44 protein-coding genes and 1 tRNA gene are annotated in these 45965 nt (G+C 69.3%); 10 read left to right on the plus strand and 35 right to left on the minus strand.

Going from position 1 to position 45965, the window contains the following annotated elements:
* Nucleotides 1-106: 106 nt before the first annotated feature.
* Nucleotides 107-979, plus strand: a complete 873-nt coding sequence (locus ABD932_RS42140) for an ABC-2 transporter permease (protein ID WP_345021601.1) — start codon at nucleotides 107-109, stop codon at nucleotides 977-979.
* A gap of 61 nt (nucleotides 980-1040) precedes the next feature.
* Here the strand turns inward: ABD932_RS42140 and ABD932_RS42145 are convergent, their stop codons facing one another.
* Nucleotides 1041-1382: an ATP/GTP-binding protein gene (locus ABD932_RS42145; RefSeq protein ID WP_345021603.1), complete on the minus strand. Its 342-nt coding sequence runs from the start codon at nucleotides 1380-1382 to the stop codon at nucleotides 1041-1043.
* A 223-nt stretch (nucleotides 1383-1605) separates the two neighbouring features.
* On the opposite strand from ABD932_RS42145, the gene ABD932_RS42150 reads away from it, so the two are divergent.
* Nucleotides 1606-2634: an LLM class flavin-dependent oxidoreductase gene (locus ABD932_RS42150; protein WP_345021605.1), complete on the plus strand. Its 1029-nt coding sequence runs from the start codon at nucleotides 1606-1608 to the stop codon at nucleotides 2632-2634.
* An 83-nt stretch (nucleotides 2635-2717) separates the two neighbouring features.
* Here the strand turns inward: ABD932_RS42150 and ABD932_RS42155 are convergent, their stop codons facing one another.
* Complete coding sequence (locus ABD932_RS42155) at nucleotides 2718-3110, minus strand: SCO5389 family protein (RefSeq protein ID WP_111006621.1); 393 nt, start codon at nucleotides 3108-3110, stop codon at nucleotides 2718-2720.
* A gap of 265 nt (nucleotides 3111-3375) precedes the next feature.
* Between ABD932_RS42155 and nucS the strand changes: the two genes are divergently transcribed.
* Nucleotides 3376-4047, plus strand: a complete 672-nt coding sequence (gene nucS / locus ABD932_RS42160; protein WP_345021609.1) for an endonuclease NucS — start codon at nucleotides 3376-3378, stop codon at nucleotides 4045-4047.
* A gap of 107 nt (nucleotides 4048-4154) precedes the next feature.
* On the opposite strand, the gene ABD932_RS42165 is transcribed toward nucS, so the two are convergent.
* From ABD932_RS42165 to ABD932_RS42175, 3 genes are all read right to left on the minus strand, one after another.
* Nucleotides 4155-6704: an ATP-binding protein gene (locus ABD932_RS42165; protein ID WP_345021611.1), complete on the minus strand. Its 2550-nt coding sequence runs from the start codon at nucleotides 6702-6704 to the stop codon at nucleotides 4155-4157.
* 283 nt (nucleotides 6705-6987) lie between these two features.
* Nucleotides 6988-7311, minus strand: coding sequence for an STAS domain-containing protein (locus ABD932_RS42170; RefSeq protein ID WP_093906575.1), 324 nt, complete (start codon nucleotides 7309-7311; stop codon nucleotides 6988-6990).
* A 218-nt stretch (nucleotides 7312-7529) separates the two neighbouring features.
* Nucleotides 7530-8378 (minus strand): 3-hydroxyacyl-CoA dehydrogenase family protein, encoded by an 849-nt coding sequence (locus tag ABD932_RS42175; protein ID WP_345021614.1) that lies wholly within the window; start codon nucleotides 8376-8378, stop codon nucleotides 7530-7532.
* Nucleotides 8379-8688: 310 nt separating this feature from the next.
* Between ABD932_RS42175 and ABD932_RS42180 the strand changes: the two genes are divergently transcribed.
* The gene (locus ABD932_RS42180) at nucleotides 8689-9261 is read left to right on the plus strand and encodes a cob(I)yrinic acid a,c-diamide adenosyltransferase (RefSeq protein WP_345021616.1); all 573 of its coding nucleotides are present in this window, start codon (nucleotides 8689-8691) and stop codon (nucleotides 9259-9261) included.
* Here the strand turns inward: ABD932_RS42180 and ABD932_RS42185 are convergent.
* Together ABD932_RS42185 and ABD932_RS42190 are read right to left on the minus strand one after the other, a co-directional pair.
* Entirely contained in the window at nucleotides 9258-9446 is a 189-nt protein-coding gene (locus ABD932_RS42185) for a DUF5708 family protein (protein WP_345021618.1), read from the minus strand. The genes ABD932_RS42180 and ABD932_RS42185 overlap by 4 nt on opposite strands.
* The gene (locus tag ABD932_RS42190; RefSeq protein WP_345021620.1) at nucleotides 9443-10039 is read right to left on the minus strand and encodes a hypothetical protein; all 597 of its coding nucleotides are present in this window, start codon (nucleotides 10037-10039) and stop codon (nucleotides 9443-9445) included. The genes ABD932_RS42185 and ABD932_RS42190 overlap by 4 nt, the downstream gene beginning before the upstream one ends.
* Before the next feature lie 175 nt (nucleotides 10040-10214).
* Here ABD932_RS42190 and ABD932_RS42195 point away from each other — a divergent pair, with 175 nt between their 5' ends.
* From ABD932_RS42195 to ABD932_RS42205, 3 genes are all read left to right on the plus strand, one after another.
* Nucleotides 10215-11399, plus strand: a complete 1185-nt coding sequence (locus ABD932_RS42195) for a sensor histidine kinase (RefSeq protein WP_345021622.1) — start codon at nucleotides 10215-10217, stop codon at nucleotides 11397-11399.
* A 13-nt stretch (nucleotides 11400-11412) separates the two neighbouring features.
* Nucleotides 11413-12054, plus strand: coding sequence for a response regulator (locus tag ABD932_RS42200; RefSeq protein WP_345021623.1), 642 nt, complete (start codon nucleotides 11413-11415; stop codon nucleotides 12052-12054).
* Nucleotides 12055-12189: 135 nt separating this feature from the next.
* Entirely contained in the window at nucleotides 12190-14013 is a 1824-nt protein-coding gene (locus ABD932_RS42205) for a glycosyl hydrolase family 18 protein (RefSeq protein WP_345021624.1), read from the plus strand.
* Nucleotides 14014-14049: 36 nt separating this feature from the next.
* Here ABD932_RS42205 and ABD932_RS42210 read toward each other — a convergent pair whose 3' ends face one another.
* The 11 genes from ABD932_RS42210 to ABD932_RS42260 all read right to left on the minus strand — a co-directional run bounded on the left by ABD932_RS42210 (nucleotide 14050) and on the right by ABD932_RS42260 (nucleotide 24151).
* Complete coding sequence (locus ABD932_RS42210) at nucleotides 14050-14496, minus strand: DUF2550 domain-containing protein (RefSeq protein ID WP_250089033.1); 447 nt, start codon at nucleotides 14494-14496, stop codon at nucleotides 14050-14052.
* A gap of 162 nt (nucleotides 14497-14658) precedes the next feature.
* Nucleotides 14659-15033, minus strand: coding sequence for a F0F1 ATP synthase subunit epsilon (locus ABD932_RS42215; RefSeq protein WP_126395091.1), 375 nt, complete (start codon nucleotides 15031-15033; stop codon nucleotides 14659-14661).
* A 130-nt stretch (nucleotides 15034-15163) separates the two neighbouring features.
* On the minus strand, nucleotides 15164-16600 hold the full coding sequence (atpD, locus tag ABD932_RS42220) for a F0F1 ATP synthase subunit beta (protein WP_345021627.1): 1437 nt from the start codon (nucleotides 16598-16600) through the stop codon (nucleotides 15164-15166).
* Nucleotides 16600-17517, minus strand: coding sequence for a F0F1 ATP synthase subunit gamma (locus tag ABD932_RS42225; RefSeq protein WP_345021629.1), 918 nt, complete (start codon nucleotides 17515-17517; stop codon nucleotides 16600-16602). Before ABD932_RS42225 ends, atpD begins: the two co-directional genes overlap by 1 nt.
* Nucleotides 17518-17538: 21 nt before the next feature.
* Nucleotides 17539-19146, minus strand: a complete 1608-nt coding sequence (gene atpA, locus ABD932_RS42230; protein ID WP_345021631.1) for a F0F1 ATP synthase subunit alpha — start codon at nucleotides 19144-19146, stop codon at nucleotides 17539-17541.
* A 132-nt stretch (nucleotides 19147-19278) separates the two neighbouring features.
* On the minus strand, nucleotides 19279-20094 hold the full coding sequence (locus ABD932_RS42235; protein WP_345021633.1) for a F0F1 ATP synthase subunit delta: 816 nt from the start codon (nucleotides 20092-20094) through the stop codon (nucleotides 19279-19281).
* Nucleotides 20091-20633, minus strand: coding sequence for a F0F1 ATP synthase subunit B (locus tag ABD932_RS42240; RefSeq protein WP_030944978.1), 543 nt, complete (start codon nucleotides 20631-20633; stop codon nucleotides 20091-20093). The genes ABD932_RS42235 and ABD932_RS42240 overlap by 4 nt, the downstream gene beginning before the upstream one ends.
* Nucleotides 20634-20673: 40 nt before the next feature.
* Nucleotides 20674-20904, minus strand: coding sequence for an ATP synthase F0 subunit C (gene atpE / locus ABD932_RS42245; RefSeq protein WP_009321656.1), 231 nt, complete (start codon nucleotides 20902-20904; stop codon nucleotides 20674-20676).
* A 76-nt stretch (nucleotides 20905-20980) separates the two neighbouring features.
* The gene (gene atpB / locus ABD932_RS42250; protein WP_345021639.1) at nucleotides 20981-21808 is read right to left on the minus strand and encodes a F0F1 ATP synthase subunit A; all 828 of its coding nucleotides are present in this window, start codon (nucleotides 21806-21808) and stop codon (nucleotides 20981-20983) included.
* A 225-nt stretch (nucleotides 21809-22033) separates the two neighbouring features.
* Nucleotides 22034-22480 carry a Cg1360 family ATP-synthase-associated protein gene (locus ABD932_RS42255; protein WP_345021641.1) on the minus strand — a complete coding sequence of 149 codons (447 nt, stop codon included), beginning with the start codon at nucleotides 22478-22480 and terminating at the stop codon, nucleotides 22034-22036.
* Nucleotides 22481-22789: 309 nt separating this feature from the next.
* Nucleotides 22790-24151 carry an MraY family glycosyltransferase gene (locus ABD932_RS42260; RefSeq protein ID WP_345021642.1) on the minus strand — a complete coding sequence of 454 codons (1362 nt, stop codon included), beginning with the start codon at nucleotides 24149-24151 and terminating at the stop codon, nucleotides 22790-22792.
* 171 nt (nucleotides 24152-24322) lie between these two features.
* Between ABD932_RS42260 and ABD932_RS42265 the strand changes: the two genes are divergently transcribed.
* The gene (locus tag ABD932_RS42265; RefSeq protein WP_345021644.1) at nucleotides 24323-24466 is read left to right on the plus strand and encodes a hypothetical protein; all 144 of its coding nucleotides are present in this window, start codon (nucleotides 24323-24325) and stop codon (nucleotides 24464-24466) included.
* Between the two features lie 61 nt (nucleotides 24467-24527).
* Here ABD932_RS42265 and ABD932_RS42270 read toward each other — a convergent pair whose 3' ends face one another.
* From ABD932_RS42270 to ABD932_RS42340, 15 genes are all read right to left on the minus strand, one after another.
* Nucleotides 24528-25754: a serine hydroxymethyltransferase gene (locus ABD932_RS42270; protein WP_345021646.1), complete on the minus strand. Its 1227-nt coding sequence runs from the start codon at nucleotides 25752-25754 to the stop codon at nucleotides 24528-24530.
* A gap of 156 nt (nucleotides 25755-25910) precedes the next feature.
* A complete protein-coding gene (locus tag ABD932_RS42275) occupies nucleotides 25911-26591 on the minus strand; it encodes an arsenate reductase/protein-tyrosine-phosphatase family protein (RefSeq protein WP_345021648.1) in 681 nt (226 codons plus the stop codon).
* Complete coding sequence (locus tag ABD932_RS42280; RefSeq protein WP_031485833.1) at nucleotides 26588-27235, minus strand: L-threonylcarbamoyladenylate synthase; 648 nt, start codon at nucleotides 27233-27235, stop codon at nucleotides 26588-26590. Before ABD932_RS42280 ends, ABD932_RS42275 begins: the two co-directional genes overlap by 4 nt.
* A gap of 61 nt (nucleotides 27236-27296) precedes the next feature.
* Nucleotides 27297-28136 carry a peptide chain release factor N(5)-glutamine methyltransferase gene (prmC, locus tag ABD932_RS42285; protein ID WP_250089048.1) on the minus strand — a complete coding sequence of 280 codons (840 nt, stop codon included), beginning with the start codon at nucleotides 28134-28136 and terminating at the stop codon, nucleotides 27297-27299.
* Between the two features lie 89 nt (nucleotides 28137-28225).
* Nucleotides 28226-29302, minus strand: coding sequence for a peptide chain release factor 1 (prfA, locus tag ABD932_RS42290; protein WP_345021652.1), 1077 nt, complete (start codon nucleotides 29300-29302; stop codon nucleotides 28226-28228).
* A gap of 105 nt (nucleotides 29303-29407) precedes the next feature.
* Nucleotides 29408-29632 (minus strand): 50S ribosomal protein L31, encoded by a 225-nt coding sequence (gene rpmE / locus ABD932_RS42295; RefSeq protein WP_030944953.1) that lies wholly within the window; start codon nucleotides 29630-29632, stop codon nucleotides 29408-29410.
* 250 nt (nucleotides 29633-29882) lie between these two features.
* Nucleotides 29883-31019: an LCP family protein gene (locus tag ABD932_RS42300; RefSeq protein WP_345021655.1), complete on the minus strand. Its 1137-nt coding sequence runs from the start codon at nucleotides 31017-31019 to the stop codon at nucleotides 29883-29885.
* A gap of 206 nt (nucleotides 31020-31225) precedes the next feature.
* Nucleotides 31226-33040 (minus strand): trypsin-like serine protease, encoded by a 1815-nt coding sequence (locus ABD932_RS42305; protein ID WP_345021669.1) that lies wholly within the window; start codon nucleotides 33038-33040, stop codon nucleotides 31226-31228.
* Between the two features lie 134 nt (nucleotides 33041-33174).
* On the minus strand, nucleotides 33175-35205 hold the full coding sequence (gene rho, locus ABD932_RS42310) for a transcription termination factor Rho (protein ID WP_345021657.1): 2031 nt from the start codon (nucleotides 35203-35205) through the stop codon (nucleotides 33175-33177).
* A gap of 408 nt (nucleotides 35206-35613) precedes the next feature.
* The gene (gene thrB, locus ABD932_RS42315) at nucleotides 35614-36531 is read right to left on the minus strand and encodes a homoserine kinase (RefSeq protein WP_345021659.1); all 918 of its coding nucleotides are present in this window, start codon (nucleotides 36529-36531) and stop codon (nucleotides 35614-35616) included.
* Between the two features lie 331 nt (nucleotides 36532-36862).
* Nucleotides 36863-37921, minus strand: a complete 1059-nt coding sequence (thrC, locus tag ABD932_RS42320) for a threonine synthase (RefSeq protein ID WP_345021660.1) — start codon at nucleotides 37919-37921, stop codon at nucleotides 36863-36865.
* Between the two features lie 6 nt (nucleotides 37922-37927).
* Complete coding sequence (locus ABD932_RS42325; RefSeq protein ID WP_345021671.1) at nucleotides 37928-39217, minus strand: homoserine dehydrogenase; 1290 nt, start codon at nucleotides 39215-39217, stop codon at nucleotides 37928-37930.
* A 170-nt stretch (nucleotides 39218-39387) separates the two neighbouring features.
* A complete protein-coding gene (gene lysA / locus ABD932_RS42330) occupies nucleotides 39388-40779 on the minus strand; it encodes a diaminopimelate decarboxylase (RefSeq protein WP_345021661.1) in 1392 nt (463 codons plus the stop codon).
* A gap of 20 nt (nucleotides 40780-40799) precedes the next feature.
* Nucleotides 40800-41876 carry an ArgS-related anticodon-binding protein NrtL gene (gene nrtL / locus ABD932_RS42335; protein WP_345021663.1) on the minus strand — a complete coding sequence of 359 codons (1077 nt, stop codon included), beginning with the start codon at nucleotides 41874-41876 and terminating at the stop codon, nucleotides 40800-40802.
* Between the two features lie 307 nt (nucleotides 41877-42183).
* On the minus strand, nucleotides 42184-42837 hold the full coding sequence (locus ABD932_RS42340; protein WP_345021673.1) for a response regulator: 654 nt from the start codon (nucleotides 42835-42837) through the stop codon (nucleotides 42184-42186).
* A gap of 60 nt (nucleotides 42838-42897) precedes the next feature.
* Between ABD932_RS42340 and ABD932_RS42345 the strand changes: the two genes are divergently transcribed.
* Nucleotides 42898-42969, plus strand: a tRNA-Arg gene (locus tag ABD932_RS42345).
* Nucleotides 42970-43305: 336 nt separating this feature from the next.
* On the opposite strand, the gene ABD932_RS42350 is transcribed toward ABD932_RS42345, so the two are convergent.
* Complete coding sequence (locus ABD932_RS42350) at nucleotides 43306-44130, minus strand: IS5 family transposase (protein WP_345021665.1); 825 nt, start codon at nucleotides 44128-44130, stop codon at nucleotides 43306-43308.
* Nucleotides 44131-44517: 387 nt separating this feature from the next.
* Between ABD932_RS42350 and ABD932_RS42355 the strand changes: the two genes are divergently transcribed.
* A complete protein-coding gene (locus ABD932_RS42355) occupies nucleotides 44518-45051 on the plus strand; it encodes a CbrC family protein (protein ID WP_345021667.1) in 534 nt (177 codons plus the stop codon).
* Here ABD932_RS42355 and ABD932_RS42360 read toward each other — a convergent pair.
* A protein-coding gene (locus ABD932_RS42360) for an IS5 family transposase (protein WP_345021675.1) occupies nucleotides 45048-45859 on the minus strand; the annotation gives its coding sequence in 2 pieces (ribosomal slippage) (nucleotides 45048-45520 and nucleotides 45520-45859; 813 coding nt in all). The two genes, ABD932_RS42355 and ABD932_RS42360, sit on opposite strands and share 4 nt — an antisense overlap.
* Between the last annotated feature and the right edge of the window lie 106 nt (nucleotides 45860-45965).

Genomic DNA, 45965 nt, shown 5'->3' on the forward strand with positions numbered 1-45965 from the left:
GGCCGACCGCCGCCGCGCCCGCGCCGCAGCAGGCGCCCGCACAGCCGCCCGCGCCGGCCGCCGCTCCCTCCGCCCCTGCCGCCCCGACCAAGCCCGAGGACGCCCGATGAGCACGCCCCAGCCCCCGATGCCGCAGACCGCCGCACCGAACTGGCAGGCGGCGCCCGGCTCGTCGTACCCCACCTACACCTCGCCGATCCCCGTCGTGCGCACGCACCTCGGGCACGCGCTCGCCTCCGAGTGGACGAAGATCCGGTCGGTGCGCTCCACGATGTGGACGCTCGGCGTGTTCGTGCTGCTCGTCGTCGGCATCGGCCTCGGGGCCGCCGCGCTGGTCGCCGCCAACTCCGAGGGGGCCGGCCTGGAGGGCGAGAACCCGCTGGCGTTCGGTTCCTTCGGGCTGCTGCTCGGCAGCATGTGCGTCATCACGCTGGGCGTGCTGACCACGGCCTCGGAGTACGGCACCGGCATGATCCGCACCACGATGACCGCGTGCCCGACCCGCGGCCGGGTGCTGGCGGCGAAGGCGATCGTGTTCTTCGCGGTCGCGTTCGTGGTGACGCTGTCGTCGGCGGTCCTGGTCGCCCTCGCGGACGTGGCCCTGCTGGAGGACGCGCGGGAGCCGTCCGGCGAGGAGTGGCTGAAGGGCACGGTCGGCGTCTCGCTCTTCATCGCACTGCTCGGCCTGCTCTCGCTCGTCGTCGGATCGATCATCCGGCACTCGGCGGGCGCGATCACCATCATGATCGGCGTCGTGCTGGCCCCGCTGGTCATCGCGATGTTCATGTTCTCGCAGTCGCTGGAGGACCTCCAGCAGGCCCTGATCGAGTACTCGATCCCGAACCAGCTCAGCGTCTTCTACTCCCAGTCCCTCAGCGAGTCCGGCCCGTCCGGCTGGGACCCGCTGTGGATCATGCTCGGCGTGACGGCCGCCGCGTTCGCCGGCGCCTACGCGCTGCTGGAGAAGCGGGACGTGTAAGTCCTCGGGAGCAGAGTCCTCAGGAGCCGGTTCCTCAGGAACCAAGTCCTGAGGAACCGGCTCAGAACTTCGGCGCGTTACGGGACCGCTGCACCCGCGAGGTGCGGCGGTCCTTCGCGTTCCAGCACGCCTTGTGCCAGTGGCGGCGCTCGTCGACGCCCGAGTGGTCCGGCCACGCGACGATGTGCGGGACGCCGTCCGGGATCATCTGGTCGCAGCCCGGGCAGCGGTACGCCTTGCCCTGTGCGCTCGCGCCTGCCACATGCCGCACGTTCCAGTCCTCGCCCCGCCAGTTCTCCGAGGACTGCCAGCCGCCGTAACGGCCGGGGCGGTCGTCCTCGGAGCCGTGTCCGGACGAGGCAGCGCCCTTGGGGCCGTTGGGTCGGTTGCGACGCGGGGACACGGAACACCTCACGGGGCTATACAGGATGCACGGGTCATGTCCAGCCTACGCGGCACGGACAGGGGTAGCCGTACGGCACCAACCCCCACAAGTCCCTCACTCCGGCGATCCATTCTCCCGACAATCCGCAAATCCCTTCGCCAAGCCGTGTCCTCGGCACGTGTCAGACGGTTATGCCGGGTGGGGGAGCTCCGCGTCGGAGCCAAGGAAGCAGGAAAAAGCAATGCGTGTAGGAAGTTTCGTGTTGGCGGCCCGGTTCCCGGGGCAGGGCGACGGGGAGGCGCTGCACCGCGCGGTCCGCTCCGCGGAGGTCGCCGAGGAAGCGGGGCTCGACACGGTCTGGCTGGCCGAGCACCACTTCGTGCCGTACGGCACCTGCCCGTCCGCGATCACCCTGGCCGCGTTACTGCTGGGCCGCACCACGCGACTGCGGGTCGGCACGGCGGTCAGCGTGCTGCCCACGGCACACCCGGTGGCCGTCGGCGAACAGGCCGCGCTGCTGCACATCGCCTCCGGCGGGCGGTTCTCGCTGGGCGTGGGGCGCGGCGGGCCGTGGGTCGACCTGGAGGTGTTCGGCCAGGGCCTCAAGGCGTACGAGGAGGGGTTCCCGGAATCACTCGATCTGCTGCTGCGCTGGCTGCGCGAACCGTCGGTCGCGGCCGCCGGCGAGCGGTTCGGCTTCCGTGAAGTCGCCGTCGTACCAAGGCCGTCGGAGTGCCTCACGGAGGCGGAGGGACCCGAGGTCGTCCTCGCGTGTACGTCTCCCCGCAGCGTGCGTCTGGCGGCCGAGCGCGGGCTGCCGATGCTGCTCGGGATGCATGTGGGCGACGAGGAGAAGGCCGAGATGGTCGCCCTGTGGCGGGAGCACGCCCGCGCGGCCGGGAGGCCGGCGGACGAGATCCACGACGTCGCCCATGTGTCGGCCGGCGTCTGCCAGATCGCGGACCGCCGCACGGACGCGGTCGAGACCCTCACGAAGGCGATGCCGGGCTGGCTCCGGCAGGGCCTGGAGGCCCATGTCACCGTGGACGGCCGTCATCGCGCGATGCGGGACCCGCTGGCCTACACCGAACTGCTCTGCGGACTGCACCCGGTGGGCACCCCGCGCCTGTGCGCCGACCGCCTGGCGGCGACCAGCGAACGGACCGGCATCTCCCGCTTCGCCCTGCTCGTCGAGGGCTCGGGCGACCTGGCGGCGACCGAGGAGAACGTACGGCGGCTGGGCGCCGAAGTGCTGCCGCACCTCGGCTGAACTGCCCGGACCGCCGGGAGGCTTGCCGCCCCCGTACTCAAGCACCTCCCGCGTAAGGAGCGGCAAGCTAGTGGCTCACTGCGTCAGCAGTCCCTGAGCTCCGGAGACTGGTTCAGCAGCTGATTGCGGACCGAGGTGAAGCGCGCGAGCGTCTCGTCGACCGAGGCGTCAAGCGGGAACACCGCCACCCGGTGGCAGTTCTGGAAGGCCAGTCGCACCCCGAAGTGCCGCTGCAGCGCGCCGCGTATCGCGTCACTCGCAAGCGCACGCAGCAGCTGGCCACGTGCCTGCTCGTCCGGCGGGGGCGTCTGGTTGTCGGCGAACTGACCGCCGTCGACCTTCAGCTGGGCCACCAGGGAGCTGATCATCTCCCATGCATAGGGCAGGGAGGTCCGGACGCAGTCGACGAAGGCGGCTTCGTCGACCTCGCCTCGCTCGGCCTGTTCGAGTAGGGCCGGTGAGACGTCGAGCGACATGGGTTCTCCTCTCGCACCCCCAGAACAGCAGGGGTTGCCGGACAGATAAGGAAGTTCGCGATACCGGACACTCTGCGTACACGCCTCGCGACCTCCCGTTTAATACGGTAGGCAACAGACGGTGACCGCACCAGGAGATTGCGTACATGGGCGGTCCCCGTTAGGCACACAATCGGCCAGAAATGAACAGGGGCAGTCCGGGGTCATACGGACTCTCGCAGGGCGAATCGCGTCCACCACGGCCCGTCGAGTAGCGTTGCCGACCATGCGTCTCGTCATTGCCCGATGCTCCGTCGACTACGCGGGCCGGCTCACCGCCCATCTGCCCTCGGCGCCCCGTCTGATCCTGGTCAAGGCGGACGGCAGCGTCTCGATCCACGCGGACGACCGGGCCTACAAGCCCCTGAACTGGATGTCGCCGCCCTGCACCCTGAAGGAGGGTGACGGCGAGCAGAAGGACGTCTGGACGGTCACCAACAAGGGGGGCGAGAAGCTCATCATCACGATGGAGGAGATCCTCCACGACTCCTCGCACGAACTCGGCGTGGATCCTGGCCTGATCAAGGACGGCGTGGAAGCACACCTCCAGGAACTCCTCGCCGACCGCATCGAGACGCTGGGCGAGGGCTACACGCTCATCCGCCGCGAGTACATGACGGCCATCGGTCCGGTCGACATCCTGTGCCGGGACGCCGAGGGCCGGACGGTCGCGGTCGAGATCAAGCGCCGGGGCGAGATCGACGGCGTGGAGCAACTCACGCGCTACCTGGACCTGTTGAACCGGGACCCCCATCTCGCGCCGGTGCGCGGCATCTTCGCGGCCCAGGAGATCAAGCCGCAGGCCCGGGTCCTGGCGACGGACCGGGGAATCGGGTGCCAGGTGCTGGACTACGACGCGATGCGGGGGATCGAGGACGACAAGCTGCGGTTGTTCTGACCGACGGTTCTTGGCCGTTCACAGCTTTTCTTGGCCGTTCTCGACCTTTTACGACAGTGAGGGCCGGGTCCGTCGGACGGACCCGGCCCTCTTGTCTTGATCAGGGGTCAGATTACGGAGTCCGAGCTGTTGCTCGGCGAACCTGCCTCGCTCGTCTCCGGTGCACTTGCCGAGGTGCTCGCGGGGGCGCTGGAGGCCGGGCCGCTGGCCGAGTCGGAGGTCGTCGGTTCCGTCGTCGTAGGCTCCTCAGTCGGCGTTGGTGACGTGGTCTCGGTCGGTGTGGGCGTCGTCGGGGTCGGCGTCGGAGACGTGGGCGGCTTCGACGAGGACGGCGGCTTCGACGACGAGGACGGCGGCCTGGTCGGAGACTGCGTCGGCGAGTTCGTGGAACCGCCGCCCGACCCCTGCGTACCACTCGGGTCGTCCGACGGCTCCGTAGACCCATCCGTCGGCGTCGGGTCGTCCGACGTCCCGTACGTGCCGTCGGGGCCCGGATCCGTAGGCCGGCTGGTCGCCGTACCGGTGTCGCCGGGCTTCTCGTCGTCGCCCTCCGCCTTGTCGGCGCCGAGGCTGTCGTCGCCGATGCCCTGGCTGGCGGACGGGTTGACGCCGACCTGGTCGGCCGGGACGTTGGGGTCGTTGTCGGAGGTCGCGCCGAGCGTCACCACCGTGCCGAGCACGGCCACGAGCAGCGCGCCCGCGCCGGCCGCGACGAGGTTGCGCCGGGCGAAGTTCCGGACGCCGCCGCGGCCCTTGTGCGAGGACGCCGGGGACGACGGCGCGGACGCCCGGTGGGTGACCAGCGTCGTGGCGTCACCGCCCGGCGGGAAGGCGGCGGGCACGCCTCCCGGCGGCGACTGCGACTCCTCGTACCGCGCGTCCGGCACCTCCTCCCCCGCCGTGGCGGCAAAGGCGGCCACCCCCGGTGTCGTACCGGAGCGGTCGGAGACCAGCGCGAGGGCCCGTCGGCCCGCGACCGTGCCGCGCTTGTCGGCGAGGGCGCCGCGCAGTCCGATGGAGGTCTCCAGCTCGGCGCGGGCCCGGTCCAGCTGGCCGCCGCAGAGCGCGAAGATGCCCAACTCGTGGTGGAAGTACGCCTGCTCGGAGACGTCACCGGCCAGGCGCGCGGCCTCGGCGCCGGCCCGCAGCGTCCGCTCCCAGGCGCTCCAGTGCAGCCCCGCGGCGAACGCGGGCGCGGCCGTGCGGGCCAGCTGCACGGTCGGGTTCTCCTCGCCCTCGGCGGGCGGTGTCGTCCCCGGCACGAGCACGCCCAGCGCGGCGAGCAAGGCGTCCGCCTCGGCGCACACGCGCTCCGGCGTGACCGAGGGGTGCCCGGCCCACCAGGCGTAGTGCCGGCCGGCGGCCGGCGCCTTCGACTCGACGTCCTCGCCGTATCCGGCGGCCTCCAGCTGGGCCTGTACCCCGGCGGCGAGCCGGTAGCGGGAGCCGACCGGCGAGACCAGCCCGCAGTCGACCAGCTCGCCCAGCGCGGCGTCCGCGTGGGTGTCGCCGACGAGCGCGGGCAGATGGGCCTGGTGGGGCACCTCGCCGCCGAGCGCGACGGCGAACCTCAGGGTGGCGCGGGCCGAGGCGCTGAGCCGCGAGGCGAGCAGCGGAGCGGGGCCGGCCGCCTCGCCGAGCGACGGCAGCGGCACCTCCTCGCCCCGCTCGCCGCCGAACGGCGCGTCGATGGGCGCGTCGACCGGCGGTGTGTCCTCGAAGACCCCGAACTCGTCGACGGCGTCCGCGTCGGCCCGCAGCCAGTCCCGCTGCCGCAGCAGCGCCCCGGCCTGGACGAACCTGAGCGGCAGTCCCTCCGACTCGAACCACAGGTCGCCCGCCCAGTTCAGCTCGTCCTCGGTGAGGACCCGGCCGACCCCGCGCTCCAGGAGCTCCACGCTGTCGGCACGGTCGAGACCGCCGAGGACGACGTCCTCGATGCCGGAGTCGACGGACGGCGCGGGCACGGTGGGCGTGGCACCGAGCAGGAAGGCGCACTCGGGGGTGGCGTCCAGCAGCTCGTCGAGCGCGGAACCGCCGAACTCGATGTCGTCCAGGACGACGACGGCGCCGATCTCACGGACGAAGGTGAGCAGTTCGTCCCGGTCCGGGCGGTGCAGGGGCGCACCGTAGACGGCGTAGAAGAGGTCGTACAGCAGATCGGCGGGTGAACGGTGGAAGCCGGTGAGGCGGACCACGCCGTCAGGGGCAAGGTCCGCGCAGTCCTCGGCGACGAGGTCGAGGAGGCTGGTGCGACCGGCGCCCGGGGAGCCGACGAGGCGTACGGAGCGGCCGCGGGCGAGCATCCGTACCAACTGCTCGCGCTCGTCCTGGCGGGCCAGCAGCGGCTGTGCCGGACGGGTCGGGCCGGGCGGGACGGGCGGTCTGGCGGCGCGGTCGGCCTCGGCGCGGTCGGCCGGGCTCAGCTTCCCGGGTCGCGCGGGCCGCTCCGCCGGCGGGCAGGCCTCGATCTCGCCGCCGTCGACGGGGTTGACGGTGAGCAGGAAGTCGCCCGAGACCAGTTGGACGGTGCGGGCGAGTGCGGGCGAGTGCTGTCCGAAGTCGGTGGTGAGGGGATCCCTGGGCGGGCGCTGGCGCGACGACTGGCCGTCAGCGTCATGGCCGTACTCCTCGGGTCCCCGGTTGTTCGGGTCCATAGGTCCAAGCCCCCCAAAAGCGTCGTGTGCTGTGGCTTCCTGTCACCGGCGACAGGATCCCGGGCCCCTCCCGGCCTTTGCACACCGCGCTGTCGCTTCTGGTCCGGGCCCGCTCGAAGGGGTTTGTCTAGTCGGCGGGCAGCCGAACCCTAAACCTTCGCACAGTATCTACGACAGATCGGGGTACCGCGCCGTCCGAGACGTCACAGTCTCGTGAGGATTGTGCGCGACGTGCGCTTCGCTGCCGGAACGCCCTACTGTCCCGTCCCACCCGTGCCGGGCGTCACACCCGGGGCAGTGACTCCACCCCGATGCCGCCCTCGATCGCCAGGATCCGGTGCAGCCGGGTGGCCACCAGCAGGCGCTGCATCTGCGGCGGTACGCCGCGCAGCACCAGGCGTCGGCCGCAGCGGCCGGCCCGCCGGTGGGCCCCCATGATCACCCCGAGTCCGGTGGCGTCCCAGAACTCCAGCTCGGACAGGTCGAGCACCAGATCGCCGACTCCGTCGTCGACGGCCGAGTGCAGGACCGTACGGGCGTCCGCCGCGCTGCGGACGTCGAGGCGGCCCCCGACGACCAGCTCGGCGTGGTCGCCCCTGATGTACATATGCGCTCCCCAAAGCGTGCGTTCGTACTCCGTGATGCGTTGTCTGTGTCTGTGCCCGTGGTTGCCTGTGGCTGTGTTTGCTATGAGTCTTCGCTGTGGCCGGTGATGCAACCTCTGACTCCGTTGAGCGGTCAGAGGTTGCCGTCTGTAAGCGAACCGATACCGAATTCACCCCATCGCGTGATGCGCTCAGGGGATGTGCGGTGCTTTACGAAGGCTCAGTAGCTGTAAAAGCCTTGCCCGCTCTTGCGGCCGATGTCACCCGCGTCCACCATCCGGCGCATCAGCTCCGGCGGGGCGAACTTCTCGTCCTGGGACTCGGTGTAGATGTTGCTGGTGGCGTGCAGCAGGATGTCGACGCCGGTGAGGTCGGCCGTGGCGAGCGGGCCCATGGCGTGACCGAAGCCCAGCTTGCAGGCGAGGTCGATGTCCTCGGCGGTGGCGACGCCCGACTCGTAGAGCTTGGTGGCCTCGACGACGAGCGCCGAGATGAGCCGGGTGGTGACGAAGCCGGCGACGTCCCGGTTGACGACGATGCAGGTCTTGCCGACGGACTCGGCGAACTCCCGTGCGGTGGCGAGGGTTTCGTCGCTCGTCTTGTACCCGCGGACGAGCTCGACGAGTTGCATCATCGGCACCGGCGAGAAGAAGTGCACGCCGACGACCCGCTCCGGGCGCTCGGTGGCCGCCGCGATCTTGGTGATCGGGATGGCGGAGGTGTTGGAGGCGAGCACGGTGTCCTCGCGCACGATCTTGTCGAGCGCGCGGAAGATCTCGTGCTTGACCTCCAGCTTCTCGAAGACGGCCTCGATGACTACGTCCGCGTCCGCGGCGGCGTCCAGGTCGGTGGTCGCGGTGATACGGGCGAGCGCGGCGTCGGCGTCGTGCGCCTCGAGCCTGCCCTTGCTGACGAACTTGTCGTACGAGGCCTTGATGCCGTCGGTGCCACGCTTGAGCGCCTCATCGGTGACGTCACGCAGGACCACGTCCCAGCCCGCCTGCGCGGAGACCTGGGCGATGCCGGAACCCATGAGTCCGGCCCCGATGACGGCAAGCTTCCGTGCCACTGACGACTCCCCTTTGAATCACGGCAGCATGACTGCGCGTGCGCTTACACGCTGTTTACGATTGCCTCTTCGGCGGACCTTAGCGCCCGTGAGGCACTGTGTGACCGGTTAGTAACGCGAGTCACGGTCTCACGGCGTGAGATGCCCGTCACGACAGGCCGTCCGATGGCCAAGGCCTTGCGCGTCCACGCCGATTGACGCCTCTTCCCACCAACGAGACCCGGACATCCGGGACACGGGTGCGACACAAGAATGAACGTACGAAAGCGGTGGGATCGGCGGTCCGGAGGGCAGCGTCTAGATTGGCCGTATGGTCAATCTGACGCGCATCTACACCAGGACCGGCGACAAGGGCACCACCGCCCTCGGCGACATGAGCCGGGTCGCCAAGACCGATCTGCGGATCTCGGCGTACGCGGACGCCAACGAGGCGAACGCGGTGCTCGGGTCGGCGATCGCGCTGGGGAACCTGGACGAGGAGATCGTCAAGGTGCTCACCCGTGTGCAGAACGACCTGTTCGACGTGGGCGCGGACCTGTCGACGCCGGTCGTGGAGAACCCGGAGTTCCCGCCGCTGCGGGTCGAGCAGTTCTACATCGACCGGCTCGAGGCGGACTGCGACCACTTCAACGAGCGGCTGGAGAAGCTGCGCTCCTTCATCCTGCCGGGCGGCACCCCGGGCGCCGCCCTCCTCCACCAGGCCTGCACGGTCGTACGGCGGGCCGAGCGCTCCACGTGGGCGGCGCTGGAGGTCCACGGCGAGACCATGAACCCCCTCACCGCGACCTACCTCAACCGGCTGTCGGACCTGCTGTTCATCCTGGCCCGGACGGCCAACAAGGACGTCGGTGACGTGCTGTGGGTGCCGGGCGGAGAGCGTTAGCCCTTCGCGCGCGCCCTCTGGTACAGGCCCGTCGCGACGAGCGCGCCCCCGACGCACATCATCACCAGACCGACCTTCGTCAGGGTGACGACCGGGACGTGCACGTCCTCGGTGAACAACCACAGGGGCAGCCCGATCAGGAAGGTACCGGCGCCCTCCCACAGGTTCTTCGACGCCTTGCTCATGACCGGACCCGTTCCTTCCCCGTCGTGAGCCGGGACTCCTCCTCCGCGTTCTCCGCGTCGGAGGGCGCCTTCTTCGGCCAGATCCAGTACCCCAGGGTGATCAGCCCGTAGATGCCGACCGTGCGGATCGCCACCCACTGGAAGGCGCGCAGGGAGCTGACGTCCCCGGAGTCGCCGACGTACCAGACCGCCAGCTGAAGCAGACCCAGCGCCACCGCGCCACCGAGCACCGCACGCAGCCAGAGCCTCGTCTCGTGGCGGGCGCGAGCGCGGCCGTGGCGCGGGGGCTTCGGCGGGGGCGGGCCGCCGCCCAGGCGATGGGCCGCGTGGCCGTCGAGCCAGCGGATCGTGTAGTGACCGAAGGCCACCGTGTAGCCGATGTAGAGCGCCGCCAGGCCGTGCTCCCAGCCCGGTTCGGCGCCGTTCTTCAGGTCGATCGCCGTCGCGACGAACAGGACCAGTTCCAGCACCGGCTCGCAGAGCAGCAGCACGACACTGGTCCGGCGCCACTTCAGCAGGTAGCGGACGGCCAGGCCCAGGGCCAGCAGCACCCAGAAGCCGACCTCGCAGGCGATGATGAGGGCGACGATCACAACTTGCTCCCTTCGGTCACCTTCCCAGGCTCCCGTCGGCAACGGCCGCTTTCGTCGTCGGCGGTGACGAACTCGCCGTACATCGAAGGATGAAGCCGCCGTACATCGAAAGATGCAGTCCACGACCCTTCCCCGGGATCAGGCGCCGAGCGCCCGGCCCGTGTTGGATGGGGACATGGCCGTACGACTGCCCCGCCTGCACCGCTTCGACCTGTACGCCGGGCTCGCCGGGCTGCTCGGGGGTCTGCTGCTGTGGGGTGTGGGACTCGCGACCCGGCCGGCCGGCGAGCCGATCGTGCTCCTCGACGGTCGCTGGTGGATTCTGCTGCCGCTCGTCGTGACCGCCGGCTGCGAGGCCGTGCGCCGCACTCTGCCGCGCACGGCCCTGCTGGTGGGGTGGGTCGCCCTGACCGCGGACACCGTCACCCAGGGCAGCCTGGTCACGGTCGTGATGTTCACCGACCTCGTGTACGCGGCCGTGCTGTACGGGCCGCCTGCCACCGCGCGCCGTGTCCCGTGGATCGCCGGGCTGATCACGGTGGCCGGCACGGTGGTGCCGGTGGTGGTGTGGCGGGTGCCCGAGGCCCTGCTGATCGGCGTGGTCATCGGCCTGGTCGGGCTGATGCCGGCCCTCACCGGCTGGATCGTCCGCAACCACCGCGACGCCGCCGAGGCCGCCCGGCTGCGCGCCGAACAGACCGCGCTGCTGGCCGAGATGGACCGCGCCCAGGCCGTCACCTCGGAGCGCGCCCGCATGGCACGCGAGTTGCACGACATGGTCGCCAACCACCTCTCCGCGATCGCCATCCACTCCACGGCCGCGCTCTCCCTCGACACCCCGAAGACCTCCCGTGAGGCGCTCTCGGTCATCCGGGAGAACAGCGTCGAGGGGCTCGCCGAGATGCGCCGGCTCATCGGCATCCTGCGCGACTCCAGCGGCGACACCGAGCCGGTCGCCGCCCCCACGCTCGACGGACTCGGTGCCCTGGTCGACGGCGCCCGCACCAACGGCCTCGACGTTCGCCTGGACGCGGACCACGGCACCGTCCCCGCCCCGGTCGAACTCGCCGCCTACCGCATCGTCCAGGAGTCCCTCACCAACGCCCTCAAGCACGCCTCCCCCGGCGAGGTCACAGTCGCCCTCGCCCAGCGCAACGGCTCCCTCACGGTCACCGTGACCAGCCCCTTCGGCGACCGCGACGGGCCGCGCGCACCCGGCTCGGGCGCCGGGCTGGTCGGGATGCGGGAGCGGGTCGAGTTGCTGGGCGGGAGCTTCGAGGCCGGCCCCGAGGGCTCGGCGGACGGCAAGATCTGGACCGTACGTGTCACGCTCCCGTTGACCGAAGGAGACAGAGAGTGAATGGAGGCAGGGCATGATCCGCGTCCTGGTCGCCGAGGACCAGTCCGCCGTGCGCGCAGGGCTCGTCCTCATCCTGCGCAGCGCGCCCGACATCGAGGTGGTTGGTGAGGCGGCGGACGGCGAGCAGGCCGTGGCCATGGCCCGGGAACTGCGGCCCGACCTGGTGTTGATGGACGTTCAGATGCCACGGCTCGACGGTGTGTCGGCGACGCGCCAGGTGGTCGCCGAGCGGCTGGCGGACGTCCTCGTGCTCACCACCTTCGACCTCGACGAGTACGTGTTCGGGGCGCTGCGGGCCGGGGCCGCGGGGTTCCTGCTGAAGAACACCGAGGCGAAGGACCTGCTCGAGGCGGTGCGGACGGTGGCGCGCGGGGAGGGGCTGATCGCCCCGGCCGTCACCCGGCGCCTGATCGCCGAGTTCGGCGCGAAGCCCGCCCGGCAGCCGACGGCCGACCCGTCCGTCCTGGACTGCCTCACCCGCCGCGAACGCGAGGTGCTGGCCTGCCTCGGGGAGGGCCTGTCCAACGCCGACATCGCGACCCGGCTCGACATGGCCGAGGCGACGGTGAAGACGCACGTCAGCCGATTGCTGGGGAAGCTGGAGCTGCGCAGCCGGGTCCAAGCGGCCGTACTGGCACAGGAGTTGGGGATCTAGCAGGGAGGAACGGGGAGCAAAAGGCTACTGGTCCAGACCTATTGACCCGTGGTCCAGACCTTTCTATTCTCACCGCACCATGAGTGCGGCATGAGGCTCAGTCATGCCCCCTGATTCCCCACAAGGAGGCGCAGAATGCGCTTCAGACACAGAGCCGTGGCAGGGTTCGCGACCCTGTTGCTCCCGCTGGCCGGTCTTGTCGGCCTCGCGAGCCCGGCCGAGGCCGCCACGTCCGCCACCGCCACCTACTCCAAGCCCCAGGACTGGGGCACCGGCTTCGAGGGCAAGTGGACGGTGAAGAACACCGGCACCACGACCCTGAGTTCCTGGACCGTCGAGTGGGACTTCCCCTCCGGCACCTCCGTCACCTCCGCCTGGGACGCCGACGTCACCTCCTCCGGCACCCACTGGACCGCCAAGAACAAGTCCTGGAACGGCTCCCTCGCCCCCGGCGCCTCCGTCACCTTCGGCTTCAACGGCACCGGCTCCGGCTCCCCCGCCAACTGCAAGCTGAACGGCGGCAGCTGCGACGGCGGCACCGTCCCCGGCGACAACGCGCCCTCCGCCCCCGGCACCCCCACCGCCTCCGACATCACCAACACCTCGGTGAAGCTGAGCTGGTCGGCCGCCACCGACGACAACGGCGTCAAGAACTACGACGTCCTGCGCGACGGCGCCAAGGTCGCGACCGTGACGACCACGTCGTACACGGACTCCGGCCTGACCGCCGGCACCGACTACTCCTACAGCGTCCAGGCCCGCGACACCGCCGACCAGACCGGCCCGGTCAGCGGCGCCCGCGCGGTCCGCACCACCGGCGGCACCACCGAGCCGCCCCCGACCGGTGACAAGGTCAAGCTCGGCTACTTCACCGAGTGGGGCGTCTACGGCCGCAACTACCACGTCAAGAACCTGGTGACCTCGGGCTCGGCGTCGAAGATCACACACATCAACTACGCGTTCGGCAACGTCAAGGACGGCAAGTGCGTCGTCGACGACACCTACGCCGCCTACGACAAGGCCTACACCGCCGACCAGTCCGTCAGCGGCGCCGCCGACACCTGGGACCAGCCGCTGCGCGGCAACTTCAACCAGCTGCGCCAGCTGAAGGCCAAGTACCCGCACATCAAGGTGCTGTACTCCTTCGGCGGCTGGACCTACTCCGGCGGCTTCGGCCAGGCGGCGGCCAACGCGGCCGCGTTCGCCAAGTCCTGCAAGGCCGTGGTCGAGGACCCGCGCTGGGCCGACGTCTTCGACGGCATCGACATCGACTGGGAGTACCCGAACGCCTGCGGCCTGACCTGCGACACCTCCGGCGCGGCGGCGTTCAAGAACCTCTCCCAGGCGCTGCGTGCCGAATTCGGCTCGAACTACCTGGTCACCGCCGCCATCACCGCCGACGCCTCGGCCGGCGGCAAGATCGACGCGGCCGACTACGGCGGCGCCGCCCAGTACCTCGACTGGTACAACGTGATGACGTACGACTACTTCGGCGCCTGGGACAAGACCGGCCCCACCGCCCCGCACTCGCCGCTCACGTCGTACACCGGCATCCCCAAGGAGGGCTTCAACTCCGCCGCCGCCATAGCCAAGCTCAAGGCCAAGGGCGTCCCGGCGAGCAAGCTGCTGCTCGGCATCGGCTTCTACGGCCGCGGCTGGACCGGCGTCACCCAGTCCGCCCCCGGCGGCACCGCCACCGGCCCGGCGACCGGCACCTACGAGGCGGGCATCGAGGACTACAAGGTCCTCAAGAACTCCTGCCCGGCCACCGGCACGATCGCGGGCACCGCGTACGCGCACTGCGGCAGCAACTGGTGGTCGTACGACACCCCGTCGACGATCGCCGGGAAGATGAGCTGGGCCAAGAACCAGGGCCTCGGCGGCGCGTTCTTCTGGGAGTTCAGCGGCGACAGCAGCAACGGCGAGCTGGTGAGCGCCATCAACAGCGGGCTGTCGTAAGGAAATTCAAAGGCTCGTTCCAGGGGTTGAAGACCCCTAGGCGACATTGACGCGCTGACCGGGCGGGGCTGCCTCAAGCCACGCGAGGAAACCGGTCAGCGCGTCTTCGCTCATGGCGAGTTCCAGGCGCGTGCCCCGGTGCAGACAGACGAGGATCACGGCGTCGGACAGCAGCGCCAGCTCCTCCTCGCCGTCGGGGACGCGACGGCCGGCCACCTCGATCGCGGAGCGCTCCAGGATGCGGCGCGGGCGATAGGCGTAGGAGAAGACGCGGTACCACTCGATGCGGTCGCCGTTGTAGCGGGCGACGCCGTAGCTCCAGCCCTTGCCGCTGGTGTCGGGTTTCTCGGGTACGTCCCAGCGCAGGGAACAGTCGAAGGTGCCGCCGGAGCGCTGGATGAGTCTGCGGCGCAGGCCGAAGACGAACAGCCCCAGCACCACCAGGGCGACAACGATTCCGCACACAGTCAGAGCGAGGACCATCGACACCGACCTCCTCGTCTCCTAGGTAACGGAACGGAAAAAACTTCCATATCTGCCTCAGCCGCGACCGGCACCGGATTGCTCCGGTCCCAGCCGCGGCTGAGTGACGTCATCGCGTGCGCTCCCCCAGAGCCTAGACGGCCCGGGAGGTGACCCCGTGGGTCAGCGCGCCGTCGCCGCCTGCAGGCGGACCTCCGCGCGGCGGCCTGCGGACGCGTCGTCGTCCGACTTCGCGCGCTCCAGTGCCCGCTCCGCGCGCTGGACATCGATCTCGTCCGAAAGCTCGGCGATCTCGGCCAGCAGCGACAGCTTGTTGTCCGCGAACGAGATGAAACCGCCGTGCACCGCGGCGATGACAGTCCCACCCTCACTCGTACGGATGGTCACCGGGCCCGACTCCAGCACACCGAGCAGCGGCTGGTGACCGGGCATGACGCCGATGTCGCCGGACGTGGTGCGCGCGACGACCAGGGTGGCCTGGCCCGACCAGACCTCACGGTCGGCGGCGACCAGCGCGACGTGCAGCTCAGCAGCCAAGGTGGCTCCTCGGGTCACCACCCGGCGGTTCTGCCGGGTGTTGGTTACAAGTCTAGTAGGCGTGAGAGAGGGGGCGGGACGAACCCCCGCCCCCTCCGTCAAGAGCTCAATGGCTCAAGAGCACCGTGCGTCAGGAGACGCCCAGCTCCTTCGCGTTCTTCTTGAGGTCCTCGAGACCACCGCACATGAAGAACGCCTGCTCCGGGAAGTGGTCGAACTCACCGTCGCAGATCGCGTTGAACGCGGTGATCGACTCGTCCAGCGGCACGTCGGAGCCGTCCACACCGGTGAACTGCTTGGCGACGTGCGTGTTCTGGGACAGGAAGCGCTCGACGCGGCGGGCACGCTGGACGACCAGCTTGTCCTCCTCGCTGAGCTCGTCGATACCGAGGATCGCGATGATGTCCTGGAGGTCCTTGTACTTCTGGAGGATCCCCTTGACACGCATGGCGGTGTTGTAGTGGTCCGCCGCGATGTAGCGCGGGTCCAGGATGCGGGACGTGGAGTCCAGCGGGTCGATCGCCGGGTAGATGCCCTTCTCGGAGATCGGACGGGACAGCACCGTCGTCGCGTCGAGGTGGGCGAACGTGGTCGCCGGGGCCGGGTCGGTCAGGTCGTCCGCGGGGACGTAGATCGCCTGCATCGAGGTGATCGAGTGACCACGGGTCGAGGTGATGCGCTCCTGGAGGAGACCCATCTCGTCGGCCAGGTTCGGCTGGTAACCCACCGCGGAGGGCATACGGCCGAGCAGGGTCGACACCTCGGAACCGGCCTGCGTGAAGCGGAAGATGTTGTCGATGAAGAACAGCACGTCCTGCTTCTGCACATCGCGGAAGTACTCCGCCATGGTCAGGCCGGCCAGGGCCACGCGCAGACGGGTGCCCGGGGGCTCGTCCATCTGACCGAAGACCAGCGCGGTCTTGTCGATGACGCCCGACTCGCTCATCTCGTCGATGAGGTCGTTGCCCTCACGGGTGCGCTCACCGACACCGGCGAACACCGACACACCGTCGTGGTTGTTGGCGACGCGGTAGATCATCTCCTGGATGAGCACCGTCTTGCCGACGCCGGCACCGCCGAACAGACCGATCTTTCCACCCTTGACGTACGGGGTGAGCAGGTCGATGCACTTGACGCCGGTCTCGAACATCTCGGTCTTCGACTCGAGCTCGTCGAAGTTCGGGGCCTTGCGGTGGATGGACCAGCGCTCGCCGTCGTACTTCTCGTCGACGTTCAGCACCTCACCGAGGGTGTTGAACACCTTGCCCTTGGTGAAGTCGCCGACCGGGACGGTGATGCCCGTGCCGGTGTCGGTGACCGGGGCCTGGCGGACCAGGCCGTCGGTGGGCTGCATGGAGATGGTGCGGACCAGGCCGTCACCCAGGTGCTGGGCGACCTCCAGGGTCAGCAGCTTCTTCTCGCCCGCGTTCGCCGGGTCGGCGACCTCGACGTGGAGGGCGTTGTAGATCTCCGGCATCGCGTCGACGGGGAACTCCACGTCGACGACCGGGCCGATGACCCGGGCGACGCGGCCCGTGGCCGTCGCGGTCTCAACAGTGGTGGTCATTAGCGGTCACTCCCCGCGGTCGCGTCGGCCAGGGCTGCGGAGCCACCGACGATCTCGCTGATTTCCTGGGTGATTTCGGCCTGGCGGGCCGCGTTCGCAAGCCGGGACAGCGTCTCGATGAGCTCTCCGGCGTTGTCGGTGGCCGACTTCATCGCGCGCCGCGTGGCGGCGTGCTTGGAGGCGGCCGACTGGAGCAGCGCGTTGTAGATACGGCTCTCCACATAGCGCGGCAGCAGGGCGTCGAGGACGTCCTCCGCCGAGGGCTCGAAGTCGTACAGCGGAAGGATCTCGCCCTTGGACGGGGCCTCCTCCGCGACCTCTTCGAGGCTGAGCGGCAGCAGACGCGCATCGAGCGCCTGCTGGGTCATCATCGACACGAACTCGGTGTAGACGATGTGGAGCTCGTCCACGCCGCCCTCCGCCGTCGCCGTCTCGATGGCCTCGATCAGCGGAGCCGCGACCTTCTTGGCGTCCGCGTACGTGGGCTCGTCGGTGAAACCGCTCCACGACTCCGCGATCTTGCGCTCACGGAAGTTGTAGTGCGCCACACCACGGCGGCCGACGATGTAGATGTCGACCTCCTTGCCCTCGCGCTCCAGGCGCTCGGTGAGCTGCTCCGCCGCCTTGATGGCGTTGGAGTTGAACGCACCGGCGAGACCGCGGTCGCTGGTCAGGAGCAGCACCGCGGACCGCGCGACCGTCTCGGCCTGCGTGGTCAGCGGGTGCTTGGTGTTCGAGCCGGTACCGACCGCCGTGACCGCGCGGGTGAGCTCGGTCGCGTAGGGCGTGGAGGCCGCCACCTTGCGCTGCGCCTTGACGACGCGCGAGGCGGCGATCATCTCCATCGCCTTCGTGATCTTCTTGGTCGCGGTGACGGATCGGATGCGACGCTTGTAGACCCGGAGCTGGGCTCCCATGAGTCAGGTCCCTTCCTTACGTCACTTGGAGGCGCTGGTCGCCTTCGGGGCGGCCGGAGCCTCTTCGCCGAGGAGCTTGCCGTCCGCGGTCTCGAACTGCTTCTTGAACTCCGCGATGGCGTCGGCGACGGCGCCGAGGGTGTCGTCCGACATCTTGCCGCCCTCCTTGATGGAGGTCATGAGGCCCTGCTCCTTGCGGTGCAGGTACTCGAGCAGCTCCTTCTCGAAGCGGCGGATGTCGACGACCGGCACGTCGTCCATCTTGCCGGTGGTGCCGGCCCACACGGAGACGACCTGGTCCTCGGTGGACATCGGCTCGTACTGGGCCTGCTTCAGCAGCTCGACCATGCGCTGACCGCGCTCCAGCTGCGCCTTCGACGCGGCGTCCAGGTCGGAACCGAAGGCGGCGAACGCCTCCAGCTCACGGAACTGGGCGAGGTCCACGCGCAGACGACCGGAGACCTGCTTCATCGCCTTGTGCTGCGCGGAACCACCGACTCGGGAGACGGAGATACCGACGTTCAGCGCGGGGCGCTGACCGGCGTTGAAGAGGTCCGACTCCAGGAAGCACTGGCCGTCGGTGATGGAGATGACGTTGGTCGGAATGAACGCCGAGACGTCGTTGGCCTTGGTCTCGACGATCGGCAGACCGGTCATCGAGCCGGCACCCATGTCGTCGGAGAGCTTGGCGCAGCGCTCCAGCAGACGGGAGTGCAGGTAGAAGACGTCACCCGGGTAGGCCTCACGGCCCGGCGGGCGGCGCAGCAGCAGGGACACGGCGCGGTAGGCGTCGGCCTGCTTCGAGAGGTCGTCGAAGATGATGAGGACGTGCTTGCCCTCGTACATCCACTGCTGACCGATGGCCGAACCGGTGTACGGCGCCAGGTACTTGAAGCCGGCCGGGTCGGACGCCGGGGCGGCGACGATGGTCGTGTACTCCAGCGCGCCGTTCTCCTCCAGCGCGCGGCGGACCGACGCGATCGTCGAGCCCTTCTGGCCGATGGCGACGTAGATGCAGCGGACCTGCTTGTTCGGGTCGCCGGTGCGCCAGTTGTCGCGCTGGTTGATGATCGTGTCGACGGCCAGGGCGGTCTTGCCGGTCTGGCGGTCACCGATGATCAGCTGACGCTGACCACGGCCGATCGGGGTCATCGCGTCGACGGCCTTGTAGCCGGTCTCCATCGGCTCGTGCACCGACTTGCGCTGCATGACCGTGGGGGCCTGCAGCTCGAGGGCGCGGCGGCCGGACGTCTCGATCTCGCCGAGGCCGTCGATCGGGTTGCCGAGCGGGTCGACGACGCGGCCGAGGTAGCCCTCGCCCACCGCGACGGAGAGAACCTCACCGGTGCGCTGCACCGGCTGCCCCTCCTCGATGCCGCTGAACTCACCGAGGACGATGGCACCGATCTCGCGCTCCTCGAGGTTGAGGGCGAGGCCGAGGGTGCCGTCCTCGAACTTCAGCAGTTCGTTGGCCATGGCCGAGGGAAGACCCTCGACCTTCGCGATGCCGTCGCCGGCAAGGGTGACCGTACCGACCTCCTCGCGCGAGGCCGCGTCCGGCTTGTACGACTGGACAAAGGTCTCCAGTGCGTCCCGGATCTCCTCCGGCCGGATCGTGAGCTCCGCCATCTGGGTTCCCTGCTCTCCTTGTTGGGCCCGAAGTTTCACTTTGGGGGGATGGGGACTCCCCCCTGAAAGAGGTGAATCCTCTGCACGGCCCAACTGGGCCGTCGTAAGTACGTACTGCGTATTGAGTTACTGCTAGCTCGCCAGTCGGCGGCCGGCGTCCTCGATGCGGTCCGCGAGGGAGCCGTTGATGACCTCGTCGCCGACCTGCACCCGGATACCGCCGACGACCTCGGGGTCCACGTCGATGTTGAGGTGCATCGTGTGGCCGTAGAGCTTCCCGAGAGCGGCGCCCAGGCGCTGCTTCTGCCTGTCGCTCAGCGGCACCGCCGAGGTCACGACGGCCACCAGGCGCTCCCGGCGCTCGGCGGCGAGCTTGGACAGGGACTCCAGTCCCGACTCCAGGCTACGTCCACGCGGCACGGTCACAAGACGCGTCACCAGACGCTCGGTGGTCGCCTTGGCCCGACCGCCGAGCAGGCTGCGCAGCAGCTCGCTCTTGGCCGAGGTGGTGGCGGCACGGTCGGTCAGCGCGGCGCGCAGCCCGGTGCTCGAGGCGACGATCCGGCCGAACCGGAACAGCTCGTCCTCGACGTCGTCGAGCGAGCCCGCCTTCTGCGCGGCGGTGAGGTCGGCGGTGTTCGCCAGCTCCTCCAGCGCGTCCACCAGGTCGCGGGACTGCGACCAGCGGGAGCGCACCATGCCGGCCAGCAGGTCAGCGGTCTCGCCGCCGACCTGGCCGCCGAGCAGGCGCTGGGCCAGCTCGGCCTTGGCCTCACCGGCCTGCGCCGGGTCGGTCAGGACCCGACGCAGCGACACCTCGCGGTCGAGCAGCGCGGTGACGGCGGCCAGCTCGTCGGCGAGCCGTCCGGCGTCCACGGACGTGTTGTCCGTCAGCGCGTCGAGTCGCTCGCGTGCGGCTGCCAGGGCCTCGCGGCTCGCTCCGTTCATCGTCCGGCCTCGGCCTTCTCCTCGAGCTCGTCGAGGAAGCGGTCGATGACACGGCTCTGCCGGGCGTGGTCCTCGAGGGACTCTCCGACGAGCTTGCCCGCCAGGTCGGTGGCAAGCTTGCCGACGTCCTGGCGCAGCGCGGACGCGGCGGCCTTGCGGTCGGCCTCGATCTGCGCGTGACCGGCGGCGACGATCTCCTCGCGCTGCCGCTGGCCTTCCGCGCGCATCTCGGCGATGAGCGTGGCGCCCTGCTCCTGCGCCTCCTGGCGCAGACGCGCGGCCTCGTGCCGGGCCTCGGCGAGCTGGGCCTTGTACTGCTCCAGAACGCTCTGGGCCTCGGTCTGGGCGGCCTCGGCCTTCTCGATACCGCCCTCGATGGCCTCGCGGCGCTCTTCCAGAACCTTGTTGATGTTCGGGAGGAGCTTCTTGGCGAGGAAGCCGAAGACGATGACGAAGGCGAGCAGGCCGATGACAAGCTCAGGGACCGGCGGAATGAGGGGGTTCTCCCCCTCGCTCGCCGCGATGAGCAGCTGGCTCATGTGAGTGCCTTTCGTCTAGTCGGCTGGACTGGTGGGTTGATCAGTAGCCGTAGACGAACGGCATGACCAGACCGATCAGGGCGAGCGCCTCACAGAAGGCGAAGCCGAGGATCTGGTTGGCACGGATCAGGCCGGCGGCCTCGGGCTGACGGGCCAGGGCCTGGGTGCCGTTACCGAAGATGATGCCGACGCCGACGCCGGGGCCGATCGCGGCGAGGCCGTAACCGATGGAGCCGAGGGAGCCTTCGACAGCAGCAAGGGTCTGGGACATGCCAGTTCTTCCTTTTCTTTACGGACCGGTGGGGGTTGGCCACCGGACGAATTGTGGCGGTGAGAGGGGCGGTGGCTCAGTGGTGCTCGGCGAGAGCGCCCTGGATGTAGGTGCACGTCAGCAGAACGAACACGTACGCCTGCAGGGCCTGGATGAACAGCTCGAAGGCCGTCATCACGATGACCATCACGAACGAGACACCCGCGTAGGCGATGCCCCAGCTGTTCAGCATGTACCAGCTGGCGATCGTGAACAGCAGCAGCAGGGTGTGACCGGCGAACATGTTCGCGAAGAGTCGCACGGCGTGCGTGAACGGCCGGATCAGCAGGTTCGAGAAGAGCTCGATCAGCATGGCCAGCGGCAGCACCGCGCCCAGCGACTTGTCGTAGCCGGTGACGTTCTTCCAGAAGCCGACGAAGCCGTGCCTCTTGAAGGTCAGGGACACCCAGAGGATGTAGACGATCAGCGCCAGGACCAGCGGGTACGAGATGATCGCGGTGACCGGGAACTGGGCGATCGGGATGATCGACCACAGGTTCAGCATCCAGACGAAGAAGAACAGCGAGACGACGAGCGGTACGTACTTCTCGCCCTCCCTCTTGCCGATCGTCTCGTAGACGACACCGCGTCGGATGAAGTCGTAGCCGGCCTCGGCGACCATCTGGAGCTTGCCGGGGACGACCTGCGGCCTGCGGAAGGCCGCCCAGAAGAACCCGATGATGATGACCGAGCCGAGCAGCGCCAGCAGCATCGTCTTGTTGAAGTACAGGTTGCTGTCCCCGTCACCCAACAGGGGCTGGAACAGGAACGAGTGCAGGCCCGGCGACACCTCGGCGAAGCCACAACCGTCGAACAGGTGGCAGTTGGTGTCGAAGGCGAGCACCTGCGTCGGGTCAGCACTCACCGCGGGCTCCTTCAGCGTGGCGCATAGGTACGGCAACCTCGTTGTGTCGGCGCGGCGCGCAGCCGCGGTTCGGCACGGGACTGGTGTTACGGATATGGGGGCGGCTGTGGGGCATCTCGCCTCGCGATTGAGCAGGCGTCAGCTCAGATGCCCGCGCCCGCGATGCCGCAGTTGGCACCGGACGATAGCAGGGTCTCTTGAGCGCCTTTATCCCGCCCCTACCTCTCACGACGAGTGCCCCGTCTTTTCGGGCTTGTCACCCTTCGAGGAGGCGCCCGAATCGGGTTCTACGTAGAGGATCTTGGCCTTCATGTGGGCACGCGTCTGCATGGCGATCCACACGAGCGTGCCCGCGAGCAGCGTGAACGCGAAGGCACGAGGGTTGAACAGCGTTGTGTTCTTGAACGCGGCCATGAAGATGAACAGCAGCAGGATCTGTGCCGCGTACAGCATCAGGCCCATCGCCTGGAAGAGGTGCGGAAGCGATTTGGCAGTGCGCTGGAGAACGTAGAGACCGAGCCCCATGAACAGGATCACGACCAGCGTCGCGACGACCGCCCCGATCGCTCCCTTGCCACCGGCGACCACGCCACTGACGACGGCGGCTACAGCGCCGACGGCGGCTGTGGGCACAGCGGCCTGGAGCAGGATCCGGACGTCATTGGACGGCATGGCGGCAACTCCGCTTTCACGGTGGGGGCAGGGTGTCGTCATGGACGAGCGTAGTCCCGGGCTGAGAGAGAACCTCACGCCAATGGACCGTCGCACTACGGTCCTTCGGCTCTATCCGGGGGTTCTCGTGAACCGTATCACAAACTATTTGATGAGGTCTTTACCTGGGGGTGTGCTGGGTGTCACACATGAGAGTGACAGCGCGCGTCTGTGCAGAAACCCGGCCGACTTGTCTGGTATTAGGGGCTTCGTTCCCCCATGACTTGGCAATGCTCTAGTCAGATTCTTACCTTGCGGGCGCTCTTACCGTCAGCGTGAGGTTCCGGCTTTACGCCGGTCCAGGAGGCGCGAACGGGCGCCGATGGCGGTCGCCCCGTTGACGCGCGCAGCCCCGGCGGCGACCGGCGTGCGCGGCTCCTCCACGGAGCGGGTCCCGGTCGCGTCCGCCGCTGTCTCGGCGGAAGCGCTCTGCGGGATCGTGGCGGACGGTTCCGCGACGGCCCTGCGGCGGCGGTAGCGCGGCGGCACGAAGGCCTCGGCCCAGCGCGGGGTGCGTGGCGTGAAGCGGGGCAGCAGAAGCAGCACGAGCCCGATGGCGCTCAGGAACACCACGCCCAGCACGATCCACATGGACGCCGAGTTCACGGAGTAGGCGAGCGCGCCGAAGGCGATCAGCGCCGACCAGAAGTACATGATCAGCACCGCGCGGCTGTGGGAGTGACCGATCTCCAGCAGGCGGTGGTGCAGGTGCCCCCGGTCGGCGGCGAACGGCGACTGGCCGCGCCAGGTGCGGCGCACGATCGCCAGGACCAGGTCGGCGGCCGGCACGGCGATGATCGTCAGGGGCATCAGCAGCGGAATATAGGCGGGCACCATCTGGTGCACGGTGTTGCGCTCCGAACCGGAGAACAGGTTCAGCCTGTCCGGGTCGATCTGGCCGGTGATGGAGATGGCCGAGGCGGCCAGCACCAGGCCGATGAGCATCGATCCTGAGTCCCCCATGAAGATCCGCGCGGGGTGCATGTTGTGGGGCAGGAAGCCCACGCACATGCCGATCAGGATCGTCGCGAAGAGCGTCGCGGGGGCGGCTTCCTCGATGCCGTAGCCGTACCAGACGCGGTACGCGTACATGAAGAAGGCCAGGGACGCGATGCACACCATGCCCGCGGCCAGGCCGTCGAGTCCGTCGACGAAGTTGACCGCGTTGATGGTGATGACGACGAGCGCCACCGTCAGCAGGGTGCCCTGCCACGGAGTGATCGCGACCGTGCCCACGCCCGGGATCGGCAGCCACAGGATCGTCAGACCCTGCATGACCATGACGCCGGCGGCGATCATCTGGCCGCCCAGCTTGATCAGGGCGTCGATCTCGAACTTGTCGTCCAGGACGCCGATCAGCCAGATGAGCGCCGCTCCGGAGAGCAGCGCCCGCGGCTCGTTGGACTTCTCGAAGACCGTACTGAGGTTGGTCAGATGGTCGGCGACCAGCAGGCCCGCGCACAGGCCGAAGAACATCGCGATCCCGCCGAGCCGCGGAGTGGGCTCCCGGTGCACGTCGCGTGCCCGGATCTCCGGCATCGCTCCGGCCACGATCGCGAATTTCCGTACCGGCCCTGTCAGCAGATACGTCACCGCGGCCGTGATGCAGAGCGTCAGCAGGTATTCGCGCACGGGCTGCTCCCTGGCGTTTCGGTCTCGACCAAGCCAGTAGCTTAGACCGTAGCGCGGTCGTCCCCGGTTCGCGGTTCAGGCCTGCACAGCCCTGGAGGGGCCTTACGGGGCCCGAACACAGGCGTACTCAGGAGCAACAGGGCAGCCGGCCCGAGAACGATCACCATCGCAATGGGACTCGGCACAGCCACGCTGTTCACGGGTACGGCGACCCACCATGCGACCACCACGGCCAGAGCCGACCGACTCGTCCCCCAGCATGCGGACCGCGCCCACCAGCAGCAGCTGGGCCCTGTCGCCGGACTCGCCAACTGATGTGACACAAGAGTCCCGGTCGGCCTGAGGTACCGCCTCGGGCCGACCGGGATTTCTGGTTTCAGGAATACGGCGGGAATGTGCGTGTGAGTTCGCGGACCTCTTCACGAATTCCGGGTTCCTGGCGGAGTGCCGCCACGAGCAGCGCCGCGATGCGCCCCATCTCGCTCTCCCCCATGCCCTGCGTGGTCAGCGCCGCCGTGCCGAGGCGCAGGCCGCGGGCGTCGCCGTGCGGCAGCGCGCAGCAGTCCAGCACGATCCCGGCCGCCGCGAGCCGCCCGCGGGCGCTGCGGCCGTCGACGCCGAGCGGGGCGGGGTCGGCGGTGATGAGGTGGGTGTCGGTGCCACCCGTCGTGACGACGAGCCCCTCCGCGGCCAGCGCGGCCGCCAGGCGCCTCGCGTTGGCGACCACCTGATGGGCGTAGGCGGTGAAGGCCGGTGTCGCCGCCTCGCCGAACGCCACGGCCTTCGCGGCGACGGCGTGCATCTGGGCGCCGCCCTGGGTGAACGGGAAGACAGCGCGATCGACGCGCTCGGCGAGGTCCGAGCCGCACAGGATCATGCCGCCGCGCGGGCCGCGGAGCACCTTGTGGGTGGTCGCGCACACGACATCGGCGTACGGCACCGGATTCGGCGCCGCTCCCCCGGCGACGAGCCCGATCGGGTGGGCGGCGTCGGCGATGAGATACGCCCCCACCTCGTCGGCGACCTCGCGGAAGAAGGCGTAGTCGATGTGCCGGGGGTAGGCGATGGACCCGCACACGATCGCCTTGGGCCGGTGGCTCAGGGCCAGGGTGCGTACCTGGTCGTGGTCGATGAGGCCGGTCTCCGCGTCGACGCCGTAGGGGACGAAGTCGAACCAGCGGCCGGAGAAGTTCGCGGGCGAGCCGTGCGTGAGGTGGCCGCCGTACGGCAGCCCGAGGGCGAGGACGGTGTCGCCGGGCCGCAGCAGGGCGGCGTACGCGGCGAGGACGGCCGACGAACCCGAGTGCGACTGCACGTTGGCGTGCTCGGCCCCGAACAGCGCCTTGGCCCGCTCCACGGCGAGCCGCTCGGCGACGTCGACCATCTCGCACCCGCCGTGGTACCGGGCGCCCGGATACCCCTCCGCGTACTTGTTGGCGAGCGGCGACCCGAGAGCCGCCAGCACGGCCGGCGACGTGAAGTTCTCGGCGGCGATGAGCTGGAGCGTCGTCGACTGCCGGTCGAGCTCCCCGAGCAGGATGTCGGCGACCTGCGGGTCCTGGCGGCGCAGGACGTCGGCCTCGATGGCATGGGTGACCGTCATGGTGGGCTCCGGGGCGTCGACGGTGACGTACGTCCAATGTAGGCCGGGGAGCCCAGGTGCGCCCGGTGTTGTCACGTCCTCGCGGCCACATGCGTGAGCGCCGTGACCGCGGGATGCGGCGCCTCGTGCGTCTCGGACTCCGCCCGCCGACTCACGTCACGCCCGCGCGGCGACCCCCGTCAACGCCGTCACCACCGGATCCAGCGCCTCGTGTATCTCGTCCCCGACCGACCGGAAGAACGGCAGCGGTGCTCCGTACGGGTCGTACACCTCGTCCGCCTCCGCCGTCGGCGCGAGGAGCCACCCGCGTAGAGCGGCCGCCGCACGGACCAGGGCCCGGGCGCGGATCACCACGCCATCCTCCAGGGGAGGCAGTGTCGCCGGGTCTATGGCCTTCACCAGGCGGGTGAACTCCTTGAGGGTGAAGGTGCGCAGGCCCGCCGAGTGGCCCATGGAGATGACCTGGGCGCGGTGGTCGCGGGTGGCGGTCAGGACCAGGTCGGCGCGGATGACGTGCTCGTCGAGGAGCTCGCGGCCGACGAAGCCGGAGGCGTCCGCGCCGAAGTCGGCGAGGACCGTCTCCGCGTTCGATTCCATGGGCGCGCCCTCGTGGCCCCAGGTGCCCGCGCTCTCCACGATCAGCCCGCCGCCGAGCACACCTAGGCGCTGCGCCACGAAATGACGGGTCAGCCGCTCGGTGATCGGCGAGCGGCACACGTTGCCGGTGCTGACGTGGAGGATGCGGAAGCTGTCGCGCGGGAGTCCGACGAATGTCGTGGTGATCTCCGCCGCGCCTTCCCCGTTGCCTATGCCACGCCCCGCTTCAGGGGCTGTCAATTGGCCACCTCGAGGTCGGGTACGACCTTGCGCAGCTCGTCCGCGGAGATCGCCCCCGCACGCAGGAGGAGGGGCACCTCGCGCGTGACGTCGACGATCGACGACGGGACGTTGCCGGGGGTCGGGCCGCCGTCCAGGTAGACGGAGACCGAGTCGCCGAGCATCTCCTGCGCGGCGTCACAGTCCTCGGGGGCGGGGTGGCCCGTCAGGTTCGCCGACGACACCGCCATCGGGCCGACCTCGGTGAGCAGCTCGATGGCGATCGGGTGCAGTGGCATGCGCACGGCAACCGTGCCCCGGGTGTCACCCAGGTCCCACTGCAGCGACGGCTGGTGCTTGGCGACCAGCGTCAGCGCGCCCGGCCAGAACGCGTCGACCAGCTCCCAGGCCAGCTCGGAGAAGTCGGTGACGAGACCGTGGAGCGTGTTCGGGGACCCGATCAGCACAGGGGTGGGCATGTTGCGGCCGCGCCCCTTGGCCTCCAGCAGATCGCCGACGGCCTCCTTGGCGAACGCGTCGGCGCCGATGCCGTACACCGTGTCGGTCGGGAGGACCACGAGCTCGCCACGGCGGACGGCGGACGCGGCTTCACGCAGACCGGTCGTACGGTCGGTCGCGTCGTTTGTGTCGTATCGCCGTGCCATATCTAGCGGGCCTCCTCGTACACGAAGTACACGTACTGCGGGACTGAAGTGCTGGGGGTGGTCACGGCAGCGCCTTGCGGGCGGTCGCGAACCTCGGGCGGTTGTTGAGGTCGGGATGGTCGGCCGCGTCGGCCCAGCCCCGCTCCTCGGTGAAGATCCACGGCACCTGGCCGCCCTGGGTGTCGGCGTGCTCGATGACGACGACACCGCCCGGACGCAGGAGCCGGTGTGCGGTCCGTTCCAGACCGCGGATGAGGTCGAGGCCGTCCTCGCCCGAGAACAGGGCGAGTTCGGGATCGTAGTCCCGCGCCTCGGGAGCGACGTACTCCCATTCGGTGAGCGGGATGTAGGGCGGGTTGGAGATGACCAGGTCGACCTGGCCGTCCAGGTCCGGGAAGGCGTCCAGGGCGTTGCCCTGCCGCAGGTCGACCCTGGACCCCTCCACGTTCTTCCGCGTCCACACCAGGGCGTCCTCCGACAGCTCCACGGCGTGCACGCGGGAGCGCGGGACCTCCTGGGCGAGGGCGAGCGCGATGGCGCCGGAGCCGGAGCACAGGTCGACGATGCAGGGCTCGACGACGTCCATCGCGCGCACCGCGTCTATGGCCCACCCGACCACCGACTCGGTCTCGGGGCGGGGCACGAACACCCCGGGCCCGACTTGGAGTTCGAGATAGCGGAAGTAGGCCCGCCCGGTGATGTGCTGAAGCGGCTCACGCTGCTCGCGACGGGCGATGACCTCCCAGTAGCGGGCGTCGAAGTCCGCGTCCTTCACGGAGTGCAGCTCGCCCCGCTTCACGCCGTGCACGAACGCGGCGAGCTCCTCCGCGTCGTTGCGCGGCGAGGGCACGCCGGCGTCGGCCAGCCGCTGGGTGGCCTGTGCCACCTCCGCGAGCAGCACGCTGCGGGGGCTTTGGGGTCGCCCCCCAAGAGATTGCTGCACGCAAGTCCTCCGTGTCGTACTCGTCCGTGCGTACGTCCTTTACGTCGTTACGCAGCCGCCAGCTTCGCCGCCGAGTCCGCGTCGACGCAGGCCTGGATCACCGAGTCGAGGTCGCCGTCCAGGACCTGGTCCAGGTTGTAGGCCTTGAAGCCGACGCGGTGGTCCGAGATGCGATTCTCCGGGAAGTTGTAGGTACGGATCTTCTCGGAGCGGTCGACCGTGCGGACCTGGCTGCGGCGGGCGTCGGCTGCTTCCTTCTCCGCCTCCTCCTGTGCCGCGGCGAGGAGCCTGGAGCGCAGGATACGCATCGCCTGCTCCTTGTTCTGCAGCTGGCTCTTCTCGTTCTGGCAGGAGGCGACGACTCCGGTCGGAATGTGCGTGATGCGCACCGCGGAGTCGGTCGTGTTGACGGACTGACCACCCGGGCCGGACGACCGGTACACATCGATCCGGAGGTCGTTCGGGTTGATCTCGACGTCGATCTCCTCGGCCTCGGGCGTGACCAGCACACCGGCCGCGGAGGTGTGGATACGGCCCTGGGACTCGGTCGCCGGCACCCGCTGCACGCGGTGCACACCGCCCTCGTACTTCAGCCGCGCCCACACACCCTGCCCGGGCTCGGTGGCACCCTGGCCGCCCTTGGTCTTCACCGCGACCTGGACGTCCTTGTAGCCGCCGAGCTCGGACTCGGTGGAGTCGATGATCTCGGTCTTCCAGCCGACGCGCTCGGCGTAGCGCAGGTACATGCGCAGCAGGTCGCCGGCGAACAGCGCCGACTCGTCGCCACCCGCGCCGGCCTTGATCTCGAGGATGACGTCCTTGTCGTCGCTGGGGTCGCGCGGGACGAGCAGCAGGCGGAGCTTCTCCGTCTGCTCCTCGCGCTGCTTCTCCAGCTCCTTGACCTCGGCGGCGAACTCCGGGTCGTCGGCGGCGAGTTCACGCGCCGTCTCGATGTCGTCGCCGGACTGCTTCCAGGAGCGGTACGTGGCGACGATCGGGGTGAGCTCGGCGTAGCGCTTGTTCAGCTTGCGCGCGTTCGCCTGGTCGGCGTGGACCGACGGGTCCGCGAGCTTCGTCTCCAGGTCGGCGTGCTCAACGACCAGGTCCTCGACGGCCTCGAACATCTTGGGGCTCCTGTGTCCGTACGTGTGTGAAGGGCGGGCGACCAAAAACGCCGGTCCCGGCGCGCCTGAGTAGGGCGCGGCCGTGGACCGGCGAATTGGAGCTCGCTACTTCTTGGAGCCGGCAGCAGCCTTGCCGAAGCGGGCCTCGAAGCGGGCCACACGGCCACCGGTGTCGAGGATCTTCTGCTTGCCCGTGTAGAACGGGTGGCACTCGGAGCAGACCTCGGCGCGGATGGTGCCGCTGGCGATCGTGCTACGGGTGGTGAACGACGCGCCACAGGTGCAGCTGACCTGCGTCTCGACGTACTCGGGGTGGATGTCGCGCTTCAAGGTGTCTCCTAGTTTCGGGAGGGCGCCGGGTCGCAGCCGCGGGATGCGGGAGCGTGAACCGGAGCCGACGTACCAGTCTGCCAGGACTGGTGTCCATCAGCCAAAACCGGGGGTGGCTGTGGGGTATTCCCCGCGGGTGGGGGGTGGGTTCGCCCAAGGGGGTGCCGGGTTGCCGCCGTGGCGGGTGCGGGTTCGTTGTGGCTGGTCGCGCCCACGCGGCGGAGCCGCAAATCGATACAGCCCCGCGCCCCTAGCCGGCGCTGACGACTCCGTTGGCATCGCCCTTCGCGGTGCCCTCGGTGGCCGCCTTCGGGATCGCCCTGTCGTTCTTCAAGGCCTCCCACACCATCTTCGACTTCGCCTCCGCCACGATCACCCGGTTCGGGTCCGCCGGGTCGTACTGGACCGGCATCGTGACCATGTTCATGTTCTTGGAATTGATGCCCTTGAGGCCGTTGGCGAAGGACATCAGGGAGTTGACCGTGCCGAGGTCGGAGTCGGTCGTGACCGTCTTGGTGGCGGTGTTGGCCAGGTCGTAGAGCCTCTTGGGGTTGCCGAAGAGGTTGATGTCCTTGACCTGGTTGATCAGGGCCTTGATGAAGGCCTGCTGGAGCTGGATGCGGCCGAGGTCGGAGCCGTCGCCGACGCCGTGCCGGGTGCGGACGAGGCCGAGGGCCTGCTTGCCGGTCAGCTCGTGGGTGCCGGCCTTGAGGTTGAGATGGCTGTCGGGGTCGTCGATGTTCTTGGTCGTGGTGACCTTGACGCCGCCGAGCTCGTCGATGAGCTTCTGGAAGCCGGAGAAGTCGACCTCCAGGTAGTGGTCCATGCGGATGCCGGTGAGGGACTCGACGGTCTTCACCGTGCAGGCGGCGCCGCCCGTGGAGTAGGACTCGTTGAACATCACGTCGGACGCGGCGTCGTGTGTGTCGCCGTTGGTGTCGGTGCACTTGGGACGGTCGACGAGGGTGTCGCGCGGGATGGAGACCACGCTGGCCTTCTTGTGGCCCTCGTAGACGTGGACGATCATCGCCGTGTCCGAGCGGGCACTGCCGTCGTCGGCGCCGCCGCCGAGCTTCTTGTTGCTGCCGGAGCGGGTGTCGGAGCCGAGGACGAGGATGTTCTCCGAGCCGTTGTCGACCTTCTCCGGCCGGTCGGTGCCGAGGGCCTGGTCGATGTCGACGCTCTTGATGTTGCCGTTGAGCTTGAAGTACAGGTACCCGGCGCCGGTGCCGCCCAGGACCACGATGCCGGCGGCCGTCCAGGCCATGATCAGCAGTCCCTTGCGCTTGTCGCGCGGCTTGCGACGGCGGCCCTTGGCGCGGTGGCGCGGGCTCGTGGTGCCGGCATCACCCGGTATGCCGGGCTCCGGCGTGCTCTCGGCGGACACTCTGCTCCTCGGTTCTCGTCCGGTCGGTTACCCCCTGCATCAAGGGTCAGGCGTGGTCATTTGGCACGTACCACACCATCGTGACCCCGTCCGGTCAGACGGCGAAACTCGGAGAAGGGTTGCACAACGGACCGTGCCTACCGCCGGGGAGCGGTGGGCACGGTCCGTAGTCGGTGATACCGGGTGCACCCGTCTCACCTGCGATTTCAGCCGAAGATGTCGTACTGCTTGTAATCGGTACCGACGGACTTCGGTGTGGCAAAGATCTCGCTGGTGGCCTTGCCGGTGCCCGGGTACAGGTAGAGCGTCCCGGCGGAGTTGCGGGCCAGGAAGTCGGCCTTGCCGTCGCCGGTGACATCACCGACGGCGTCGAAGCCGTTGTAGGTCGCCCAGGTGCGCACCTTGATCCGGGTGGCGAAGGCGCCCGTGCCGGCCTTGCCGGTGCCCTTGAACAGGTAGATGTAGCCGCCGGACGAGCTGCGCGCGATCAGGTCGGTCTTGCCGTCGCCGGTGAAGTCGCCGTGGCCGCGCAGGGAGTTGTACTGGTTCCAGCCGGAGCCGACCTTCACCCGGGTCCCGAACGTGCCGTTGCCGTTGCCGGGGTAGATCCAGAGGTAGCCGCCGGAGTCGACCGAGAGCAGGTCGGGCTTGTAGTCACCGGTGACGTCGCCCGGGACGACGATGCGGGTGCGGGTCTTCCAGTTGTCGGCGATCTGCTTGGTGGCCCAGGTGCCGCTGGCCGGCACGTAGTGCGACCAGAACACGTCGCCGTCGGCGCTGCGCCGGTACAGCAGGTCCTGGTAGCCGTCCCGGTCGAGGTCGGTCTGCAGGACGACGTTGACGCCGTCCCAGTTGCCCCAGGACTCGCGCGCGGCGAAGGAGGTGCCGTTGGAGTCCTTGGAGTAACCGGTCTTGGTGGAGGCGTTGCGCAGCCACATGTCGGCGCGGTGGTCACCGCTGATGTTGGTGTCGTCCACCCGCGGGTAGGCCGCACCGACATAGCTGCTGACCTTGGCGAAGACGCTGTACGCGCCCTCGGCCACGCAGTCCTGCACACCCCAGGAGACGACACCGACGATCCGGCCGTTCACGACGAGCGGCCCGCCGGAGTCACCGTTGCAGGCGGAGGTCGTACCGCTGTCGCTGCCGCTCGCCGGCGTGCCCGCGCAGACCATGTGGCCCTTGATGAACTCGCTGCCGTAGTAGCCCGTGCAGGTGCTGTCGGACTGGATCGGCAGCGTGGCCGTCTTCAGCGTCTCGGAGATGTCCTGGCTGGTGGAGCTGGTACGGCCCCAGCCGTAGACCTTGGCGCTCGTCCCGGCGGCGTACGAGGCGGTGTCACCGGACGTCGTCATACGGATCGGCGTCGCCTTGACCGGGTTGGCCAGGGTGATGACGGCGATGTCGTTGTCGATCGTCGTCGAGCTGTACGACGGGTGGTACCACTGCCGGTGCGGCAGCGTGACGGTGCCGCCGTGCAGGTCGCTGTTGCCGGCCTCGTCGGTGGTCGGCAGCTGGGCGGTGCCGGTGACGACGGCGCCGTAGTTGTACCAGTCGTAGCCCTTGACGCAGTGCGCGGCGGTGAGGATCTTCGTCGGCGCGACGACGGCGCCTCCGCAGAAGAACCCGAGGTCGTCGGCCTCGTCGGTGGTGCCCTGGTCGTCGTAGTACCAGAGCTGCGCCATCCAGGGCGCAGAGGTGATGGTGGTCTCGGTACCGCCGATGACCATGGGGCTCGCGGTGGAGTCATCGGAGGAGCTGCCGCTGGTGCTCGCGCCGTACGACGACTTCTCGGTCGTCTCCCCCGCGGTGTCGTCACCGGCGACGGCACCCGCGACGCGCCGCTCCAGCTCGGCGAGCGAGGCGGAGCTGGTGGCGGGCTTCACGGTGGGCTCGGGCAGCACGGTCGCGGCCCCCGCGGACGAGGTCAGCAGCGCGGCGGCGACGGCCGCGGCGACACCGGCGGCGGCGACGGGCAGCCCGAAACGTATCCGGCGTCTGTGACGACCGCTGCCGGACATGGTGGTGGTCAAGAAGGTCCCCCCAGGGATGCGTGAGTAGGAAGGGGCGCACGGATACGCCCGTCCCTATCAGCGCCAAAAGGCCGCCCCCCGTCACTTCTGACGGGGGGCGGCCTTTGTCGGATCGCTTCGGCTCAGTCTCCGTTGCCGGGCGTCGGCGTCGTCTTCTGGATCTGCATCAGGAACTCGGCGTTCGACTTGGTCTGCTTCATCTTGTCGAGGAGCAGCTCGACGGCCTGCTGCTGGTCGAGGGCGTGCAGCACCCGCCGCAGCTTCCAGACGATGGCGAGCTCGTCGTTGGCAAGCAGGATCTCTTCCTTACGGGTACCGGACGCGTCCACGTCCACCGCCGGGAAGATGCGCTTGTCGGCGAGCTTCCGGTCGAGCTTGAGCTCGGCGTTGCCCGTGCCCTTGAACTCCTCGAAGATCACCTCGTCCATGCGGGACCCGGTGTCCACCAGGGCGGTGGCGAGGATGGTCAGCGAGCCGCCGTCCTCGATGTTGCGGGCCGCACCGAAGAAGCGCTTCGGCGGGTACAGCGCGGTCGAGTCGACACCACCGGACAGGATGCGGCCGGAGGCCGGGGCGGCCAGGTTGTACGCACGGCCCAGACGCGTGATCGAGTCGAGCAGCACGACCACGTCATGGCCCAGCTCCACCAGACGCTTGGCACGCTCGATGGCGAGCTCGGCGACCGTGGTGTGGTCCTCGGCCGGGCGGTCGAAGGTCGAGGAGATGACCTCGCCCTTGACCGACCGCTGCATGTCGGTGACCTCTTCCGGACGCTCGTCGACGAGGACGACCATCAGGTGGCACTCGGGGTTGTTGTGCGTGATCGCGTTGGCGATCGCCTGCATGATCATGGTCTTACCGGTCTTCGGCGGGGCCACGATCAGACCGCGCTGGCCCTTACCGATCGGCGACACGAGGTCGATGATGCGGGTGGTCAGCACGCCCGGGTCGGTCTCCAGACGGAGCCGGTCCTGCGGGTACAGCGGGGTGAGCTTGTTGAACTCCGGGCGGCCGCGGCCGTGTTCGGGCGCCATGCCGTTGACGGAGTCGAGGCGGACCAGCGCGTTGAACTTCTCGCGCCGCTCGCCTTCCTTGGGCTGACGGACCGCACCGGTGATGTGGTCGCCCTTGCGCAGGCCGTTCTTGCGGACCTGGGCGAGGGAGACGTACACGTCGTTGGGGCCCGGCAGGTAGCCCGACGTACGGATGAAGGCGTAGTTGTCGAGGATGTCCAGGATGCCCGCGACGGGGATCAGGACGTCGTCCTCGTTGATCTGCGGCTCCGAGGCCATGTCGTCACGGCCGCGACGGCCACGGCGGTCGCGGTAACGCCCGCGACGGCCACGACGGCCGCCGTCGAAGTCGTCGTCGTCCTGCGGGCCGTTGTCGCGCTGACGGTCCTGGCGGCCGCCGCCCTGCTGCTGGCCCTGCTGGCGGTCCTGACGGCCGCCGCCCTGCTGGTCGTCGCCCTTGCGACGGTCACCGCGGTCACCGCGGTCACCGCGGTCACGGTCGCGGCCGCGCTCACGGCGGTCGCGACGACGGCCCTCGCCCTCACCGGCGTCACCCTTGGCGTCGCCCTGCTGGGCCTGCGACTGCGCGGGCGTCTCGGCCTTCGGCTCGCTCTTGGCCTCGGCGGCGACCGTCTCGGGGGCGCCCGCCTCGGCGGTGGCGCGGCGACGGCGGCGCTCGGTCGGCGCGTCCTCTCCCCCACGCTCGAACTCGCTCGTGCGGGAGGGGCCCCCGGCCGGCTGGCCGGGGATCTCGATCTGCTGCTGGGCCACGGCCTTCTCGGCGGGGGCCTCAGCCGCCTTCTCCGCCTTCTTCTCGGCGTCCTCGCCGGTACGAGCCTTGGAGGTGGCGCGGCGCTTGGGCTTGGTCTCGGTGGCGGCTTCCGCCTTCTGAGCCGCGGCACCTCCCCCGGCCTGCGCCTCCTTGATGACCTCGATCAGCTGGCTCTTGCGCATGCGCGCGGTGCCCCTGATGCCGAGGCCGGATGCGACCTGCTGCAGCTCGGCCAGCACCATGCCCTCGAGGCCGGTACCGCGGCGCCGCCGGGAGCCGGCACCGCTGGCAGGCGCGGAGGCGTCCGTGGCGGGCGCGGCAGCGGTCTCCTCGACACGTGCGCCCATCAGATCGGTGGTGTCGCTCACGAAGGGTCCTTCCCTGGAGCGGACGTCGGCCTGTCTGGCTCGGCGACCGGTTGTGCTGTCCGGCGTCGGTCCTTGGTGTGTGGACCGTGCCGGGGCGGTGGTCCGCCAAAGCGGCGGAGGGAATATCTGGTGATGGCGCTTCCCAGAACCGTGGCACTGAGTGTCGGTGTCATTCGGCTCGGTCGCGCCAGTTCCGGAGCGTGCCCGGCGAGTCGCTCAGTGCCCGCGTACGAGGTACTGCCCGCGTACGTCGTACGGAACACAGTGCGGCTTGGGAGGCTCCCGGAAGAATGTCTGTCCCGGACGGGGACACGAAGCACCTCGCCATGGTGGGGTCGGGTGCAGACTTGAGGTTAACACTACCGGATCCAACAAACATTCCCCCTCTCGAAATCCGGCAACCGTGTGTCAGGTCGCAAGCGGCAGCACGCTCGCTCCCTGGGCGTCGAGGTCGAGCCGGTTCGCGGCCCACCCCTCGCCTGCCAGATGGGACACCTTGTCGGCACTGTCCTGATCGGCCAGCGCCAGAACGGTCGGGCCCGCGCCGGAGATGACCGCCGGGACTCCGTCGGCCCGCAGCCGCTCCACCAGCGCCGCGCTCTCGGGCATCGCGGGCGCGCGGTACTCCTGGTGGAGACGGTCCTCGGTGGCGGGCAGCAGCAGCTCGGGGCGCCTGGTCAGGGCCTCGACGAGCAGGGCGGCACGGCCCGCGTTGGTGGCGGCGTCGACGTGCGGCACGGTGCGCGGGAGCAGGCCGCGCGCGGTCTCGGTGAGGACCGGCTTTCCGGGCACGAAAACCACCGGAACGATGGAATCGGCGGGATCCATCCTGATCGCCCGCGCGGCACCGCCCTCCATCCAGGAGAGAGTGAATCCGCCGAGCAGACAGGCCGCGACGTTGTCGGGGTGGCCTTCGATCTCGGTGGCGAGCTCCAGCAGGGCCGTGTCGTCGAGCCTGGCCTCGCCGCCTATCGTCACGGCGCGCGCGGCGACGATGCCGGCGCAGATGGCGGCCGACGAGGAGCCGAGGCCCCGGCCGTGCGGGATGCGGTTGGCGCAGACGATCTCCAGGCCGCGCGGCTGGCCGCCCAGCAGATCGAAGGCGGTGCGCAGGGAGCGTACGAGAAGGTGCTTTTCGTCACGCGGCAGCGTCTCGCTGCCCTCACCCGCGATGTCGATGTGCAGCCCGGAGTCGGCGACCCGGACGACGACGTCGTCGTACAGCCCCAGCGACAGGCCCAGGGCATCGAAGCCCGGGCCGAGGTTGGCGCTGGTGGCGGGGACGCGCACCCGGACGGCGGCGGCGCGGAACGCTGGACCGGCCATCTCTCGATGACTCTCCTTGAGCTGCGTGATTGTCGAAGACATTCGATGACGTACGACGGACCCTGGAGCCGCGTCCGGCCGGGAGGCCGGTGGCGTGCCCCTGCCGCTTGCGGGCCGCGGAGACGGCGCGGCCACGTGCCCCATGCGGAGGCATATGCGGCGGGCGGGTTCAGTACAGCCTATCGAAGGTAGGTTCTGTGGCGACATAGGGCGCACAGGAGGCGCACGATGCGTGTCGTAAGCCCCCTGTGCACCCCCCGTAGGGAAGTTCCCCAGGTGAGCGCCCTCTGACTCGCTGGCGCGAGCCTACTGCGACGGGGTGTGGCGGCGCTTACGCCAGGCCGAGGCGCTCGGCCGCCGTGGCCGCGTCGACCGGGACGGTGACGGGCTGCGGGGCGCCGGCGACGGCCCAGTCGGGGTCCTTGAGGCCGTTGCCGGTGACGGTGCACACGATCTTCTGCCCCGGGTCGACCTTGCCCTGCTCGGCGGCCTTCAGCAGACCGGCGACGGACGCGGCGGAGGCGGGCTCCACGAAGACGCCCTCCTGAGCGGCCAACAGCCGGTAGGCGCGCAGGATTTCACGGTCCGTCACCTCGTCGATGAACCCGCCGGACTCGTCGCGCGCGGCCAGCGCGTACTGCCAGGACGCGGGGTTGCCGATGCGGATGGCGGTGGCGATGGTCGACGGGTCCTTGACGACCTCGCCGCGCACGATGGGCGCGGAGCCGGAGGCCTGGAAACCCCACATGCGCGGGGTCTGCTTCGAGACACCGTCGGCGGCGTACTCCGTGTAGCCCTTCCAGTACGCGGTGATGTTGCCCGCGTTGCCCACCGGCAGGACGTGGATGTCGGGGGCGTCACCCAGCATGTCCACGATCTCGAAGGCAGCCGTCTTCTGCCCCTCGATACGCACCGGGTTGACCGAATTGACCAGCGCCACGGGGTAGTTGTCGCTCAGGTCGCGGGCGAGCGTGAGGCAGTCGTCGAAGTTGCCGTCGACCTGGAGGATCTTCGCGCCGTGCACGAGGGCCTGGCCCATCTTGCCGAGCGCGATCTTGCCCTGCGGGACGAGAACGGCCGAAACCATGCCCGCGCGCACGGCGTAGGCGGCAGCCGAGGCGGAGGTGTTGCCGGTGGAGGCGCAGATGACCGCCTTCGCGCCCTCCTCCTTGGCCTTGCTGATGGCCATGGTCATGCCGCGGTCCTTGAAGGACCCGGTCGGGTTCGCACCCTCCACCTTGAGGTGGACCTCGCAGCCCGTGCGCTCGGAGAGCACCTGCGCGGGCACGAGGGGCGTGCCGCCCTCGCGGAGCGTCACGACCGGCGTGGTGTCGGAGACGGGCAGCCGGTCCCGGTACTCCTCGATGATTCCGCGCCACTGGTGGGTCATTGCTGGTTACTCTCCTTCAACCCGCATGATGCTGGCGACACCCCGCACGGTGTCGAGCTTGCGCAACGCCTCGACGGTCCCGCCGAGGGCCGCGTCGGACGCACGGTGGGTGACGACGACGAGGGAGGCCTCGCCGTCCTTGCCCTGCTGGCGAACCGTATCGATCGAGACTCCGTGCTCTGCGAACACGGTCGCCACCTGGGCGAGAACACCCGGTTTGTCCGCCACGTCGAGGCTGATGTGATAGCGCGTGACGACGTCACCCATCGGCGAGACGGGCAGGGCGGCATACGCCGACTCGCCGGGCCCCGTTGCCCCGCTGAGCCGGTTGCGGCAGACGGCGACGAGGTCGCCGAGCACGGCGGACGCGGTCGGGGAACCGCCCGCGCCGGGGCCGTAGAACATGAGCTGACCGGAGGCGTCCGACTCCACGAACACGGCGTTGTACGCGCCGCGCACCGAGGCGAGCGGGTGGGTCAGCGGGATCATGGCGGGGTGCACGCGCGCGGTGACGGAGGCCCCGTCCCCGGCCCGCTCGCAGATGGCGAGCAGCTTGATGGTGCAGCCCATCTCCCTGGCGGAGGCGAAGTCGGCCGAGGTCACCTCGGTCATGCCCTCGCGGTAGACGTCGTCGAGACGCACGCGCGTGTGGAAGGCGATACCGGCGAGGATGGCGGCCTTGGCGGCGGCGTCGAACCCTTCGACGTCGGCGGTCGGGTCGGCCTCCGCGTACCCCAGGGCGGTGGCCTCGTCGAGGGCCTCCTGATACCCGGCGCCGGTCGAGTCCATCTTGTCGAGGATGAAGTTCGTCGTGCCGTTGACGATGCCGAGCACCCGGTTGACCTTGTCGCCGGCGAGGGACTCGCGCAGCGGGCGGATCAGCGGGATGGCGCCGGCGACGGCGGCCTCGTAGTAGAGGTCCTTGCTGTTCGCCTCCGCCGCCGCGTGGAGGGCGGCGCCGTCCTGGGCGAGGAGCGCCTTGTTGGCGGACACGACGGACGCGCCGTGCTCGAAGGCGGTGGTGATGAGGGTGCGGGCGGGCTCGATGCCGCCGATGACCTCGACCACGACGTCGATGTCGCCGCGTTTGACGAGGGCGGTGGCGTCGGTGGTGATCAGCGCGGGGTCGATGCCCTCACGGACCTTGGAGGGCCGCCGTACGGCCACGCCCGCGAGCTCCACGGGGGCGCCGATCCGGGCGGCGAGGTCGTCGGCGTGCGTCGTCATGATGCGCGCCACCTCTGAGCCAACAACCCCACAGCCCAGCAGCGCCACCTTCAGCGGACGCGTACGCATCATCCGACCTCGTTTCCTCATACCGTCTACGGTTGCACCAGTCTCACTCACCGGACGGGAGTTTCTGCCCTTCGTCCGGATCGTGAGACATCTATTTCATTTGTACGGGGGTGGAAGACAGGAGATCTTCCGCCCGGGGTTTTCCGGTTCGGCCCGGTCGACCGGGTGGGTCACCCGACGTCGAGCCGCAGGAGGTCCTCCTCCGTCTCCCGACGGACGATCACCCGGGACTCGCCGTCGTTCACGGCGACGACGGGCGGCCGGAGCACATGGTTGTAGTTGCTGGCCATGGACCGGCAGTAGGCACCTGTGGCCGGTACGGCGATGAGGTCACCCGGTGCCAGGTCGGCGGGAAGGAACGCGTCCTTCACGACGATGTCGCCACTCTCGCAGTGCTTGCCGACGACGCGCGCGAGCATCGGCGGGGCGTCGCTGGTCCGGGAGACGAGGGCGACGCTGTACTCCGCGTCGTACAACGCCGTACGGATGTTGTCGGACATGCCGCCGTCGACGGAGACGTACGTCCGCAGCCCGTCGAGGGGCTTGATGGTGCCGACCTCGTAGAGCGTGAAGGCGGTCGGCCCGACGATGGCACGCCCCGGCTCGACCGAGATCCGCGGCGTCCGCAGCTTGGCGGCCTCACACTCACGGGTGACGATCTCGGTGAGCGCCTTGGCGATCTCGTGGGGTTCGCGGGGGTCGTCGTCGCTGGTGTAGGCGATGCCGAGGCCACCCCCGAGGTCGATCTCGGGGAGCTCGACCCCGTGCTCGTCCCGAATGTCCTTGAGCAGCCCGACAACCCGGTGCGCGGCGACCTCAAAGCCGGACATGTCGAAGATCTGCGACCCGATGTGCGAGTGGATCCCGATGAGCTCGAGCCCGTCGAGCTGCAGGGCCCGCCGCACGGCCTCCGCGGCCTGCCCGCCGGCGAGCGGAATGCCGAACTTCTGGTCTTCGTGGGCGGTGGCGATGAACTCGTGCGTGTGCGCTTCCACGCCCACGGTGATACGGATCTGCACCCTCTGCCGCCTACCCAGTGACTGCGCGATGTGCGCGACGCGGACGATCTCCTGGAAGGAGTCGAGGACGATCCGTCCGACGCCGGCGTCGACGGCCCGGGTGATCTCGTCGACGGACTTGTTGTTGCCGTGGAAGGCGATGCGGTCGGCCGGCATCCCGGCGGACAGGGCGGTGGCGAGCTCGCCGCCGGAGCAGACGTCGAGGTTCAGCCCCTCCTCGTGCAGCCAGCGCACGACGGCGCGGGAGAGGAACGCCTTGCCGGCGTAGAAGACGTCGGCCTCGGTCCCGAACGCGGCGCGCCAGGCGCGGGCCCGGGCCCGGAAGTCGGCCTCGTCGAGGACGTAGGCCGGGGTGCCGTGCTGTTCGGCGAGGGTCTTCACATCGATACCGCCGACGGTGACCACGCCTTCGGCGTCACGGGCGACGGTCTGGGCCCACACCTTGGGGTCGAGGTCGTTGAGGTCGGCCGGCGGGGCGGAGTAGTGGCCCTCGGGGAGGACGTCGGCGTGACGGGGCCCGGCGGGGTGTGCGGAACGGCTCATCGTTCTTCTCTTCGGCTCTCTCAGAGGTGATCGGGTGCGTCGATGCCGAGCAGGGACAGGCCACCGGCCAGCACCGTCCCGGCGGCTTCGGCAAGGGCGAGCCGGGCACGGTGGGCGGCCGAGGGTTTCTCCGCACCGCGCGGGAGGACGGCGGGCAGGAGGGGCAGCACGGCATCGGCGACGGTGACGAGGTGCCGGGCGAGACGGTCCGGGGCGCGGTGCGCTGCGGCTTGGGCCAGGACTCGGGGATGGTCGGCGAGCAGGACGGTGAGGTGGTGTCGTACGTCGTGTCGTACCTCGGGTCGTACGTCGTGTCGTACGTCCCCGGGTTCGGCGTCGAATCCCAGGTCGGCGGCGTTACGGCTGAGCGCCCGGGTGCGGGCGTGGGCGTAACGGACACGGAAGAGAGGATTGCTCTCGCGCTGGACGAGGTGCTCGTCGGTGATACGCGGCCGGTCGTGGGCGGCGGGGTGGAGGAGGGCCCAGCGGGCGGCGTCGCGGCCGAGGCGGAGGGGATCGGAGGCGGCCGGGACGGGCCGTACGTCGATGATCAGGGGCGCGGGGAACACGAGCTTGCTGTGGGTGTCGAGGCGCACGCCCAGAACGGCTTCCCACTCCGGCGCGGGGCGGGTCTCACAACCGACGCGGACAGAGGCGCCCTGGGAGCGCAGGATGCGGCCGAGGGCGTCCGCGAGGACGACGGCGCGGACCTCGTGGGCGGCCTGGAACTGCCGGACGTCCCCGCTGAGCCCGACGGCGTGCCCGTACCGCCGGCCCCGCCCGAGGATCTCCTCGACGACGGCGGTGGAGGCGGCGTCGCGCAGGCTGATGTTGAGGAACCCGGGTCCGGTGACGACGACGTCGGCGACGCCGTCGGCGGTACGCAGGTGCGCCTGGAGGATCTCGGCGATGTCCCGCGGCGGCTGCCCGGCCGGGCGGGCGAGCTGGAGGGCGACGTTGGTGGCGTAATCGCCACGGCCACCGGGCCCGGGAGCGGTGACAACAGCCCGCTCCGGCACCGGGACATGCAGTTCTCCCTCGTCGACAGCACGACGCACCGCCCACAGGACGGTACGGGAGAGCTCGACGGGGGTCACGGGGACAAGCGTATGGGAGGAGGGGGGTGGGTATGCGAATGGGTTTGGCGGGGGTCCGCGATGTGGACGGTGGGGTGGCCTGCGGTGGGCGGGGGTGGGGGCGCTGCGGGTGGTTTCGGTGCCGAGTGGTTTCGGTGCCGGGAGGTTTCGGTGCTGAGTGGTTGCTGCGCCGAATGGTTGTTGTGCTGAGTGGTTGTTGTGCTGAGTGGGATCAGCAAGGAAAGCCACAGCGCGTGCAGCACGGTTGGCTGCACGGTGTGCTGCACGGTCGTTCAGACCGGAGTCACCGGCTGTGAGCCGCCGACGGTCAGCCGCCGGTGCGCCCGGCGGCCTCTTCGGCCCCGAAGACGCTGCCGAGGACGGCCTCCCTCTCACTCCGACCGTCACCCGCACGGCCGGGCTCGCTGCTCAGTTCCCCACTCCGTCCGCCGGCCGGTTCAACACCCTGTCCCCCACCGCTGCGCCCCGCACTCCGTGCCCGCTGGATCAACTGCCGTACGAGACTGACGAGTTCGGCCGGTGCGAAGGGCTTGGCAAGGAAGGCGTCGACGCCGACCTCGAGGCCGCTCTCGATCTCGTACTGGGTACAGGCGCTGATGATGGCGAGGGGAAGATCGCGGGTACGAGGGTCGGAGCGCAGCCGGGCGGCGGTCCGCAGCCCGTCGAGGCGCGGCATGACCACATCCAGCGTGACCACATCGGGCCGCACCCGATGAACGACATCAAGACACTCGGCACCATCGGCCGCGGTCACGACCTCGAGCCCCTCCAGCTCGAGATTGACCCTGATCAGCTGCCGGATGACCTTGTTGTCGTCCACAACAAGCACCCGGCCCGACACGCCTGGCACAACTCGAGAGTAGGTCGGGACCGGCCACCGCGTCCGGGTTTTCCCCACTTCCACCCCCTGCGGGCGAGCCACCCCAGGTGACGCGGGTGCCACGCCCGGAAACCCGTTCATGAACACCCACCTGAAGCTGGTAGGGTTCTACCCGTCGCCGCCAAGCAAGGCGCCTGACACGCCCCCGTAGCTCAGGGGATAGAGCAACGGCCTCCGGAGCCGTGTGCGCAGGTTCGAATCCTGCCGGGGGCACTCCGGATCGAGGCGCTGAACAGCGGAAACGCGGTTCAGCGCCTTTCTTGTGCTCACTAAAAGGCACACGGCCCACCTTGCCGTCGCTCCCTCTTGGGAAACCGCCCTGACCTGGCCCTTTATCGTGCCAGACACGCGAGATCCCGTATGTCCGATCCCGCGAAACCGAGACTCGCGGGACATACGCGGGACGCGAGCTCCACGCGGAACGCCCTCCTCAGGCAGGGACATACTCCGATCCGCAGGTTCATCGGTCGACTGCAGGCAAAGGCAGACGGAGCCGCAGGCCGTTGCACTTAGTGAGCGTTTGATTCTCGGTTGTCTGTTTCATTTGGCTTAGCTGTCGCGCCAGTTGTGGGTGGCTTCGTGGGTGAGGCGGCGGGTCATGAGGTTGATGGCGGCGAGTTGGATCATGGCTGCCGATCGGTGGGGGTGGGTTTCGTAGTCGCGGGCCAGGCGGCGGTGGTGCATGAGCCAGCCAAGGGTGCGTTCGATGACCCAGCGGCGGGGTTGGACGTGGAAGCCGCGGACGTTGGGGTCGCGTTGGACGATCTCGAGGTCGATGCCGAGGTGGGCGGCGTGTTCGACGGCTTTGGTCTTGTAGCCGTTGTCGGCCCAGGCCTTGGTGATGGTGGGGTGGCGTGCGGCGATGCCGGCGAGGAGCTGGGTGCCGGCGGCGGAGTCGTGAACGCTGGCGGCGGTGACCGTGACGGCCAGGAGGAGGCCGAGGGTGTCGGTGACGATGTGCCGTTTGCGTCCGATGATCTTCTTGGCCGGGTCGACGCCTTGGCCGGCCAGGGGGACGGTGGCGGAGGTTTTGATGCTTTGGCTGTCGATCAGGCAGGCGCTGGGTTCGCCGGTGCGGCCTTCGGCCTGGCGGACTTTGCCGCGTAACAGGCCGGTGAGCTGGTCGAAGATGCCGTCGGCTTCCCAGCGGGCGAAGTAGCCGTAGACGCTCTGGTGGGGCGGGAAGTCGTGAGGCAGGTAGCGCCAGGGGATGCCGGTGCGGTCGACGTAGAGGATGGCGTTCATCAGGGTGCGCAGGTCGTGGGTGGGCTTGCGGATGCCGTTGCGGGCCTGACGCCACGCTTCGAGGGTGGGGCGGATGAGTTCCCAGCGGGCGTCGGACAGGTCGCTGGGGTAGGGCCGTGGGGTTTGCATGATGGGTGCGTATGCGGTGGCGGCCGCCCTGACCAGGGCGTGTGCGGGGGTGCCGGGTGCACCGGAGCGTGCGGTCTCAACGCGGTGCGTACCGGTAAATTTCTAAATGAGACAGGAGCTCTTGTAGGGAACCCGGCGCATTTGCGGCTCTGCCGATTGCCGCAGAAGCGGTGTTTCCGGCGAATCGCTTCGCTGAGCGCTCGATCCGGCTCCTGAAATTCCCCATGAACCATCCAATACCAGAATCAAACGCTCACTAAAGGCTATCTCAATTGGCTGGGCCACGAGGAGTACGACGCCGCGCTTGATCAGGGAACCGTTCGCGGACAGACTGCTCTTCATGGGATCAGTAGGAATGGCCACCGGGGCGCAGATCGGGAACCGGCGATGAGTGCCAGCCTGCCCTTCTTTCGCTATCACCCAGACCCTCTGGCAAGCGGGTCCATCCGCGCGGCCGCCGAAACGTGCGCCTGCTGCAAGCGCAACAGGGGATGGATCTACACGGCCACGTTCTACACCGCACACGAGGTCAACGGACGTTTCTGCCCGTGGTGCATCTCAGACGGGAGCGCGGCTGAACGCTTCGCGGGTGAGTTCACTGACTCTTACGGGCTCGACGGTGTCAGCGAGGAGGTCTTGCACGAGGTCACCCGCCGCACCCCTGGCTTCCATGCCTGGCAGGATCCGCACTGGCTCGTCCACTGCCAGGACGCGGCCGCCTTCGTGGGCGAAGTCGGATACACCGAGTTGGCGGCGCATCCCGAAGCCCTCGACCAGCTGGGGACCGACATGCGCCTCGACGGCTGGCACGACGAAAACCAGCTTGAGCACTTCCTGACCCACCTGGGCGACGGGGCGACCGCCATGCTCTTCCGCTGCACCGTCTGCGGCACCCATCTCGCCTACGCCGACGCATCCTAGAAGTCGTCTGCTTGGGCGAGTCGTCGGTAGCAGATGAGGGTGCATGCGATGCCGGTGAAGGCCAGGAAGTGGCTCGCCTTACGTTCGTAGCGGCGGTGCAGACGTCGGCATCCGGCGAGCCAGGCCATGGTGCGTTCGATGGTCCAGCGGTGCCGGCCCAGCCGCTGGCTGGAGTCTGTGCCCTTGCGTGCGATCCGGGGCGTGATCCCGCGGCCGCGTAACCATCGTCGCAAGTGGTTGTAGTCGTAGCCCTTATCGCCGTGGAGCTTGCCGGGCCTGCGTCGCCGTCGGCCGCGCCGGGACCGGATCGGCGGTATCCCCTGTACCAGCGGGATGAGGGCCTGGCTGTCGTGCGTGTTCGCGCCGGAGATGCCGACGGACAGGGGCAGACCGGTCCGCTCGGTGATCAAGTGGATCTTCGAGCCGTACTTGCCCCGGTCCACAGGATTCGGGCCTGTCAGGTCCCCCTTTTCAGGGCTCGCATGTTCACGGAGTCGATCGCGCAGCGGGACCAGTCGAGCTCGCCGCGGGCACCGAGCTCGTCGAGGACCAGGCGGTGGAGCTTCGCCCACACCCTGGCCTTCGACCACTCCGTAAAGCGCCGGTGAGCTGTCGCTCCCGACGGCCCGAACGAGGCCGACGGCAGCTGCTGCCAGGTGCAGCCCGACGTGGCCACAAACACGATCGCAGCCAGCACCTCCCGGTCACCATGCCGACGCCGGCCTCCGCCTTGCGGACGAGTCGGCGCCTCCGGCACCACCCGCTGGAACAACTCCCACAGCTCATCCGGCACCAGCCGCTCAACGATCCCCACTGCAGCAAGCTATCGAACTCGCCAAATGAGATGACCTGTTAGACCGTGTCCTATGTGGTGAGGGGGACGTTGACCCGGTATGGGGCGGGGAACGTGGAGC

It is taken from the genome of Streptomyces shaanxiensis (assembly GCF_039537145.1).
Lineage (GTDB): Bacteria > Actinomycetota > Actinomycetes > Streptomycetales > Streptomycetaceae > Streptomyces > Streptomyces shaanxiensis.

Bases quoted from the DNA above. Each gene is read 5' to 3' on its own strand.
- ABD932_RS42255 (WP_345021641.1), bottom strand. From the start codon at position 22,480: ATGCCGTCCAATGACGTCCGGATCCTGCTCCAGGCCGCTGTGCCCACA.
- ABD932_RS42240 (WP_030944978.1), bottom strand. From the start codon at position 20,633: ATGAGCCAGCTGCTCATCGCGGCGAGCGAGGGGGAGAACCCCCTCATT.
- ABD932_RS42280 (WP_031485833.1), bottom strand. From the start codon at position 27,235: ATGGCACGGCGATACGACACAAACGACGCGACCGACCGTACGACCGGT.
- atpE (WP_009321656.1), bottom strand. From the start codon at position 20,904: ATGTCCCAGACCCTTGCTGCTGTCGAAGGCTCCCTCGGCTCCATCGGT.
- ABD932_RS42355 (WP_345021667.1), top strand. From the start codon at position 44,518: ATGAGTGCCAGCCTGCCCTTCTTTCGCTATCACCCAGACCCTCTGGCA.
- ABD932_RS42140 (WP_345021601.1), top strand. From the start codon at position 107: ATGAGCACGCCCCAGCCCCCGATGCCGCAGACCGCCGCACCGAACTGG.
- ABD932_RS42270 (WP_345021646.1), bottom strand. From the start codon at position 25,754: ATGACGGTCACCCATGCCATCGAGGCCGACGTCCTGCGCCGCCAGGAC.
- atpD (WP_345021627.1), bottom strand. From the start codon at position 16,600: ATGACCACCACTGTTGAGACCGCGACGGCCACGGGCCGCGTCGCCCGG.
- ABD932_RS42210 (WP_250089033.1), bottom strand. From the start codon at position 14,496: ATGGTCCTCGCTCTGACTGTGTGCGGAATCGTTGTCGCCCTGGTGGTG.
- ABD932_RS42205 (WP_345021624.1), top strand. From the start codon at position 12,190: ATGCGCTTCAGACACAGAGCCGTGGCAGGGTTCGCGACCCTGTTGCTC.
- lysA (WP_345021661.1), bottom strand. From the start codon at position 40,779: ATGAGCCGTTCCGCACACCCCGCCGGGCCCCGTCACGCCGACGTCCTC.
- ABD932_RS42165 (WP_345021611.1), bottom strand. From the start codon at position 6,704: ATGGACCCGAACAACCGGGGACCCGAGGAGTACGGCCATGACGCTGAC.
- ABD932_RS42235 (WP_345021633.1), bottom strand. From the start codon at position 20,094: ATGAACGGAGCGAGCCGCGAGGCCCTGGCAGCCGCACGCGAGCGACTC.
- ABD932_RS42200 (WP_345021623.1), top strand. From the start codon at position 11,413: ATGATCCGCGTCCTGGTCGCCGAGGACCAGTCCGCCGTGCGCGCAGGG.
- ABD932_RS42155 (WP_111006621.1), bottom strand. From the start codon at position 3,110: ATGTCGCTCGACGTCTCACCGGCCCTACTCGAACAGGCCGAGCGAGGC.
- ABD932_RS42150 (WP_345021605.1), top strand. From the start codon at position 1,606: ATGCGTGTAGGAAGTTTCGTGTTGGCGGCCCGGTTCCCGGGGCAGGGC.
- nucS (WP_345021609.1), top strand. From the start codon at position 3,376: ATGCGTCTCGTCATTGCCCGATGCTCCGTCGACTACGCGGGCCGGCTC.
- thrC (WP_345021660.1), bottom strand. From the start codon at position 37,921: ATGACCCACCAGTGGCGCGGAATCATCGAGGAGTACCGGGACCGGCTG.
- prfA (WP_345021652.1), bottom strand. From the start codon at position 29,302: ATGTTCGAGGCCGTCGAGGACCTGGTCGTTGAGCACGCCGACCTGGAG.
- ABD932_RS42195 (WP_345021622.1), top strand. From the start codon at position 10,215: ATGGCCGTACGACTGCCCCGCCTGCACCGCTTCGACCTGTACGCCGGG.
- ABD932_RS42180 (WP_345021616.1), top strand. From the start codon at position 8,689: ATGGTCAATCTGACGCGCATCTACACCAGGACCGGCGACAAGGGCACC.
- ABD932_RS42170 (WP_093906575.1), bottom strand. From the start codon at position 7,311: ATGTACATCAGGGGCGACCACGCCGAGCTGGTCGTCGGGGGCCGCCTC.
- ABD932_RS42350 (WP_345021665.1), bottom strand. From the start codon at position 44,130: ATGCAAACCCCACGGCCCTACCCCAGCGACCTGTCCGACGCCCGCTGG.
- ABD932_RS42340 (WP_345021673.1), bottom strand. From the start codon at position 42,837: ATGAACGGGTTTCCGGGCGTGGCACCCGCGTCACCTGGGGTGGCTCGC.
- ABD932_RS42225 (WP_345021629.1), bottom strand. From the start codon at position 17,517: ATGGGAGCCCAGCTCCGGGTCTACAAGCGTCGCATCCGATCCGTCACC.
- thrB (WP_345021659.1), bottom strand. From the start codon at position 36,531: ATGGCCGGTCCAGCGTTCCGCGCCGCCGCCGTCCGGGTGCGCGTCCCC.
- atpA (WP_345021631.1), bottom strand. From the start codon at position 19,146: ATGGCGGAGCTCACGATCCGGCCGGAGGAGATCCGGGACGCACTGGAG.
- ABD932_RS42265 (WP_345021644.1), top strand. From the start codon at position 24,323: ATGGGACTCGGCACAGCCACGCTGTTCACGGGTACGGCGACCCACCAT.
- ABD932_RS42325 (WP_345021671.1), bottom strand. From the start codon at position 39,217: ATGCGTACGCGTCCGCTGAAGGTGGCGCTGCTGGGCTGTGGGGTTGTT.
- ABD932_RS42305 (WP_345021669.1), bottom strand. From the start codon at position 33,040: ATGTCCGGCAGCGGTCGTCACAGACGCCGGATACGTTTCGGGCTGCCC.
- ABD932_RS42185 (WP_345021618.1), bottom strand. From the start codon at position 9,446: ATGAGCAAGGCGTCGAAGAACCTGTGGGAGGGCGCCGGTACCTTCCTG.